This is a genomic window from Aeromonas sp. R9-2, assembly GCF_040908025.1.
GTDB classification, from domain to species: Bacteria; Pseudomonadota; Gammaproteobacteria; order Enterobacterales; family Aeromonadaceae; genus Aeromonas; species Aeromonas veronii.
The window spans coordinates 1-57671 of record NZ_JBFOCX010000020.1; the positions used below are offsets into that span (position 1 = coordinate 1).

General features: G+C 58.3%; 49 protein-coding genes and 1 tRNA gene (1 of these 50 running past the window's edge). 25 read left to right on the plus strand and 25 right to left on the minus strand.

The annotated features are described in order from the left end of the window. Positions 1 to 375: 375 nt before the first annotated feature. Entirely contained in the window at positions 376 to 4566 is a 4191-nt protein-coding gene (gene fdhF / locus AB5Y71_RS06000) for a formate dehydrogenase subunit alpha (protein ID WP_368171199.1), read from the plus strand. Positions 4567 to 4724: 158 nt separating this feature from the next. On the opposite strand, the gene AB5Y71_RS06005 is transcribed toward fdhF, so the two are convergent. Both AB5Y71_RS06005 and AB5Y71_RS06010 read right to left on the minus strand, forming a co-directional pair. Next, positions 4725 to 4800: transfer RNA gene (locus AB5Y71_RS06005), tRNA-Thr, on the minus strand. Positions 4801 to 4889: 89 nt separating this feature from the next. After that, complete coding sequence (locus AB5Y71_RS06010; RefSeq protein ID WP_368171200.1) at positions 4890 to 5630, minus strand: phosphatase; 741 nt, start codon at positions 5628 to 5630, stop codon at positions 4890 to 4892. 470 nt (positions 5631 to 6100) lie between these two features. Between AB5Y71_RS06010 and AB5Y71_RS06015 the strand changes: the two genes are divergently transcribed. From AB5Y71_RS06015 to ruvC, 5 genes are all read left to right on the plus strand, one after another. After that, positions 6101 to 6754 carry a TetR/AcrR family transcriptional regulator gene (locus tag AB5Y71_RS06015; protein ID WP_005334507.1) on the plus strand — a complete coding sequence of 218 codons (654 nt, stop codon included), beginning with the start codon at positions 6101 to 6103 and terminating at the stop codon, positions 6752 to 6754. 48 nt (positions 6755 to 6802) lie between these two features. Further along, positions 6803 to 9142, plus strand: a complete 2340-nt coding sequence (locus AB5Y71_RS06020; RefSeq protein WP_362786860.1) for an acyl-CoA dehydrogenase — start codon at positions 6803 to 6805, stop codon at positions 9140 to 9142. Between the two features lie 166 nt (positions 9143 to 9308). Beyond that, entirely contained in the window at positions 9309 to 12371 is a 3063-nt protein-coding gene (locus AB5Y71_RS06025; protein WP_236292242.1) for an efflux RND transporter permease subunit, read from the plus strand. A gap of 15 nt (positions 12372 to 12386) precedes the next feature. Further along, positions 12387 to 13436: an efflux RND transporter periplasmic adaptor subunit gene (locus AB5Y71_RS06030; protein ID WP_368171201.1), complete on the plus strand. Its 1050-nt coding sequence runs from the start codon at positions 12387 to 12389 to the stop codon at positions 13434 to 13436. A gap of 115 nt (positions 13437 to 13551) precedes the next feature. Then, entirely contained in the window at positions 13552 to 14073 is a 522-nt protein-coding gene (ruvC, locus tag AB5Y71_RS06035) for a crossover junction endodeoxyribonuclease RuvC (protein WP_005334512.1), read from the plus strand. A 143-nt stretch (positions 14074 to 14216) separates the two neighbouring features. Here the strand turns inward: ruvC and AB5Y71_RS06040 are convergent, their stop codons facing one another. Further along, entirely contained in the window at positions 14217 to 15407 is a 1191-nt protein-coding gene (locus AB5Y71_RS06040; protein WP_368171202.1) for a MalY/PatB family protein, read from the minus strand. Positions 15408 to 15494: 87 nt separating this feature from the next. Next, a complete protein-coding gene (gene malX / locus AB5Y71_RS06045) occupies positions 15495 to 17066 on the minus strand; it encodes a maltose/glucose-specific PTS transporter subunit IIBC (protein WP_199427283.1) in 1572 nt (523 codons plus the stop codon). A 290-nt stretch (positions 17067 to 17356) separates the two neighbouring features. Here malX and AB5Y71_RS06050 point away from each other — a divergent pair, with 290 nt between their 5' ends. Continuing rightward, entirely contained in the window at positions 17357 to 18394 is a 1038-nt protein-coding gene (locus AB5Y71_RS06050) for a Mal regulon transcriptional regulator MalI (RefSeq protein ID WP_368171203.1), read from the plus strand. A gap of 41 nt (positions 18395 to 18435) precedes the next feature. On the opposite strand, the gene AB5Y71_RS06055 is transcribed toward AB5Y71_RS06050, so the two are convergent. Next, a complete protein-coding gene (locus tag AB5Y71_RS06055; protein WP_368171204.1) occupies positions 18436 to 19680 on the minus strand; it encodes an NADH:flavin oxidoreductase/NADH oxidase family protein in 1245 nt (414 codons plus the stop codon). Positions 19681 to 19900: 220 nt separating this feature from the next. On the opposite strand from AB5Y71_RS06055, the gene AB5Y71_RS06060 reads away from it, so the two are divergent. The 5 genes from AB5Y71_RS06060 (at position 19901) to AB5Y71_RS06080 (ending at position 23653) form a co-directional block, all read left to right on the plus strand. After that, on the plus strand, positions 19901 to 20365 hold the full coding sequence (locus AB5Y71_RS06060) for a MerR family transcriptional regulator (RefSeq protein WP_368171205.1): 465 nt from the start codon (positions 19901 to 19903) through the stop codon (positions 20363 to 20365). Between the two features lie 96 nt (positions 20366 to 20461). Next, positions 20462 to 20725: a hypothetical protein gene (locus tag AB5Y71_RS06065; protein ID WP_368171206.1), complete on the plus strand. Its 264-nt coding sequence runs from the start codon at positions 20462 to 20464 to the stop codon at positions 20723 to 20725. A 557-nt stretch (positions 20726 to 21282) separates the two neighbouring features. Beyond that, on the plus strand, positions 21283 to 22755 hold the full coding sequence (locus AB5Y71_RS06070) for a hypothetical protein (RefSeq protein ID WP_368171207.1): 1473 nt from the start codon (positions 21283 to 21285) through the stop codon (positions 22753 to 22755). Between the two features lie 104 nt (positions 22756 to 22859). After that, on the plus strand, positions 22860 to 23375 hold the full coding sequence (locus AB5Y71_RS06075; RefSeq protein WP_368171208.1) for an AAA family ATPase: 516 nt from the start codon (positions 22860 to 22862) through the stop codon (positions 23373 to 23375). Between the two features lie 11 nt (positions 23376 to 23386). Further along, complete coding sequence (locus AB5Y71_RS06080; protein ID WP_368171209.1) at positions 23387 to 23653, plus strand: hypothetical protein; 267 nt, start codon at positions 23387 to 23389, stop codon at positions 23651 to 23653. A 41-nt stretch (positions 23654 to 23694) separates the two neighbouring features. Here the strand turns inward: AB5Y71_RS06080 and AB5Y71_RS06085 are convergent, their stop codons facing one another. From AB5Y71_RS06085 to AB5Y71_RS06105, 5 genes are read right to left on the minus strand one after another with little or no spacing between them, the layout of a single operon-like run. Further along, positions 23695 to 24186 carry a Dps family protein gene (locus tag AB5Y71_RS06085; RefSeq protein WP_005334596.1) on the minus strand — a complete coding sequence of 164 codons (492 nt, stop codon included), beginning with the start codon at positions 24184 to 24186 and terminating at the stop codon, positions 23695 to 23697. 4 nt (positions 24187 to 24190) lie between these two features. Beyond that, complete coding sequence (locus tag AB5Y71_RS06090) at positions 24191 to 24628, minus strand: PaaI family thioesterase (RefSeq protein WP_368171210.1); 438 nt, start codon at positions 24626 to 24628, stop codon at positions 24191 to 24193. A gap of 16 nt (positions 24629 to 24644) precedes the next feature. Then, entirely contained in the window at positions 24645 to 25019 is a 375-nt protein-coding gene (locus AB5Y71_RS06095; RefSeq protein WP_005334600.1) for a carboxymuconolactone decarboxylase family protein, read from the minus strand. 4 nt (positions 25020 to 25023) lie between these two features. Continuing rightward, positions 25024 to 26010, minus strand: a complete 987-nt coding sequence (locus AB5Y71_RS06100) for an SLAC1 anion channel family protein (protein ID WP_368171211.1) — start codon at positions 26008 to 26010, stop codon at positions 25024 to 25026. A 35-nt stretch (positions 26011 to 26045) separates the two neighbouring features. Further along, entirely contained in the window at positions 26046 to 26549 is a 504-nt protein-coding gene (locus tag AB5Y71_RS06105; RefSeq protein ID WP_335838750.1) for a NifB/NifX family molybdenum-iron cluster-binding protein, read from the minus strand. Positions 26550 to 27307: 758 nt separating this feature from the next. Here AB5Y71_RS06105 and AB5Y71_RS06110 point away from each other — a divergent pair. The 11 genes from AB5Y71_RS06110 (at position 27308) to AB5Y71_RS06160 (ending at position 39252) form a co-directional block, all read left to right on the plus strand. Then, a complete protein-coding gene (locus tag AB5Y71_RS06110) occupies positions 27308 to 29215 on the plus strand; it encodes a fructose-specific PTS transporter subunit EIIC (protein ID WP_267518204.1) in 1908 nt (635 codons plus the stop codon). A gap of 532 nt (positions 29216 to 29747) precedes the next feature. Then, positions 29748 to 31154: a hexose-6-phosphate:phosphate antiporter gene (gene uhpT, locus AB5Y71_RS06115; RefSeq protein WP_005334609.1), complete on the plus strand. Its 1407-nt coding sequence runs from the start codon at positions 29748 to 29750 to the stop codon at positions 31152 to 31154. Positions 31155 to 31372: 218 nt separating this feature from the next. Next, complete coding sequence (locus tag AB5Y71_RS06120; RefSeq protein WP_005334611.1) at positions 31373 to 31678, plus strand: PTS fructose transporter subunit IIB; 306 nt, start codon at positions 31373 to 31375, stop codon at positions 31676 to 31678. Beyond that, positions 31678 to 32445, plus strand: a complete 768-nt coding sequence (locus tag AB5Y71_RS06125; protein ID WP_368171212.1) for a PTS sugar transporter subunit IIA — start codon at positions 31678 to 31680, stop codon at positions 32443 to 32445. Before AB5Y71_RS06120 ends, AB5Y71_RS06125 begins: the two co-directional genes overlap by 1 nt. A 104-nt stretch (positions 32446 to 32549) precedes the next feature. Next, positions 32550 to 33473 carry a 23S rRNA pseudouridine(2457) synthase RluE gene (gene rluE, locus AB5Y71_RS06130; RefSeq protein ID WP_368171213.1) on the plus strand — a complete coding sequence of 308 codons (924 nt, stop codon included), beginning with the start codon at positions 32550 to 32552 and terminating at the stop codon, positions 33471 to 33473. Beyond that, positions 33473 to 33964, plus strand: coding sequence for an NUDIX hydrolase (locus AB5Y71_RS06135; protein ID WP_042082454.1), 492 nt, complete (start codon positions 33473 to 33475; stop codon positions 33962 to 33964). The genes rluE and AB5Y71_RS06135 overlap by 1 nt, the downstream gene beginning before the upstream one ends. Positions 33965 to 34121: 157 nt before the next feature. Next, positions 34122 to 35228, plus strand: coding sequence for a tRNA 2-thiouridine(34) synthase MnmA (gene mnmA / locus AB5Y71_RS06140; protein ID WP_005353619.1), 1107 nt, complete (start codon positions 34122 to 34124; stop codon positions 35226 to 35228). 23 nt (positions 35229 to 35251) lie between these two features. Next, a complete protein-coding gene (hflD, locus tag AB5Y71_RS06145; RefSeq protein ID WP_129503561.1) occupies positions 35252 to 35866 on the plus strand; it encodes a high frequency lysogenization protein HflD in 615 nt (204 codons plus the stop codon). Between the two features lie 122 nt (positions 35867 to 35988). Beyond that, entirely contained in the window at positions 35989 to 37359 is a 1371-nt protein-coding gene (purB, locus tag AB5Y71_RS06150) for an adenylosuccinate lyase (RefSeq protein ID WP_368171214.1), read from the plus strand. A gap of 165 nt (positions 37360 to 37524) precedes the next feature. Continuing rightward, the gene (locus AB5Y71_RS06155; RefSeq protein ID WP_042031527.1) at positions 37525 to 38655 is read left to right on the plus strand and encodes a cupin domain-containing protein; all 1131 of its coding nucleotides are present in this window, start codon (positions 37525 to 37527) and stop codon (positions 38653 to 38655) included. 183 nt (positions 38656 to 38838) lie between these two features. Beyond that, complete coding sequence (locus tag AB5Y71_RS06160; RefSeq protein WP_368171215.1) at positions 38839 to 39252, plus strand: hypothetical protein; 414 nt, start codon at positions 38839 to 38841, stop codon at positions 39250 to 39252. 96 nt (positions 39253 to 39348) lie between these two features. On the opposite strand, the gene AB5Y71_RS06165 is transcribed toward AB5Y71_RS06160, so the two are convergent. The 9 genes from AB5Y71_RS06165 to AB5Y71_RS06205 form a co-directional block, all read right to left on the minus strand. Next, positions 39349 to 39888 carry a GNAT family N-acetyltransferase gene (locus AB5Y71_RS06165; protein WP_368171216.1) on the minus strand — a complete coding sequence of 180 codons (540 nt, stop codon included), beginning with the start codon at positions 39886 to 39888 and terminating at the stop codon, positions 39349 to 39351. A 6-nt stretch (positions 39889 to 39894) separates the two neighbouring features. Further along, positions 39895 to 41535, minus strand: coding sequence for a GNAT family N-acetyltransferase (locus AB5Y71_RS06170; protein WP_368171217.1), 1641 nt, complete (start codon positions 41533 to 41535; stop codon positions 39895 to 39897). Then, a complete protein-coding gene (locus AB5Y71_RS06175) occupies positions 41535 to 42149 on the minus strand; it encodes a glutathione S-transferase family protein (RefSeq protein WP_368171218.1) in 615 nt (204 codons plus the stop codon). The genes AB5Y71_RS06170 and AB5Y71_RS06175 overlap by 1 nt, the downstream gene beginning before the upstream one ends. Positions 42150 to 42185: 36 nt before the next feature. Further along, entirely contained in the window at positions 42186 to 42824 is a 639-nt protein-coding gene (gene pdxH / locus AB5Y71_RS06180) for a pyridoxamine 5'-phosphate oxidase (RefSeq protein ID WP_368171219.1), read from the minus strand. Positions 42825 to 43000: 176 nt separating this feature from the next. Beyond that, positions 43001 to 45130, minus strand: a complete 2130-nt coding sequence (locus tag AB5Y71_RS06185; protein WP_368171220.1) for a reprolysin-like metallopeptidase — start codon at positions 45128 to 45130, stop codon at positions 43001 to 43003. A gap of 305 nt (positions 45131 to 45435) precedes the next feature. Further along, positions 45436 to 45774 carry a hypothetical protein gene (locus AB5Y71_RS06190; RefSeq protein ID WP_080768659.1) on the minus strand — a complete coding sequence of 113 codons (339 nt, stop codon included), beginning with the start codon at positions 45772 to 45774 and terminating at the stop codon, positions 45436 to 45438. Further along, positions 45753 to 47714, minus strand: coding sequence for a reprolysin-like metallopeptidase (locus AB5Y71_RS06195; protein WP_245131169.1), 1962 nt, complete (start codon positions 47712 to 47714; stop codon positions 45753 to 45755). Before AB5Y71_RS06195 ends, AB5Y71_RS06190 begins: the two co-directional genes overlap by 22 nt. A gap of 253 nt (positions 47715 to 47967) precedes the next feature. Continuing rightward, complete coding sequence (locus AB5Y71_RS06200; protein WP_120415664.1) at positions 47968 to 48297, minus strand: hypothetical protein; 330 nt, start codon at positions 48295 to 48297, stop codon at positions 47968 to 47970. Further along, positions 48294 to 50297, minus strand: coding sequence for a reprolysin-like metallopeptidase (locus AB5Y71_RS06205; RefSeq protein WP_368171221.1), 2004 nt, complete (start codon positions 50295 to 50297; stop codon positions 48294 to 48296). The genes AB5Y71_RS06200 and AB5Y71_RS06205 overlap by 4 nt, the downstream gene beginning before the upstream one ends. A gap of 222 nt (positions 50298 to 50519) precedes the next feature. Here AB5Y71_RS06205 and AB5Y71_RS06210 point away from each other — a divergent pair, with 222 nt between their 5' ends. Further along, complete coding sequence (locus AB5Y71_RS06210) at positions 50520 to 51731, plus strand: RsmB/NOP family class I SAM-dependent RNA methyltransferase (RefSeq protein WP_042082464.1); 1212 nt, start codon at positions 50520 to 50522, stop codon at positions 51729 to 51731. A gap of 163 nt (positions 51732 to 51894) precedes the next feature. On the opposite strand, the gene AB5Y71_RS06215 is transcribed toward AB5Y71_RS06210, so the two are convergent. Next, the gene (locus AB5Y71_RS06215; protein WP_069555635.1) at positions 51895 to 52239 is read right to left on the minus strand and encodes a Grx4 family monothiol glutaredoxin; all 345 of its coding nucleotides are present in this window, start codon (positions 52237 to 52239) and stop codon (positions 51895 to 51897) included. A gap of 288 nt (positions 52240 to 52527) precedes the next feature. On the opposite strand from AB5Y71_RS06215, the gene sodB reads away from it, so the two are divergent. Then, the gene (gene sodB / locus AB5Y71_RS06220; RefSeq protein WP_019444736.1) at positions 52528 to 53112 is read left to right on the plus strand and encodes a superoxide dismutase [Fe]; all 585 of its coding nucleotides are present in this window, start codon (positions 52528 to 52530) and stop codon (positions 53110 to 53112) included. 112 nt (positions 53113 to 53224) lie between these two features. Here sodB and AB5Y71_RS06225 read toward each other — a convergent pair whose 3' ends face one another. The 5 genes from AB5Y71_RS06225 to AB5Y71_RS06245 all read right to left on the minus strand — a co-directional run. Beyond that, entirely contained in the window at positions 53225 to 54037 is an 813-nt protein-coding gene (locus AB5Y71_RS06225; RefSeq protein WP_005334673.1) for a VacJ family lipoprotein, read from the minus strand. Positions 54038 to 54122: 85 nt separating this feature from the next. Next, positions 54123 to 55391 (minus strand): c-type cytochrome biogenesis protein CcmI, encoded by a 1269-nt coding sequence (ccmI, locus tag AB5Y71_RS06230; protein ID WP_368171222.1) that lies wholly within the window; start codon positions 55389 to 55391, stop codon positions 54123 to 54125. After that, entirely contained in the window at positions 55388 to 55867 is a 480-nt protein-coding gene (locus tag AB5Y71_RS06235; protein ID WP_368171223.1) for a cytochrome c-type biogenesis protein CcmH, read from the minus strand. The genes ccmI and AB5Y71_RS06235 overlap by 4 nt, the downstream gene beginning before the upstream one ends. Positions 55868 to 55878: 11 nt before the next feature. Beyond that, positions 55879 to 56409, minus strand: coding sequence for a DsbE family thiol:disulfide interchange protein (locus tag AB5Y71_RS06240; protein WP_005353655.1), 531 nt, complete (start codon positions 56407 to 56409; stop codon positions 55879 to 55881). Continuing rightward, on the minus strand, positions 56406 to 57671 hold the 3' portion of the coding sequence (locus AB5Y71_RS06245; RefSeq protein WP_368171224.1) for a heme lyase CcmF/NrfE family subunit. Its footprint extends 690 nt past the window's final position; the window shows 1266 of its 1956 coding nt (coding positions 691–1956); its start codon lies beyond the right edge, outside the window — the gene reads right to left on this strand; its stop codon occupies positions 56406 to 56408. The genes AB5Y71_RS06240 and AB5Y71_RS06245 overlap by 4 nt, the downstream gene beginning before the upstream one ends.

The following is a 57671-nucleotide window of genomic DNA, read 5'->3' on the forward strand; positions in this document are numbered from 1 at the left end:
CCCTTTGCTCTGCATGCACCGCATGCCTTGCGTCACCATTTATGCAAAATAAGTTGCATAAAAAATGGTGCTACTGACGGATAACACCTATCGCGAGCGAGAGCAGCCTCTCTTCTACCAGACGCATAAACTGACAATAAGACAATGAATCACCTGCTGTAACGGAATGGTTCTCAACGATGCGCCGAGCCGATGAGGTAGACAAGACAACCTGAAATCGTTTTCCCTTTTGAACAATAAGCTGTCTAAAATCAAATAAAGTTGTAAATAATCTTTGTTATGGTGAGCGTATAGCAAGCGGCCTCCCTGTCGCTTCCCCTGCTGGCTCCGCCAGATGCAGCATTTTCTGCGCCTTGAAAGCGAGTTTATGACGCCATGATCACCATCACCCTCGATGGGGCTCAGTTGACGGTTGACCCGACCAGAACCCTGCTCCAGATAGCCAAACAGCACCAGATCGACATCCCCTCCCTGTGCGGTGACAACACCAGCGGCCCCAAGACACCCTGCGACCTCTGCGTGGTCGAGATTGCCGGTCTCGGCATCCGGCGCGCCTGCGAGACGCGCCCCGAGGCAGGGATGGTGATCACGACCCAAAGCGATACCCTGCGCGCCCACCGCCAGCAGGCGCTCGGCCGCATCCTTTCGGATCACTACGCCGATTGCGAAGCCCCCTGCCAGCGCGCCTGTCCGGCCGGGGTGGACATTCAATCCTATCTGCACCATATCGCCATGGGGGATCACCAGGCGGCCATGGCCGTCATCAAGCAGACCCTGCCGATGCCCCTCTCCATCGGCCGGGTCTGCCCCGCCTTCTGTGAGGCAGAGTGCCGCCGCGCCTTGGTAGATGAGCCGCTCGCCATTCGTCAGCTCAAGCGCCATGCCGCCGATCTCGATCTGGCCGAGGTTGCCCCCTATCAACCGGCAAAGAAGCCCGCCAAGGGCAAGCGGGTTGCCATTATCGGCAGCGGCCCGGGCGGCCTGACCTGCGGTTACTATCTGGGTTACGAGGGGTTCGAGGTCGATCTGTTCGAGGCGATGCCCGAAGCGGGTGGCTGGCTGCGCTACGGTATCCCCGAATACCGGCTGCCCAAGGCGATCCTCGATCAGGAGATCGGCCTGATGTGCCAAAGTGGCATGCGGATCCACACCAGGCAGCGACTGGGCCACCAGATCACCCTCTCGGCGCTGTGCCGCGACTATGATGCGGTCTGTCTGGCCGTCGGCGCATCCAAGGCGGTGCCGATGGATTACCCGGGCAGCACCCTGGCCGGTTGTTATCTCGGGGTCGATTACCTCAAGGATCGGATGCTGGCCAAGCGGCTCACCACCGGCAAGAGGGTTGCGGTGATCGGGGGTGGTAATACCGCGATCGACTGCGCCCGCACGGCGGTGCGCCTCGGCGCCGAAACCACCCTTATCTATCGCCGCACCCGCGCCGAGATGCCTGCCGAAGCGTACGAGATCGACGAGGCGGAGCACGAAGGGGTGCGCTTCATGATGCTCACCAATCCGGTGGAGAATCTGGCCGATGAGGGTGGTCGCGTCTGTCAGGTGCGTCTCGAGAAGATGGCCCTCGGCGAGCCGGACGCCTCCGGTCGCCGCCGCCCGGAGCCCACCGGTGAGTTCTTCCTTGAAGAGTTTGATACCGTGATTGCGGCAGTGTCGCAGCAGCCGGACCTCAGCTTTATGGAAGGGGAGCCCCTCCCCCTCCCCTTCACCCGCTGGCAGACGCTGGAGTCCCACCCCGAGACCATGCACAGCGGCCACGGCAACCTGTTCGCCATCGGCGATCTGCGCCGCGGGCCCGCCACCGCCATCGAGGCGGTCGCCGATGGCCGCAAGGCGGCGCTGGCCATCGATCAGTTCCTCCACGGTGACATGATCGACCCGGTGCGGCCCTTCAACGCCTGCAAGGCTCCCACACTCAAGCAGGTCGATCCCGCCCAGTTTGCTCACCTGAAAAAAGTCGCCCGCACCATCATGCCCCATCTGGCAGAGAAGGATCGCGAGGGCAGCTTTGCCGAGGTGGAACGCGGTTTGAGTGATGCCGATGCCCGCAGCGAAGCCAGCCGCTGCCTCGAGTGCGGCTGTCAGGCCAACACCGATTGTGCACTGCGCGACTACGCCACCGAATACAAGGTCGAGCAGAGCGCTCTCGACACCAGCCAGTGCCAGAAGTTTGCAGTGGATAACAGCAGCGAATTTATCGTGTTTGATGCCAACCGCTGCATCGGCTACGGCCAGTGCGTGCAGACCTGTGGCGAACAGGCGGTACAAGGGGTGCTGCGCTTTGCCAAAAACAACGATGGCACCCTCTCGAACCGGCCGCAGTTCGACACGGGGCTCTCGATGGGCGACTCCCACTGCGTGCAGTGCGGCGCCTGTGTACAAGTCTGCCCCACCGGCGCTCTGGTGGATGCCCGCGACAAGTCGCAGGGGCGCACCGAGCTGCTCACGCCGGTCAATACTATTTGCACCTACTGCGGGGTCGGCTGCGGCGTCACCCTCTACGTCGATGAGGCGAACAACCGCATCCGCTATGTGGAGGGGAATCGCAACTCACCGGTCAATCAGGGGCTGCTCTGCGTCAAGGGACGCTTCGGCTTTGACTTTATTCAGAGCGAGGAGCGCCTCACTACCCCGCTTGTCCGTAAAAATGGCGAGCTGGTGCCCGCCAGCTGGCAGGAGGCCATCGCCCTGGTGGCCGAGCGTTTCACCGCCCTGCGCCAGCACTATGGCAGCGATGCGCTGGCGGGTTTCTCGTCAGCCAAAACCACCAACGAAGAGAACTACCTGTTCCAGAAGTTCATGCGCCGGGAGCTGGGCACCAACAACGTGGATCACTGCGCGCGGCTCTGTCACGCCTCCACCGTCACCGGGCTGGAGGCGTCACTCGGCAGCGGCGCCATGACCAACGACATCCCGAGCATTGATCACTCGGATCTCATCTTCATCATCGGCTCCGACACCTCGGCGGCCCACCCCATCATCGGCTCCCATATCAAGCGGGCCGTCACCATGAGCAAGGCGCGGCTGGTAGTGGCCGATCCCAAGCGGATCGAGATGGCGGACCATGCCAGCCTCTATCTGGCCCACCGCCCCGGCACCGACGTGATGCTGCTCAACGGCCTGATGCAGCAGATCATCCAGAACAACTGGCACGACAAGGCCTATATTGCCGATCGGGTGGAAGGGTTCGAAGCGCTGCAAGCGGAGGTGCTCTCCCCGGCCTATGCCCCGGACAAGGTCGCCCTCGTCACCGGCGTACCGGCCGAGCAGGTGATCGAGCTCGCTCGCCTTATCGGCACCGCCGAGCGCACCGCCGTCTACTACTCGATGGGGATCACCCAGCACACCACCGGCCACGACAACGTGCGCGCCATCGCCAACCTGCAACTGCTGTGCGGCAACATCGGCATTGAAGGGGGTGGCATCAACCCGCTGCGGGGCCAATCCAACGTGCAGGGCGCCTGTGACATGGGGGCGCTGCCCAACTGCCTGCCCGGCTATCAGAAGGTGGCCAACCCCGAGGTGCATGCCCGCTTCGTGGCAGCCTGGCAGCAGCCAGACTTGCCGCGCACGCCCGGCCTTACCCTCACCGAGACCATCGATGCCGCCTGCGCGGGTAGCATCAAGGGGCTCTATGTGATGGGGGAAAACCCGGTGCTGAGCGATCCGGATCAGCATCACGTCATCGAGGGGCTCAAGCAGCTGGAGTTTCTGGTGGTGCAGGATATCTTCCTCTCGGAAACCGCCCAGCTGGCCGATGTGGTGCTCCCTTCCTGCTCCTTTGCCGAGAAGAGCGGCCACTTCACCAACACCGAGCGGCGGGTGCAGCGCATCTCCCCCGCCCTCAAGGCGCCGGGTGACGCACGGGAGGATTGGTGGATCATCCAGCAGATCGCCAACGCCATGGGTGGCGACTGGCGCTATCAACACCCGCAGGAGATCACCGCAGAGATCTGCCGGGTCACCCCGCAATACGCCGGCATCCAGTGGGACAAGGTGGGAGCGCAAGGGCTACAGTGGCCTTGCAACGATGCGGCGCCCGAAGGCACTCGCCTGCTCCACGGCAAGCAGTTCACCCGTGGCAAGGGGGAGATGGTCGCCACCCCGTTCCGCTATGCCGCCGAGCTGCCCGACGAGACCTATCCCATCGTGCTCACCACCGGTCGCCTGCTGGAGCAGTTCCACACCGGCACCATGACCCGCAAGACCAAGGGGCTCGACAAGCTGGCTGGCCCACGGGTGATGATGAGCGTGGTGGATGCGCAGCGGTTGGGGATCAGCAACAGTGAGCGGGTGAAGGTCACCAGCCGCCGCGGCCATATCGAACTGCCCGCCTTCGTCACCAAGCGGATGCAACCGGGCGTAGTGTTCATCCCGTTCCACTTTGCCGAAGCACCGGCCAACCGGCTCACCATCAATGCCACCGATCCTCACGCCAAAATCCCCGAGTTCAAGGTGGCGGCGGTGCGCATCGACAAGCTGGAATCCCCGTCGCAAACTGGAGAGCTATCCATACAGAAGGAGCCAGCTAAGCCAGACATCGAGGTTGCCTGAGGGGAATAGCAAAAACTGCGTAGCCGCCTGCCGAGAGGGTTGGCCCGCTGCCCCTTCCCCTTTGGGGTTGCGATAGCAAAAGAGGGGTATGAGAAGGCGCCACCAGCCCAAAAGCACAAAGGGTTAGCTTCACCTAGAAGCTAACCCTTTGTTTTATATGGTGCCGATAAGGGGAATCGAACTCCTGACCTTCGCATTACGAATGCGCTGCTCTACCAACTGAGCTATACCGGCTTGTTGCTCTCCACATTCATAAAAAATGACCGGCAAGTCAATTGAGCCAGCTCGATTTTATGAGTTGGCTCATGGTGTTAGAGCCCGATTCACAGATCGGAAAACTCGGGGATATGGGCCCGGCCGCGGCTTTCGAGGAAATCGAGCAAGGCCCGGGGGGAGCGCACCAGGATCCGCTCCAGCGGAAAGCCCGCTTCGGTCACCAGACGGTGGCAGTGGTCAAAATCGCCAAGAGTAAATGCCACGTGGGAATCGGAGCCGAAAGTGAGATAGGCCCCCAGATCTCGCGCGGCTTCGACTATGGCACGGCAGTTGCCTTCGCTACCCGGGCGCGAGTGAATGAAAGAGGAGTTGTTGATCTCCAGCGCTACCCGATAGTCAGCGGCCGCCTTGACCACCGCCTGAATGTCGATGGGAAATGAAGGGTTGCCAGGGTGGCTGATCATGTCGACCCGGCCGCTCTTGATGGCGTTGATCATCGCCTGGGTGTGAGTGGCCTGATCGCAGGGAGGGAATACCTGCTCATGAAAGCCCGCCATGATCATGTCGAGGCGCGACTCATAGCGCTCGGGAAAATCGATCTCCCCCTCCAGGTTTTTGATGTTGGCCTCGATACCCCGCAGGATCCCTACCCCATCCACCACTCTTGGCAATATCGGCAAGTTAGCGAAATGCCAGACATGAGGGGCATCGGCCATCTCGGGGCCATGATCCGTGGTGGCGAACAGCTTGATCCCCTTGGCCCTGGCTATCGGCAGATAGTCGTGGATGGTGCTGTAGGCGTGGGTGCTGGCAATGGTGTGAGTGTGGGTATCGACCGGGTACTTCATCTTCTCTCCCCTCATATTTTGAAAGGGCAGCATAGCAAAGAGCGGCAGCGTGGGCCACGCCAGTGCTTGCCACACTTTGTCACAAAATACCGCGAAGCTGACATAGTCTGAGGGGCTCTGGCTGGCATACTGCCCCCGTCGATACATGCCTGAACTCGCATCGACAGTTTGCCGTCAGGATGACGCGAACTCACTTTCCCCACCGTCGCGCCCTGCGGCGGTTTTTTTTTTGCCTGCAAACCGCAAACCGGTAACAGACGCGCAAAAAAAGGCCCAACTAGCATGGTGCAGGTTGGGCGAGACTTAATGTTTAATTGCAGTGGCATAGATATAGAGTCCTGCTTTTTGACTAAGTTCCGCCCACTTTGCTTTTTTCATCGAAAAACATTCCGCTAACACTCATTCACATTCTCTTGACACTTCACGTTATGAAACGTACTTTTTAAACATTCGTTTAAGTGAGGTGTCCAGTGAGTAAAATCGATACCAAAAACCGTATTCTCGACGCCGCTGAAGTGCTGTTTGCCGAGCGGGGATTCGCCGATACCTCTTTGCGTCTGATCACCAGTGAAGCCGACGTCAATCTGGCGTCGGTGAACTATCACTTTGGCTCCAAGAAGGAGCTGATCCAGGCGGTGCTCGACCGCTATCTGAGCCTGTTTATGCCCGATCTAGATGCCCGCCTGCGGGTACTGATGGAGCAGGAGCAGCTGACCCTGCTGCAACTGTTTGAAAGTTTTGTCGAGCCGCTGATGAAGCTCTCGGCAGTACGGGCCAATGGCCCGGCCATCTTCATGCAGCTGCTGGGGCGCGGCTATATCGACAGCCAGGGCCACCTGCGCCGCTTTATCACCGCCCACTATGGCCCCATTTTGCAGCGGATCACCCAGGCCATCTCCAAGGCCAATCCGGCCCTGTCGCCAGCGGATCTGTTCTGGCGCCTGCACTTCACTCTGGGCACCGTCGTATTCACCATGGCCTCCGCCGATGCCCTGCGCGACATCGCCCTGGCCGACTTTGGCCAGCAGCTCGATGTGGAAGGGCTGGTGCGCAACGTTATTCCTTATCTGGCGTCCGGAGTCGGGGCGCCCGTGGAGTCGACCAGGCTCTCCCTGGCCGTGTAACAACCAACAATAAATCAACGGAAACAGTGAAATAGAAGGAACTTCGGTATGATCACATTGCTTGTCCTGCTGGTGCTGGCGATAGCCGTTGTGCTCGGCGTACCCTCCATCCGTAAAAAGGTGGTAACCCGTCCGGTGTTCGGCATCTTCAAAAAGATATTGCCGCCCTTGTCAGCTACCGAGCGGGAGGCCATGGAAGCCGGCTCCGTCTGGTGGGATGGCGAGTTGTTTCGCGGCAACCCCGACTGGAAAAAACTGCACGGCTACGGCAAGGCCGAGCTGACCGCAGAGGAGCAGGCCTTTATCGACAATCAGGTCGAAACCCTGCTCGCCATGGTTGACGACTTCAAGATCGTCAATGAAACCAAAGACCTGCCGGAACCGGTGTGGGACTATCTGAAGAAGGAAGGCTTCTTCTCCCTGATCATCCCGAAATCCTACGGCGGCCGCGAATTCTCGGCGATTGCCAACTCCACCATCGTCACCCGCATTGCCACCAAGAGCCTGAGCGTGGCGGTCACCGTCATGGTGCCAAACTCCCTCGGCCCGGGCGAGCTGCTGATGCACTATGGCACCCAGGCCCAGAAAGATTTCTGGCTACCGGGGCTGGCTAATGGCAAAGAGGTGCCCTGCTTCGCCCTGACCGGGCCGGAGGCGGGCTCCGATGCAGGTGCCATTCCTGACAAGGGGATCGTCTGCAAAGGGATGCACAAGGGTGAAGAGGTGCTGGGTATTCGCCTCAACTGGAACAAGCGCTACATCACCCTGGCGCCGCGCGCTACCGTACTGGGGCTGGCGTTCAAACTCTATGACCCGGAAAAACTGCTGGGTGACAAGGAAGAACTCGGCATCACCTGCGCCCTCATCCCCACCAGCCACCCGGGCGTGCGTGTCGGCGATCGCCACTACCCCATGGGTCTGGCGTTCCTGAACGGCCCGACCTTCGGCAAGGATGTGTTCATTCCGCTCGACTGGATCATCGGCGGCCCGGATTACGCCGGTCGCGGCTGGCGCATGCTGGTCGAATGCCTCTCCGCCGGTCGCGGCATCTCGCTGCCTGCCCTGGGCACCGCTTGCGGTCACATGGCGAGCCGCACCGTGGGTGCCTACTCCTATGTGCGCAAGCAGTTCGGCATGTCCATCGGCAAGTTTGAAGGTGTGCAAGAGGCGCTGGCCCGCATCGGTGGCCTCACCTATCAGCTGGAAGGGGCCCGTCGCATGACCGCAGGTTCGCTGGATTTGGGTCAGGCACCGGCAATCGTCACCGCGATTTCCAAGTACCACATGACCGAAATGGCGCGTCAGATCATGGATGACTCCATGGATATCCACGCCGGTCGTGCCATCCAGCTGGGCCCGAAAAACTACACCGGCTACGCCTACATGGGTATTCCGGTCGCCATCACGGTGGAAGGGGCCAACATCCTGACCCGCAACCTGATGATCTTCGGGCAAGGGGCTACCCGCTGCCACCCGTATGTCTTTGCCGAGCTGGAAGCGGCGGCTGATACCGACGTGGAGCGTGGTCTCGAGAAGTTTGACGCCCTGCTGATGAAGCACATCGCCTTCGGCGCCGGCAACTTCTTCGGTTCCCTGTTCCAGGGGCTGACCCTGGGCCAGTTCAACAGCGCGCCGGTGGCCGGTGAAACCGCCCGCTACTACAAGCAGCTCTCCCGCATGAGTAAAGGGCTGGCCCTGTGCGCCGACGTCTCCATGCTGATGCTGGGTGGCGATCTCAAGCGCAAGGAGATGATCTCCGCCCGTCTGGGTGACGTGCTGAGCCACCTCTATCTGGCCTCCGCCACCCTCAAGCACTACGAGGATCAGGGCCGCATGGTCTCCGATCTGCCGTTCGTGCAGTACGCGGTGGAGCGCAACCTCTACCTGATTGGCAAGGCGTTCGAGGGCTTCTTCCAGAACTTCCCGAACAAGGTGGTGGGTGCCGTACTCAAGCGTGTGGTGTTCCCGTTCGGCGTCGGTTACAAGATGCCGGCCGACGATCGCTGCCACGCCATCTGTCTGGCCATGATGAAGCCGGGCGAGTTCCGCGACCGTCTGACCGCCCTCTGCTACGTGGGTAAGGACGAGACGGATCCGGTCGGCCTGATGGAGCGCGCCTTCCAGGCCATGGTCGCTGTGCAGCCCTACGAGAAGAAGCTGGTGCAGGCCCAGAAAGAGGGCAAACTGCCCCGCAAACTGGCGCTGCCGGAGCTGGTTGCCGCCGCGCTGGCCGGTTCCATCCTAAGCAAGGACGAAGCGGACAAACTGCTGGCCGCCGATGCCCTGCGCTACGAAGCCATTCAGGTAGACAACTTCGCCCCGGGCGAGCTGGAAGGCTTCTCCCAGCAAGCAAACAAGCAGCCAAACAAGGTCGAGCACGCAGCCTGATCCCTTGGCAAACCAGTACCAAACCGGCCCTCGTGGCCGGTTTTTTGTTTGTTAACCATGCATTTACAAGTCGGGAGAATTCCAGTTAAATGCTTGAGTCCCTGTTGCAGGGGCTTTGGAAGCAAGGCCAGCGGAATGGCCGATAACAACAACTCAGGAAGAGTGAATGAACCTCGCCAAAACGGCGATCGAACGCCCCATCTGGGTGGCGGTCTCGATCGTGCTGATTTTCCTGCTGGGCCTGCTCAGCATCCGGGGACTGCCGATCCAGCTGTTCCCCGACATCGACCGTCCACACCTCAACATCTCGGTGAGCTGGCGTTCAGCCTCGCCCCAAGAGATGGAGTCGGAGATCACCGACCCCATCGAGCAGGAGATGCAGGGGGTTCAGGGGCTCAAGAGCCTTGTCAGCAACAGCTATCCCGGCTTTACCGAAATCGACATGGAGTTTGCCCTCGGCACCGACATGCAGCGGGCCCAACTCGACGTGATTTCGCGACTGAACCGGGTCTCGGGATTGCCGGACAAGATCGGCGGTCCCTACGTCAACAACTACAGCAGCAACGATACCCTCACCTTCTTCTTCATCCAGCAGCTGCCCGGTGCCCAAGGGGTGATCGATGATCATCAGGCGTTGATCGAGGCGCGGGTCAAACCCGAGCTGGAGCGCATCGAAGGGGTCTCGACGGTCGCAGTCGAGGGGATCAACGAGCGCCAGATCCAGATCCGCTTCGACCCCTATCGCGCCGCCGAGCTGGGGGTGGAGATCCCGGTACTGGCCAGCCGCGCCACCACCGGCTGGGACGTGTCGGCCGGTACCCTCGACATCGGTCGCTGGGAGTACAAGCTGCGCTTCGCCGGTCGTTACGATGTCGAATCGCTGGGGGACAAGGTGGTGGACTGGCGCGATGGCCTGCCCATCTATCTGCGGGATGTGGCGGAGGTAAGGGTGGCCAGGGAAGAGAACCCGGTGCTGCGGATCCAGAACGGCAATACCGCCATCGCCGCCCAGATCTTCAAGGAGAGCGGCGCCAATGCCCTGGCATCCCTTGAGGCGATCAAGGCCCGGGTGAACGAGCTCAACCGCGAGGTGCTGGAGCCGGTCGGGCTGCACATGGAGCAGTCGTTCGATGCCTCCCTCTACATCAATCGCGCCGTCAGCATGGTCACCGCCAACCTGGGGCTCGGGGTGCTGCTCTCCTGCGCCATCCTCTGGCTCTTCCTGCGCCAGCTCAAGGCGACCCTGATGATTGCCCTCGCCATCCCCATCAGCATCATGCTCACCTTCTGCCTGCTCAAGGTGATGGATCGCACCCTCAATATCATCTCGCTGGCGGGCATCGCCTTTGCCGTCGGCATGGTGCTCGATGCCGCCATCGTGGTGCTGGAGAGTATCTACCGGCGCCACGAGCGGGGGGATTTGAGCAAGGCGGAGGCAGCGCTCGAAGGTACCCGTCAGGTGTGGACGGCGCTGGTCGCCTCCACCCTCACCACGGTCGCCATCTTCCTGCCGGTGCTGCTGCTCAACGATGTGGAGGGTCAGCTGTTTGCCGATCTGGCGCTCACCATCGCCTGCGCCGTGACGGTCTCCATGCTGGTCGCCGTCATCGTGCTGCCCGCGGTGGCGGCGCGCTGGATGGGGCGTGAAACGCTGACCGATCCCTATGAGCCGCTGTGGCAGCGCACCACTCGTCATGTGATCCGCTGGACCTCGACCTCACGCCAGCGCTGGACAGTCATCACCCTGATGATGAGCCTACCGGCACTGGCCACCTGGGCGCTGCTGCCCAAGATGGACTATCTGCCGGACGTGAAACGGGACGCGGTGGATGTCTGGATGAACTTCACCCCCGGGGTCAACCTCAAGGCCCAGCGCGAAGAGGTGATCGATACCCTGATCGCCCGCCTCGCCCCCTACATGAAGGGAGAGAAAGAGCCTGCCCTCAAGAACTACTACATCTTGCGCTACCCGGGGGGCGCCCAGATTGGCGTGCGCCCCAAGGACGAGACCCGCATCAAGGAGCTGGAGAGCCTGTTGATGAAGCAGCTGCTGGTGGGTATTCCCGACACCCGGGTGTTCGGCGGTCAGGGGTCGCTGTTTGGCGGCTTTAACAGCGAGAACGGCGTCTCCCTGCTGCTGCAGGGAGGCAACCTGCCCGAGCTCTATCAGGCGGCCCGTGCCAGCATGGGGCTCCTCAGCAAGGACTTGCCGGGAGCACAGATCCGGCCCGAGCCGAGTCTCGACTTCACCGCCCCCGAGCTCAAACTGGTACCGCAAGATCGGCGTCTCGCCGAAGTGGGTTGGGATCGCACGCCCCTGCCCACCATCATCCAGACCTTTGGCGACGGCTTGCGGGTTGGCGAGTATTTCGACGGCGAGGATCGGCTCGACATCATGCTGATGGGGCAGAGCTCCGCCAATCCGGACGAACTGAAGGCAGTGCCGCTGGCCACCCCCTCCGGGCGCATCGTTCCCCTTGGCGAGCTGCTGCGGGTGGAGCACGACATGGGCCCGGCCAGTATCTTCCGGGCCGATGGGCGGCGCAGCATCATCCTGCAGATAGCGCCCCCGGCAGGCATGACCATGGAGCAGGTGATCGACACCCTGAAAAACCGCAGTTTTTCCGCCATCCGCCCCCTGCTGCCCGCTGGTGGCGAGCTGCGCATTGCCGGCAATGCCGACAGCCTGCAACAGGCGCTCGACAATCTGGGGACCATCTTCCTGTTTGCCGTGGTGATCCTGCTGGTGCTGCTGTGGGGAGTATTTGCCTCCATCAAGGATGCCCTGCTGGTACTGCTCACCCTGCCCCTTGCCTCGGTTGGCGGCGTGCTGGCGCTGCAACTGAGCGGGCTGCTGGTGCCGCTGCCGATGGATTTGCTCACCATCATCGGCTTTGTCATCCTGCTGGGACTGGTGGTCAACAACGCCATCCTGCTGGTGCATCAGACCCGCACGGCGGAGCGAGACGGCATGAGCCGCCAGCTGGCGGTGGCCGATGCCCTGCAAAGCCGGATGCGTCCCATCGCCATGACCAGTCTCACCAGCATCTTCGGCATGCTGCCGTTGATGCTGAGCCCGAGCGAAGGGAGCGAAATTTACCGCGGGCTCGCCACCGTCATTGTCGGCGGCATGAGCTGCAGCACCCTGTTTACCCTGATCCTGTTGCCTGCTTTCCTGCGTCTCGGGGAGCAGGTGGCGATCCCACAACCCCTGCGCCAGCGGGCCTGAGCAAGGAGCTCATCGATGACACATATGATTACCCGAATGTTGGCTGGCGCTGTGCTGATTGCAGGCAGTGCGCTACCGGTATTGGCCGATCAGGGCAAGATGGTGACCTTGGCGGATGTGACCCAAGGGGATGCGGCCGCCAATATCTGGGTCAGCGGCACGGTGGCGAGCCGTCAGCAGGCGGCGCTCAGTGCCGAAGTGAGCGGCCGGGTGGAGTGGGTCGCCGAATTTGGCAGCCGGGTCAAAAAAGGGGACGAGCTGCTGCGCCTCGACAGCGCAGCGCTGCGCCTCTCGCTGGAGCAGGCTCGCGCCGAGCAGGCGAAATGGCAGAGCAACTTGCGCTTCGCTCGCGCCGAATCCCAGCGGATCACCCGGCTGCACCAGCAAAAGAGCGCCTCCCAGAGCCAGTACGACAAGGCCAGTTATGATGTGGAGCAGGCCGCGCTGGCCGAGCGACTGGCCGCCATACAGGTGAACCAGATTGAAGAACAGCTGCGCCGCAGCCACATCTATGCTCCGTTCGACGGGGTGGTTAACAACCACTTCATCCAGCCCGGCGAGCATGTGGACGCGGGCGAGCAGGCGCTGGAGCTGGTCAACCCGGATCAGCCGGATATCCGCCTGCAAGCCCCCATTCTCTGGGCCCAGCAGCTGGCACCGCAAACCCGGCTGCGGGTGGAGGGGGAGCAGCTGAGCGTTCACGGCGTCTATTACCAGCGAGCCGCCAGCGCCGATCCCAAGTCGCGCCTCATCGAGCTGCGCCTCAAACCGGAAGCGGGCACCTTCATCATCGGCTCGCCGGTACGGGTTGCCCTGCCACTGGGGGATCAGCAGAGCATGCTGCTGCCCCGGGATGCTCTGGTGCTCGGCACCGATGGCAGCGTGGTCTATCAGGTGGCGCGAAGCGGCAAGGCGCTCAAAGTGAATCGGGTGCCGGTCACCGTGCTGTTTGGCGACAGCCAGCAAGTGGCAGTGAGCGGCGCCCTCAAGCAGGGGGATCGGGTGGTGGTGCGCGGCGCGGGCAGCCTGCAGGATGGCGACACCATAGCGCTGTTCAAGGGCTAACCACGCCCGACGCCGGCTGGCCAATCTTTACCCGCTTGACCCGGGACATACAGCCAAACGGGCCACAGTTTGCTATCTTGGCGGCCATCACTCGCGTTTAGAGCAATCAACACCCATGAGCATTATTTTGGGCATCGATCCGGGTTCGCGGATCACCGGATACGGGGTTATCCGGGTCGTGGGCGGCAAGGCCGAATACTTGGGCTCTGGCTGCATCCGCACCGATTGCGGCGAGCTGCCGGAGCGCCTCAAGCAGGTTTATGACGGGGTATGCGAGATCATCACCCAGTTCAAACCCACCGAGTTTGCTATCGAGCGGGTCTTTATGGCCCGCAACGCCGACTCGGCCCTGAAACTGGGGCAGGCCCGGGGCAGCGCCATCGTCGCCGCGGTCAACGCCTATCTGCCGGTGAGCGAATACTCCGCCACCCAGATCAAGCAGGCGGTAGTCGGCACCGGCGGTGCCGCCAAGGAGCAGGTGCAGCATATGGTGACCCATCTGCTGAAACTCTCCGCCACCCCGCAGGCGGATGCAGCAGATGCCCTCGGCGTCGCGCTCTGCCACCTGCACACCCGCCAGAGCCTGATCAAGATGGCCGGTCGCGCCAGCAGCTCGGTACGTGGCCGCTATCGCTGAGCCCTTATGTCGCCCACGACTCATCTCGGTATCGCTAAATAAAAAAACCGCCCCGGATCTCCGGGGTGGTTTTTTATATTTCCCCACATAACGGTGCCATCACTGATGGCACCGTTATGTTTTTCACGTTGAATGGATTTGCTCTACCCCACCTCCCCCAGCGCGCCGATCAGAGCGTCGAGTCCTTGATCGACCTTTGAACGCGGGCAGCCGACGTTGAGGCGGATATAGCCTGTGCCTTCGGGGCCGTAGGTGTCGCCACGCATGATGGCGACCCGGTATTTCTCCACCAGCAAGGTTTGCAGCGCATCCATCCGTTCGGTGGAGTCGATGCCAAGGCCGCTCAGGTCAATCCAGGCGAGATAGGTTCCCTCGGGCACCCGATAGTCGATGGCGGGGAAAGCCGCGTTGAGCCGCGCCGCCACATGGGTGAGGTTGCCGTGCAGGTAGGCTTTCAGGGCATCGAGCCAGGCAGCCCCGTCCCGATAGGCGCTGATATGGGCTAGCACCCCGAGAATGGGCGGCGATGAGAGGCCATGGGCCGCCTTGAGCCGCTGCAGATAGGCGGCGCGCGCCGCTGCGTTGGCGATAAAGGCGTAGGCGCCGCCAAGGGCGGGAATATTGAAGGATTTCGAGCCCGAGCTCACCAGCGCCCAACCATCGTCCGGCGCCACCTCGCTCCACGGCAGGTAGCGGGCAAAGCTCACATCCATATGGATGTCGTCCGAGATGACCTTGACCCCGTGGTGCTGGCAGATGGCGGCCATCCGGCCGAGTTCATCCCGCGTCCAGACCCGGCCAGTGGGGTTGTGGGGGCTGCAGAGCAGCAAAATCCGGCAATCGGGGCGGGCAGCCTGTTGCTCGAAGCAGGCCCAGTCGATCTGGTAGCTCCCCTCTGTTTTTTTGAGCGGGCAAGGCAGCAGCACCCGATCGTTGGCAACCAGCATATTGCCGAAGGCATCGTAGGCGGGGGTATGCACCAGCACACCTTCACCCGGCGCCGACCAGAGGTTCACCAGCTGGGCAATCACATAGATGACCGAGGGGCCGTAGACCAGCGTCTCGGGGTCGAGGCTCGCCCCGTAACGGTGGGCAAACCAGTCGCTCACCGCCCCCTTGAAGTCGTCGTGATTCCAGCGGCTGTAGCCAAATACCCCGTGCTCAAGACGGGCTGCTAACGTCTGGCGAATGCAGGGGGCGGTCTCGAAATCCATGTCGGAGATGGTAAAGGGGAGCAGATCGGCATGGCCAAAACGGTCGGCTACATAGTCCCACTGGGTGCAGTAGGTGCCGTGGCGGTCGACCACACGGTCGAAGTAATAAATATCGTGCATGAAGTTTCTCCCTCCATAAACAGGAGACATATTGGGAGAGGCAAACAAGGGGGGCTTGCGCCCCCCGTTCGGATCTTATTAGCCGGTTCAGGCCCCCATCAGGCTCTGCAGCTGGTTTTTCACCAGATGAACCTGCGGGCCGATCACCACCTGCAGGTTGTGCTCATCGAGCTTGATCACCCCGATGGCGCCGTTTGCCTTTAATACCTTGTCATCGACCCGGCTCATGTCCTGCACCGACATCCGCAGGCGGGTGATGCAGTTATCGAGCGCGAGAATGTTATCGGCCCCGCCCAAGGCGTTAAGGATGATTTCACCGTTGTAACCGCTGTTGCCGGCCTTCTTGCCTGCGGGCTGGGCAGTCTCGCTGGTCTCGATTTCACGACCGGGGGTTTTCAGGTTAAAGCGCACGATGGCGAAACGGAACACGCTGTAGTAGATGGCAAACCAGATAGCGGCCGCGACCGGCACCAGATACCACTTGGTGGCGGTGCCCTGCAGCACGCCGAACACCAGAAAATCGATGAGGTTGCCGTCAGTGTTGCCGATGGTGACGCCGAGCAGCCCCATGGTCATAAAGCCCAGACCGGTCAGGATGGCGTGAATGACGTAGAGCACCGGTGCCACGAACAGGAACAGGAACTCGAGCGGCTCGGTGATCCCACCGATGACGCAGGCCACCACGCCGGAGACCAGCAGCGCCTTGATCTTGCCGCGATTTTCCGGACGGGCGCAGTGATACATGGCGAGCGCCGCACCCGGCAGGCCGCCGAGGAAGGCAGGCATCTTGCCCTGAGAAAGGAAGGAGGTAGCAGAAACAGAGAAGCCGGTGGTGTCGGCGCAGGAGAGCTCGGCGTAGAAGATATTGAGGGCGCCGCTCACCTCGTGACCGCATACCAGCTGGGTGCCGCCCGCTTCGGTAAAGCGAATGAGCGCCACCAGAATATGGTGCAGGCCGAGCGGCAGCAGCAGACGCTCACCGGTACCGAACAGGAAGGGGCCGAAGGGACCGGCGTGGGAGATGAGCGCCCCGATGCCGTTGATGCCGGCAGCAAACCAGGGCCAGGCGAACGGCACGACCAGACCGACTACACCCAGCACCAATACAGTGATGATGGGCACGAAGCGGGCACCGCCGAAGAAGGCGAGCGCATCGGGCATCTTGTAGGTGTAGAAACGGGCGTGCAGTTTGGCGACGATCACCCCGACGATGATGGCCCCCAGAATACCGGTGTCAATGGAGCTGATGCCGAGGATCGATTTCACCCCGTAGGCCTTTTCGGCCGCCGCGTCACCGATGACGTTGGCCACGGTGAGGTAGAAGTTGATGGAGAGGTTGAGCGCCGCATAGCCGACGAAACCGGCAAAGGCCGCGACCCCCTTCTCTTCTCGCGCTAGTCCGAGCGGAATGGCCACCGCAAACATCACCGGCAGGTAGATAAAGGCCACCAGCCCCACCTTGGTCATCCAGAGGAACAGCAGTTGCAGCACGGTATTGTCGAGGAAGGGCATGCTCTGCTTGACCGCATCGCTGGTGAGCGAGCTGCCGACACCGAGCAGGATGCCCGAGAAGGCCAGCAGGGCGACCGGCAACATAAAGGTCTTGCCGAGGCTCTGCAGGAACTCCCAGATGGTGGATTTGGCTTGAGGCTTGGCCATGAAACGGCTCCTTGTGAATAGACAGCAATATCTGCGGCTGCCCTCCCCCGCTCGAGGCAATCTCGAAGCAATCTCTAAACAAAGGCGCGGGTCAGCATCAGGTTTTGCCGGATGATAAAACGTTTTATCAACTTACAAGTGCCGACAGGATCACAGAATAAGGGGGCAGGCTGGCAGAAGGATCCAAATCTGTGAGCCGGATCAGCCCAATGGTGATGTAACGTTTCACTTGGCAACCCAAGCAGGTATGCTGGGGCCTCGCTCTCAACATGCCATCGTCCGTTCACCCTATGTCGCCCAAATCCCTCTCTGCCAAAGCCACCAAGATCACTGATGTCGCCCAGCGGGCGGGTGTGTCGGTCACCACCGTCTCCATGGTGCTCAACGGCAAGGGGCGCATCTCCCCGGCCACCGCCGAGCGGGTGCAGCAGGCGATAAAAGAGCTCGACTACGTGCCCAACAGCGCCGCCGCCAACCTGCGCAGCCAGCAGTCCAATCTGGTGGGGCTGATCCTGCGCGACATCACCGACCCCTTCTATACCGAGGTGACCGCCGGGGTGAGCGAGGTGCTGGAGCAGCAGGGCTATCTGCTGTTTCTGACCCAGTGCGGCCACAGCCCGGAGCGGCTGCAGCAGAGCATCCACTCCCTGTCACGGCAGGGGGTGGCGGGCATCATTTTCAATCCGGTGCGCGGCGCGGCGGCCAAGACGCTGGAGACCCTGCTCGATTCCGAACTGCCGGTGGTGTGCGCCGCCCGTTCCTACTATCGGGATGACGTGGATTTTATCGGCCCCGACAACACCCACGCCGCCAAGCAGGCCACCACCTACCTTATCGAGCAGGGCCACCGCCATATCGCCTACGTCGGCGGACGGGCCGACTCCCTCACCCGCGCCGAGCGGATCGGTGGCTACTGCGCCAGCCTGCTGCAATATGGCCTGCCCTTCAAACCGGAGTGGGTACTGGAGTGCGAGCGCACCCAGCGCAGCGCTGCCGACACCATCACCCAGCTGCTGCACCAGCACCCCAAGGTGACCGCCGTGCTCTGCCACTACCCCGAGGTGGCACTCGGCGCCATCTATGGCGTCGAGGCGAGCGGCCGCACCGTGGGCAAGGACAACTACATAGGCCAGCAGGTAGCCCTGCTCGGTTTTGACGATGTGGCGGAGGCCGAACTCACCTCCCCCGCCCTCACCTTCGTCAGTTCACCGGCCCGCGAAATCGGCCGTCAGGCGGCAAAGCGACTGCTGACCCGGATGCAGCAACCCGATCTCGCCCCCAACCGCCATATCATCACCCCCAGCCTACAAAAGCGGGAGTCGGCCTGAGCTGGCCAGGCTGGCTCGCCCGCCTGCGAACCACCCTCTCTTCACTTTTCCTGCGCCTTGATCCAGCGCCGATAGCGGGCGTTGCCAAGCAGGGTTTGCCACTGTTGGCAAGCCAGCGCCAGCGATGGCGCAACCTTGGGGTGGCTCGGCTGACCTCGGCCCAGCCGTCGCAGCTGGTATTTCACCATCGCCATATAACCTACCGAAGCCAGCACCTTGCTGCGCCAGGGGATGGGTCTGAGCTCGGCGCTTGCCGCCTGCTCACGGCGCCATCTGGCAGGCAGATCTGGGGCGATGGCAAGCGCGGTGGCCATGCCGACGACCGCAACTCCGCTACCGAGCACTTGTTCCACCACCGGATAACGGCGGATCCCCCCGGTCACCATCACGGGCATATGAGCGGCACTCACTATCTCTTCGGCAAACGTCAGAAAATAGGCTTCCCGCGCCAGGGTGCGGCCATCGCGGGCCTGACCGTGCATGGCGGGCGCCTCGTAACTGCCACCGGAGAGCTCCACCAGATCTACCCCGAGCGGGTTGAGCATGTCGACCACAGCTCTGGCATCTTCGGTACTGAAGCCGCCACGCTGAAAGTCGGCGGAGTTGAGTTTGACCGACAGCGAGAAGCGCTCCCCCACCTGCTCACGGATCCCCTGCACTATCTCCAGCAGCAAGCGGGCACGATTCTCAAGGCTGCCGCCCCAACGATCGTGGCGCTGGTTGGTGAGCGGTGAGAGGAACTGGCTCAGCAGATAACCGTGCGCAGCGTGGAGCTGAACTCCGTCAAAGCCGAGACGCTGTGCCGACAGCGCCGTATTGATAAAGCGTGCTTTCACCTCGGCAATATCGGCCTCGCTCATGGCCCTGGGCGGAGAGAACTGTTTGGAGAAACTGCCGAGCGCCATGGGCACGGCGGAAGGTGCCAGGGTAGGTTGCCCCAGCGCCGCCGGCATCTGGCGACCGGGGTGGTTGATCTGCATCCAGATCTGGGCGCCCCCGCTTTTGGCCGCTTCGGCCCAGGCCCTGAAACGCCCGGCCAGCTGTGGGGATAGCGCCGGGGTGTCGAGCACCACGCCCCCCGCTCCCGTCATGGCGTGCCCATCCACCATCACATTGCCAGTGATGATAAGGCCAGCGCCACCCTCAGCCCAGGTACGATAAAGGCGGATCAGCGCCTCGGAGGGGGCATGATCACGGTCAGCCATGTTCTCTTCCATGGCGGCCTTGGCGAGACGGTTGATAAGCTGGCTGCCATTGGGCAGGGTCAGGGGAGTAAATGGGTTCATGGCGATCTCCTCGGTAGTGAGGGCCCCACCATAAGTTTGAAGCTGACTTGAAGGTCAAGCCCTTTGTCGAGATGCCGCTACGACCAAGGAAAGGCTATCCACCCACCCCTTGCTTGCTCAGGGCCGTTGACATTCAAGCGGGCTTTAACCCTAGAATCTCCCGGCACCCGCCCCTCAGCCTTAGCGTCAGGGGCCATCAACCCGCAGCCCAGGAGGCAAGATGAAGATCGGTGAACTGGCCAAACAGACCGGCATGGCGGCCTCGGCTATCCGCTTTTACGAAGCCAGGGGCCTGCTCAACAAGGTGCAACGGGGGGCCAACGGCTATCGCGACTACCCGCCCGAGACGGTGCCGTTGCTGACCATCATCAGCCAGGCACAACAGGCAGGCTTCTCCCTCGACGAGATCAAGCAGCTGGTACCGGCGGATATCAGCACCTGGCAACACGCACCGCTGCTGGCGGCCCTCAAGGCCAAGGTGAGCGACATAGAGGCGCTGGAGGCGAGGCTTGCCCACAGCAAGCAGCAGTTGCAGACCCTGATCCGGCTGGTGGAGTCCAAACCCGACGAGATGCCCTGTGAAGAGAACGCCGCCCGGGTATTGGCCAGCATGGGCATCCCCTCTCACAAGCACGTCGCAAAGGCTGCCACCACGGCCAAGTCTGCGTCACGCCACAAAAGGTGATCCTGTTCACAACCGGCGCACACCCTCGACCAGAAAGATTGAGAGCCAAGTGGAGATGAATATGATGGGTGCCTCCCTCTCTTCACGAGCCTTTTTATGACCAACCCGCACGACCAGAATCCGCCGACTGAAATCCACCGCTGTGACAAATGCGGCGAGCGTACACGCCATATCGTGGTGCTAGTCGCCCGCGATCACAGCCAGGACATCATGCCCAAGGATCCGCGCAAAGCCTTCTGGCAAGCCTTTACTTCCAGCAGCATCACCAACTGGGCGTTTGGTGAAACACTGGCCTACCAGACCACCCATGTAAAACATCTAATTTGTGAGCTGTGCGGGGAGAAGTTTCTGGAGTATTGAGTGGCGGTAGTACCCGGCAAGAGGTGAGGCTCTGCCTGCGGTTGCTGTACCAAGCGGATAGATAGCACCCATTAAGTGAGTAATTTATTGATCTTTTGCAGGTTTTTGCCCGACGGCGGTTTTACCCTGCCCCTCTCTCGATTAATATGCCCCACTTGGCAACCACTCTTGCAGAGACAACCCTGTGCAGCCGTTTCGCCATCCACCACATCGCCGGATAACCGCAGCAGGCTGGAGGCTGTAATCCACGGGCGGTAGCGTGGGTTTTGTAGGTTGGCGCAGAGCGAAGCCCCACAAGCGAGATATTTAAAAACATCGCGAACGTCCGATTATGTTGCGCTAATCGAACCTACGGGCTTTCTCGTGTAGTTAGTCCGTTACGCCTTCGGCTCCACTCCCATTTTCAAGCCCTGTAATAGTAGTTTCAAGTCTACTGTAAACCTTATAAAAACTATATTGCTAAAATTCCTGAATAACATTCCAGCACTTAAAACCTATATAAAAATATATCTAAAGACTATATTTTTATATTTCATATTAAAAATAGGAGATGGTTAGTGGGTAGCTATACCAATTTCATGACAGCTGTCATATGCGGAATGATCAAGATCGCGCCTGTGTTTTTTAGCAAAAAAATGAATCTTGCCAGCAAGTTCTACTACGAAACAAAAGAATATCACGCACATAATAAAGAACGTAAAACAAACAACATAATCACTCATTACAGTCTACTAAACCCACAACTAAAATGGAAAGCAAAAGCCATCAGTAGCTTTTGTTCCATCACTCAAGATAACGCAATAAAATTAAAATATTGGAAAGTTAAAAACAATTACTTAGATGACTCCTACGCCAAGAACTCCATGCTTAACAATAGTTTTTTAAATGTAGGTTTTTTTAAAATCGGAAGCACATCAAAAAGATATCATGTTGATGGATATATTCATCATCAAAGTGATTACATAGAAGCTTGCTCGATACAAATAATTCATATAGATGGAGGCTTAGCCTTTTTGGCTCTGTACTGGATATTATCCGACAAAGCTACAGAATTATTAAAAGACATTAATGTGACAGATATTGAACCCGAGCAGATACAATATTTAAGCTGTAACCCATTTAGCGCACAATTCGTAGCTTCAACCGTATCAGATCGATTCAGCTTATCTGAAGAACGTTTATCATCAAGACTTGAATTTTTACATAAAGAAACGCAATTGGCAGAAAGCAAGTTGTACAAGTTTTTTGGTATAAGTCAAACCGAAGTACCTGTATATACAATGGATATCCATATAGATGATATAAATCCATACTTTATTGAAAAAGCACCACCTCCAAAAGAAATAGATAATGATAACTGTGACACACACTTTATTAAGAGTTTCGATAGCTTTAACTTATCATTTAAAAGTGATGATTTAAAAAGATGCTTATTCTCCCTTCGTTATTTTAGGCCAAGATCAATCCCTCCTAAAATATCTCATCTATATATTGCATCCCAAACATCTGAAGAAATAGATGAACATCGACTTAATGACTTCTCAGTTCGTTTTTTTTCACCAATAAACTCGCACCACATCTATCAATTCTTCCATATTTGTGATGCCAGATTTAAACGTCTTGATCAAAACTATTGCCAGTCAATTATAGACACCTATAATCAAAGCCCTGATAAAAGTTACAATCACATTTATGACTCATACGTGGAACTATTGAAGATAGAGGAGTTACTTACTGCTTTAATCGCGTCAAAACTTGATTTCATGCATTACCAAGTGGATGATACATTGAACTATGAACAGTTTTTTAAAAAGGCTGATTCATATTTGAACAATGTTCGTAAAATAAAGGCGAATCTAGAATTAAAAAAACAAGCTTCCAATGAAAAAGTTCAATCTGCAAACTTATCATATCAAAATAGAATGTCGTGGTTTGTCGCCATTCTAGCAATCATACAAATATGGCAAACTGTTACCTTTCAACAAATTTCAAACTTCATCAATTGGATTTTATCGTTTGAAATTTCTTAGTTATAAACGAAAAATGAAATGATTACATTAACCCGTAGGACATTCGCGTCATCACCTCTACTTTCCAGCCTCCAGATATCTGTTCCAGAAAAGAGCCCCCAGAGATGAAACGAATTCTGATTATTGGCAACTCGGGATCGGGCAAGAGCTGGTTGGCGGCGCAGCTGGCTGAGGTATTAACTATCCGCGAGGTCAATCTGGACACCATCGTCTGGCAACCGGGCGGCTTTAACCAAAAACGGCCCCAGCATGAGATTGATCATGCCATTCAAACACTTGCTCAAGAGCCATCATGGGTGGTCGAAGGGGTATTTGGTGCCCTGGCCGAGCAACTGCTTGATGCCGCCGATACCCTGCTTTTTCTGGATCTCGACTGGTCGGTATGCCGTGATTCACTGCTATCACGCGGATCACAAAGTGCTAGGCAACGGGATACAGTGGCAGCGGAAAAGAACTTTCAACAACTGCTGGTGTGGGCATCGGAATATGGGCAGCGAGCTGGCAAAAGCTCCCGCCACTTCCATCGCGAGCTGTTTGATCGATTCCCAAACGACAAGCACCATTTCACGACTCGTGAAGCGGTAAATAGCTATCTCACTCAACTGACCGTTAACAGCTAACAAGAAACTGGATGGACCAATACAAACAGACTTCAAAACCTGACCATATGTTTTTCAGAAAATTTATATCCTATCTGGCTATTACCTTGCCTATCGGCCTGATCCCGGAATTTATTCGGCAGGACTTTCATCTGGATTTGCTCTCATGGCAGGAGGGCTGCCGCCTCACTCTGATCATGATTGGCGTCGCGGCGGCAATGGCGGGAATTGACTGGCTCGTGCATCGCTATCAAACCAAACGACAGCAGCCAAAGGGCTCGGTTGGACCGAACCGTTAAGGGAAGGTCGGGCTGCCACATAATATGGCAGCCCCGTGCCATCAAGAGAGCATGCTTCTTAGCATCCAGGCGGTTTTTTCATGAATATCGATGCGCTGGGTCAGCACATCGGCGGTGGGCTGGTCATTGACGGCATCGACCAGATCGAACAGTTTTCTGGCGGTTCTCGCCGTGGCTTCTTGCGCCAACACCAGATGTTTGAGCATTTCACTGGCACAGGGCACCCCTTCGACCTCCTCAATGGAGGAGAGACGGACAAACTCCTTGTATGTGCCGGGTGCCGGGAAGCCCAATGCGCGGATCCGCTCGGCGATAACATCCAGCGCATTCCACTGCTCGGTGTATTGATCCATAAACATATTGTGCAGACTGTTGAACTGCGGGCCGGTTACGTTCCAGTGAAAATTGTGGGTCATCAAATAAAGGGTGTAACTATCGGCAAGCAGTGCCGACAATCCATCTGCAATTTTCTTGCGATCGGCGGCTGAAATACCGATATCCATTTCTGGTAAAACCACACTCTCTTTTTTCATCACGCTAACTCCTGTTATTGGCTTTCGGCTTGATAAATTTGGCCGATGCTTTTGCAACAATCATCCCGCCGACCGACGCTACGGCATTCAGACGATAGATACCGTGACGCTGGTCGACTATTCTGGCCGACAGCACTACTTTGCTGCCGATATCGATGGGAGCAATAAAACGAACGGTCAGCTCCGCTGTTAATCCTCTTATTCCCCGTTGCAGCAACGCATGTGTCATCACCGCATCGAGCAGGGTGCTGGTCATGCCGCCATGCAAAATATCGCTGTAACCCTGATGGCGCTGGTTGGCAATAAACAGCCCTTCCGTTGTCCCTTCCTCCCCCTGATAAAAGCGAATTCCCAGTGAATCCGGGTTATGAGTGCCACACACCATGCAACGGGCGTGGGACATCATGGTCTGTTGATAGTTCTCTGATTGATATTCATCCACTTGATCTATTCACTCGCTATTTGGCCACTCGCATGTTGAGAACTGAGTGCCAGGAGAGCAACTCTTCGATGGCGGCATGTGCCTGGGTGCCATAGATGATGGAGGGGCCGCCTCCCATCAATACCGCGACATCCACGGTGGCAATCAGCTCCGCTCGCGAAGCACCGGCCTTCACGGCTCCGGCAACATGGGCGGCAATGCAGCCATCGCAGCGGGAAGCGATACCAATACCGAGGGCGATCATTTCCCGATATTTCAACGCCAGCGCCTCGTCCTCTTTCATAACGGCTTTGTGCAGCGCAATAAACGCATTCATGGTATCCGGGCTGCTCTTGCGATAAGCAGAGCCAAGCTGGTGTTGTTCTTTATTGATCTCTCGATAATTTTTCATCACGTTATTTCTCCGGTGTGAAAATCTCACCTTTATAGAATGACTGCACTGTCATGCTGATTAACCAGATGATCAATACAATCAGGGCACACACCACTATTTTGGCCAGATAATATGGAATGATATTCCCGGTTGCGTCGGCAAACATGGCCGAGGCTGCGGAAAATGCCGCCAGTGGAAATGAGTACGCCCACGAAGAGAGGAAAAATTTAAGTTTCAAAAAAGTGAGGGTGTTGTACATCAGCAAGATAAATACAAACAGCGCAAAATAATAAATGACATGGGCAAACAGGTCGCTGGAGCTGGCTATTTCGCTATACGAGATAAATCCGATGGAAGGCGGTGCCAACAGAATAAACATGGTGGGCATCAGCTTCTCGGGTAGGCTCTCATGAAAGAACAGCCGATAGAGCACTATGGTCAGCAGAGAGAACCAGAAAATAAGGCCAATGCTGAAGAAGAACAGGCTGACCTCGTGAAAGCCAAGCGGCACGCCCCCCAGGGGCACCACAATATTGCCGACAATCGGTATAAACCATGCCGGATTGGTGTGGGTGATTGTGAAATGGTCGCGATGGATCCAGTTGCTCATGATGTAGAGGGTGAAGAGCAGCTGCAAGCTGGCGCCCACCGACCAGAGGGCCAGCGCCGCATCATGCCAGCTGGCCCAGTAGGCGGATTGCAGCAGCAGGCTGATTGAGATGGTCGGGAAGAAATTGATCCTGACCGGGTGTTTCAGCTCATGCAGGAACTCGTCATTGTGTCTGAGGATTTTCCAGCCATACATCACCAGAAACGTCACCAGTAGCAGGGATGACAAGACCCCGAAAAGGAACCCTGCCGACTGCAACAGCAGCAGATCCGGAAACGCCTTGCGACAGGCAATTGCCGCCCCCGTCAGCCCCATGATGATTGAAAAGAGTGTGACAGGCATATGTGCAATCTTGGTTATGGAGGGGATTTGCTTACCCTCTTGATTCAGGTTTTCCATCAACGTTCCCCTCCAGTTCGACCTAGCGGTTGTGCTTACTCTTCACAACATTTCTTGTGGTTGCGCTGACGGTTACCCTGACAGCCCTGCTGTTGTCCGGAGGCTGACTTGCAGCAACCCCCTTTGCCAAGGCGGCCACGGGGAGCGCATTGACGGCTTCCCTTACCGTGATGGCCAGCCCCCTCGGCGCAGCGCGATGTACTGCCCTGTTCAGCGGATGTCAGCTCGGCCAGATTTCCCGACTCATTGCTCAGCATGTCGGCCATAGCGAGACGCCCCTGACTGGCCTGATAGACGGCAAGCCCACTGCCCAGCAGCTTGCCAAGCATCTTGCTACCGATATTTTTCAACACGATACGACGTGCCCCCTGCGCCTGAAGCAGCTCCGCCAACGCACTTTTGCACTCGTTGCCTGCCACCGGATTGGCGATCTCTGCCAAGGTGATCCCCTGTTCATCTACGAATACAAAGCGCTCTGCCTTGGCAAAATGTCCTGCGATATGGTCGTCACTCATCGGAATGGCTGTGATGATGGTCATTTGACCTCCTGCTATCACTGTTGATATTCCAGCCCTGCCCCTTGTCACTCTGCACTCGTCCCCTTGTTCAGGATCTTCCCGCAGGCTTGCCGGTTGGCATGGCCATGTTCCCAGCCTCTTGCAGCAACCAGATGAAGAGCCGTACGCATCAACTTTTACTGGTTTAGTCACGCATCATTCGGCTCGATAAGCGTCTGATCATGATGCCGCCGTAATTGGCATATGCCATGTATACGCTCAGTTTATGGCATATGCAACAAACTATTTTTTTCAACGAAGAGGTTTGGGGACTCATTAAAGCTCGCCCTGGCATCATTCCAGGGCGCGCCAATCCGCTATCAGCGAGGGCAAACGGCAGGGGGAGAAATGGCGCATAAAAATCCTAGTCCGCCCGGCTAAATGGCGACTTTTTGTGAGAATGGTCACATCTGATGGCGCCGTTTAACCACATATAAATCCAGACTCCACTGATGATTAATTTATTGATATGGCGTATTACAAATCTGATGGCGAGCCTGGCATCAATGCATTTATATGTTTTTAAAGAAAAAATGAATGGTTGACTGAAAATGGCGAGTCCTACCTGAAAACGGGATCTTCATCACATCGCGTTTTAATGCGCACAAAAATCCAGTGATTAGCACATTTGTCCGATAGGGAGGGTGCAGGCGAGCCGCGATAATGATCAGGTCATTTTTATCCAGTACGTCGATACGTACTCACGCATAGCTTCCGTCACCGGAAGCGGGGAGAGCGCCATGATCACCACCTTGATCAATGAACATCTGATCAACCTCGATTTGAAAGCGACGCGTAAGGAAGAGGTCTTCACCGAGATGGCCCGCCTGCTGGCGTCGCAAGGCAAGGTCAGCGACGAGCAGGCCTTTATCAAGGATCTGTGGGCCCGCGAAGAGCTGGGCAACACCGGCTTTGAAGAGGGCGTGGCCCTGCCCCACGCCAAGAGTGCGGCGGTATGCAACCCGGCGGTCGCCATCGGCATCAGCCGCAACGGCATCGAGTACGGCGCCGAAGATGGCAAGCCGTCCCATATTTTCTTCATGATCGCCTCCCCCGATGGCGGCGCCAACCACCATATCGAGGTGCTGGCCGAGCTCTCCGGCAAGCTGATCGAAGAGGGCTTTATCGCCAAGCTGCTGGCGGCGAAAACTCCGGCCGATGCGCTGGCGCTGCTGCTGGCCAAGAAAGAGGAGCAGAGCGCGGCCCCGACCACCAGCAAAGGCTTTATCATCGGTGTCACCGGCTGCCCGGCCGGTATCGCCCACACCTATCTGGCGGCCGAGTCGCTGGAGCGCGCCGCTCGCGAGCTGGGTTATGAGGTGAAGGTGGAGACCAACGGCTCCATCGGCGTCAAGAACAGCCCGACCGCGGACGAGATCGCCCGCGCCACCGCCATCGTGGTGGCCTGTGACAAGCAGGTGGACATGGCCCGTTTCGCTGGCAAGCCGCTGATCAAGACCGGCGTCAAGGCCCCCATCAAGGATGGCAAGGGTCTGATCGAACAAGCGCTGAAGGCCCCCGCCTATGTGGCTGGCAAAGAAGATAAAAAAGGTGAAGAGAAGAGCGCGGGCGGCAGTTCCGATCTCTACCGCTACCTGATGAACGGTGTGTCGCACATGATCCCGTTCGTGGTGACCGGCGGTCTGTTGATTGCGCTGGCACTCGCCATCGGCGGCAACCCGACCCCGAGCGGCATGCAGATCCCGGAAGGGAGCATGTGGAACCAGATCCTCAACGTCGGCGTGGCCGCCTTCACCCTGATGATCCCCATTCTGGCGGGCTATATCGCCTACGCCATCGGTGATCGTCCGGCGCTGGCACCGGGCTTTATCGGTGGCTGGATCGCCAACAACGGTAGTTTCTACGGCGCTGATGCCGGGACCGGCTTTATCGGTGCCATCATCGCGGGCCTGTTGGTCGGCTATCTGGTGCGCTGGATTGCCACCCGTCAGTACCACAAGATGGTGCAACCGCTGGTGCCAATCCTGATCGCCCCCATCGTCGGGTCGCTCTTTATCGCTGCGGTATTCATCTTCATCATCGGCGCACCCATTGCCGACATGATGACTGGCCTCAACGCCATGCTGCTTTCCATGAGCGGTGGCAGTCTGGTGCTGCTGGGTATCGTGCTGGGGGGGATGGCCGGCTTTGATATGGGTGGCCCGGTCAACAAGGTGGCCTTCCTCTTCTCGGTGGGCATGATTGCCTCCGGTCAGACCCAGTTTATGGGTGCCATGGCCTGCGCCATCCCGGCTGCCCCTCTTGGCATGTCGCTGGCGACCGTACTCGGTCGCAAGCTCGGTATCTTCGATGCCTCTGAAATCGAAGCTGGCAAAGCCGCCGGTGCCATGGGTCTGGTGGGGATCTCCGAAGGGGCGATTCCGTTCGCCGCCCGTGATCCGCTGGCCGTTATCCCGGCCAACATTCTGGGCAGCATGACCGCAGCTGTGATGGCTTTCCTGTTTGGCATCACCAACAGCGTTGCCCACGGTGGCCCCATCGTGGCCCTGCTGGGTGCGGTCAACAAGCCGCTGCTGGCACTGCTCTGCATGATCTGCGGTGCCATCGTCACCGGCGTGGTGGCGGTTGCCCTGAAAAAACTGCGGGTCAAAAAGAGTGATGAGGTAACTCTGGCCAAGGCGGCCTGAGTTCCTCCTCCCCGAGCAACTCACGCTCGCGAACCATAACAATGAGGCCACCCCGGGGTGGCCTCTGCTTTTTCCTTGTCTTTTTCCTTATAGGCCTCAACACCCTCTTTATCGCGCCCTCTCTTGCCACGCCAAAGCAGCGCCGCATTTGCCGCGCCATTCCCTCTCCTCCCACCCGGATACCGGCGGAAATATCGCCAATCCCGGGTCAGCTCTGTGATTGCACTCACGCTTTGTCCGCGAAATCGCAAAAACTAGGAAATTTTCCTAATTGCCCTAGGGATGGCTCTCAAGCCATTTTTTGCCCCTCTTATTAGAGTCACCTCACCTGATGTCGTGACCCGCACCGCGACGGGCAATGTGCCCCGTCATCCCGTGCCGGGCCCGGGTTTATATGGATGGAGCGTCGAGCGCTGCAACGGCTGACAGCCCCGATGTTCCGTTCCCCCTTCCGTGGCGTGACCTCGAACAACCTATCTACAAATGAGGGGCGCGGCGGAAATACCGTCTATCTCGCAGAGGATGAACGAAGATGTTGAAATTGCTCCAACAGGTCCGGGTCCCCACCCTCGACCTGCCGGTCGAAGCCCGGCGCAAGCTCTGGTTCAAGCCGTTTATGCAATCTTATCTGGTTGTATTTATTGGCTATTTGACCATGTATCTGATCCGCAAGAACTTCAACATTGCGCAAAATGACATGATCCAGGAGTACGGTCTCTCCATGACCGAGCTTGGCATGATCGGCCTTGGCTTCTCCATCACCTACGGGGTGGGCAAGACCATCGTCTCCTACTATGCCGATGGCAAGAACACCAAGCAGTTCCTGCCGCTGATGCTGATCCTCTCCGCGCTCTGCATGCTGGGCTTCAGTGCCAGCATGGGCGGCACCGGTTTCAGCCTCTACTTCATGATCTTCTTCTACGCCCTGAGCGGTTTCTTCCAGAGCTGTGGCGGTTCGTGCAGCTACTCCACCATCACCAAGTGGACCCCTCGCAACAAGCGCGGCACCTATCTGGGTATGTGGAACCTCTCCCACAACGTGGGCGGTGCCGGTGCGGCTGGTGTGGCGCTGTTCGGTGCCAACTACCTGTTCGATGGCAACGTGCTCGGCATGTTTATCTTCCCCTCCATCATCGCGCTGATCGTCGGCTTTATCGGCCTGCGCTTTGGTAGCGATTCACCGGAAGCCTATGGTCTTGGCAAGGTGGAAGAGCTGTTTGACGAAGTGGCGAGCGAAGAGGATATCGCCACCGAGGAGCAGAAGCTGACCAAGTGGCAGATCTTCGTGAAGTATGTGCTGCTCAACAAGGTGATCTGGCTGCTCTGCTTTGCCAACATCTTCCTCTACGTGGTGCGTATCGGTATCGACCAGTGGTCCACCGTCTATGCCCACCAGGAGCTGGGCTTCTCCAAAGACGTGGCTATTCAGGGCTTTACCTTCTTCGAAGTGGGCGCTCTGGTCGGCACCCTGATGTGGGGTTACCTCTCCGATCTGGCCAATGGCCGTCGTGGTCTGGTTGCCTGTGTGGCACTGGCGCTGATTATCGCGACCTTGGGTCTCTACCAGCATGCGACCACCCAGTTTATGTTCCTGGGTTCCCTGTTCACCCTGGGCTTCCTGGTGTTTGGTCCGCAGTTGCTGATCGGCGTCGCCGCCGTGGGCTTCGTCCCCAAGCAGGGCATCAGCGTAGCCGATGGCGTCAAGGGCACCTTCGCTTACCTGATTGGTGACAGCTTCGCCAAACTGGGTCTGGGCATGATCGCCGATGGCACCCCCATCTTCGGTCTGACCGGCTGGACCGGCACCTTCGCGGCGCTGGATATCGCAGCCGCCGCCTGTCTGGTACTGATGGGTTGTGTCGCCGTCGCCGAAGAGCGCAAGATCCGCCGCATCAAGCGCGAACTGAAAGCCGCCGAACTGGCCGCCCAGACCGCCTGATAGCCATAACAACAGACGCAGATTGTTCAGGGCCACCCATAGAGGTGGCCCTTGTTGTTTGGGGCAACCCCACTCCCGGCTGGCCCATATCAGCCTGCACTGCCGTTCAAGGGACGGGCATATCCCCATCAAGATCCCACTTTTCATATGCGCTTTTGGTAAAAGCCCCCCGCTGGCGCTATCTTGTTGCTTCCCCTTGTCAGCATCACAGAGAGCAGATGAAGATCGTCGCCGTCACCGCTTGCCCGACCGGTATTGCCCATACCTATATGGCTGCCGATGCCCTGCAAAAAGCCGCCACTGGGCTGGGACTCAAGATCAAGGTCGAGACTCAGGGCGCCATGGGCATGGAGAACATGCTGACCGCCCGCGATATTGCCAGCGCCGACCTGGTGCTGATTGCCTCCGATATCGAGATTGAGCAGAAAGAGCGCTTCCTCGGCTGCACCATCCATCAGGTGAGACTGGAAACCGTGCTGCTGGATGCCAACGCCGTACTCAAGGCCCTGCCGATCCCGGCCTGATGCTGGCCCGCGAAATCACCTTCTACTGCCAGCAGGGGTTGAGCATCACCCAGGCCAAGCAGTTAAACCGGCTGGCGGGGATGTTCAAATCCACCATCCGCTGCGCCAACCTCACCCGGCGTCAGACCGTTGCCGCCAGCAACCAGCTCTCCCTGTTGACCCTCGCCACCCAGCCCGGCGATCTCTGCCAGTTGCAGATCGAAGGGTGCGATGCCGAGCTCGCCCACATGGCCTTCACCTGCTGGTGCGGGGAGCTGGGTCAACCGCTGGTGCGCCTGCGCACCGCCGCGCTGGCGGAGTTGCGACTGGCCAACGTCCTGCCCGACTACCATTTTGCCCTGCGCCAGCTGGCCCACAGCACCGAACCGCTGACCAAGGCCGAGGCCCTCGAGCATCTGATCGAACTGCTGCCCGCCGAGCTGATCAGCGACCGCGCCACACTGACCGCTGCGGTAGAGCGGCGCGAGCAGGTCTCGGCCACCATCATCCGCCCCGGCCTTGCCATGCCCCATGTATTGAGCGCAGGGATCAGCCAGCCAGCGCTGACCCTGCTCAATTGCAAGGAGCCCATCGAGTGGGGCTCTCAAATCGGGCAGGTGCAGACCATTATTCTGCTGGCGGTGCCGGTTGGCAGCGGACGGGAGACCCTGCGCCCCCTCACCCGACTGGCGCAGGCGATGATCGACGATGTGGTCAGCCACGCCCTGCTGTTGGCGGGCTCGCCCCCCGCCCGTCAGGCTATCGTCATCGAGAGCCTGCTAAGCTAGGCGAATTGGCTCTGGGCGCTGCTTGCTGTAACACCAGCCATTCATCCTGCCCTCAGCACCCTGTGGTACACTCGCTGCCATCGTCTGTCTGAAGTGTGTATCCGATGAAATCTCCCCGCTCCCGTCTCTCTGTCAACCGTACGCCGCGCGATAACGCCCCGCGCACGGCGGCCAAACCAGCCGCACCCCGCCATGCATCCCCCCGCAAACCGGAGCTGGCCCCAGCGGATCGCAAGCTGTTGCTGCTGAACAAGCCCTACATGGTGCTCTGCCAGTTCACCGACGAGGCGGGCCGCGAGACCCTCAAGGATTACATCAAAGAGCCCGGCATCTATGCCGCAGGGCGGCTCGATCGCGACAGCGAGGGACTGCTGCTGCTCACCAACGATGGCAAGCTGCAGGCGCGCCTCACCCAGCCGGGGGAGAAGACCCCCAAGACCTACTGGGTGCAGGTGGAAGGGATCCCGAGCGAAGAGAAACTGGCCGCCCTTCGCGCCGGTGTGGAGCTCAATGACGGCATGACCCTGCCCGCCAGGGCGCGCATCATGGATGAACCTGCGGTGTGGCCGCGCAATCCGCCGATCCGCGAGCGCAAGGAGATCCCTACCAGCTGGCTGGAGATCAAAATCATCGAGGGACGCAACCGGCAGGTGCGGCGGATGACCGCCCATATCGGCCACCCCACCTTGCGCCTTATTCGCTACGCCATCGGTGACTGGACCCTCGATGGTCTGGCACCCGGTGAGAGCCGCAGCCTGCCCGCCCCCGAGCTGGTGCCGAGCACCAGCAGCCGCCCGCGTCCCTCCTCATCCCGTTCAGGCGCTCATACCGCCAAACCGGCCAAACCGACAGGGGATGCGCCACGGCGAGCCAGCCAGCCGAGACGGGACGAGCGCCCCCGCAGCACTCACCCAACCGAGCGTTCAACTTCAAACCCGACCGGCGGCAAACCCCGCAGCAGCGGGCGAGGAACGGCACGCAGACCCGCCCGAGCGGGCAATCCCGATAGCAACGACAAGGAGTCATGATGAGCAATCAGGCAGAGCAATCGACCACCAGCCACGCCCGCATGGAGGCGCGCCTGACGGTCGCCGCCCTGGTGCAGTGGCAGGGGCGCTTTCTGGTGGTGGAAGAGGAGATAAAAGGCCAGCGCCGTTTCAACCAACCCGCCGGCCATGTGGAGCCGGGGGAAAACCTGCTTGAAGCGGCGTGCCGCGAGCTGAAGGAAGAGACGGGTCTGACCGCCACGCCGACCGCCTGGCTTGGTACCTATCTCTTCAAACCGGCCGACAGCGAAGCCACCTATGTGCGCACCGCCATCATCTTCGACCTTGAAAAAGCGCCGGGTCAGCACCATCCAGAGGATCCTGACGGCGATGTGCTGGCTTGCCACTGGCTCACTCTTGAAGAAATAGCGGAATGCAAACCGGCCCTGCGCAGCCCCTTGGTGTGGCAGTGCATTCAGGATTATCTGGCGGGGACACGGCTGCCGCTCTCGGCCCTCAAGGCCTTTATCTGAGGCCATTTGACACTCTTTTTCGGTGACAAAGGCCAACGACAGAAAAACGATTTCCTGCTATCAGGCTCCTGATGGGAACTGCGGCATGGATATGTGACCGGGGGCGCAAAACTCTGGTAGAATACGCCCCGTTTAAACGAACTGGTAACTTCGACTAATGACAGACAACAGCCAAATCAAGGTGATCGTCGGCATGTCCGGCGGCGTGGATTCTTCCGTCTCGGCCTACCTGCTCCAGCAGCAGGGCTATCAGGTCGAAGGCTTGTTCATGAAGAACTGGGAAGAAGACGACACGGACGAGTACTGCTCTGCCGCCCAGGATTTGGCTGATGCCAAGGCCGTCTGCGACAAGCTGGGGATGAAACTCCACACCATCAACTTCGCGGCCGAGTACTGGGACAATGTGTTCGAGCACTTCCTCGAAGAGTACAAGGCTGGCCGCACGCCAAACCCGGATATCCTTTGCAACAAGGAGATCAAGTTCAAGGCGTTCCTCGAATTTGCCGCCGAAGAGCTGGGTGCCACCTATATCGCCACCGGCCACTATGTGCGCCGTGACGACAGCACCGGCCGCCCGCGCCTGCTGCGCGGTCTCGATACCAACAAGGATCAGAGCTACTTCCTCTATACCCTGAGCGAAAAGCAAGTGGGTCAGAGCCTGTTCCCGGTTGGCGATCTGGAGAAGCCCGAGGTGCGCCGCATCGCCGAGCAGCTGGATCTCATCACCGCCAAGAAGAAAGACTCCACCGGCATCTGCTTTATCGGCGAGCGCAAGTTCAAGGACTTCCTGGCCAAGTTCCTGCCCGCCCAGCCCGGTAAAATCGAGACCGTGGATGGCAAGGTGATCGGCGAGCATCAGGGTCTGATGTATCACACCCTGGGCCAGCGCAAGGGGCTCGGTATCGGTGGTCGTAAAGATGCCACCGAAGAGGCCTGGTATGTGGTCGACAAAGAGGTCGAACGCAACGTGCTGGTGGTGGCGCAGGGCGAACATCCCCGCCTCTACTCCGATGGTTTGATTGCCAGCCAGCTGCACTGGGTAGATCGCACCCCCATTCGCGAGCCGCGTCGCTGCACCGTCAAGACCCGCTACCGCCAGCAGGATATCCCCTGCCTGATCCAGCCCATCGACGACGAGACCATCCGGGTCATCTTCGACGAGAAACAGGCTGCGGTGACCCCGGGCCAGTCCGCCGTCTTCTACGACGGGGAAGTGTGTCTGGGCGGCGGCATCATCGAACAACGTTTCAGCCATCCGGTTTGAATCCTTAACAGAAGGCAGCAGACGTGAGCGATAAATTCCAAGACAGAACAATGGCCTTTGCCGGCATCTGCCAGGCCGCGTATCTGGTGCAGAAGGTGGCCCGAGACGGCAGCTGTGACGAGGCCGCACTGCGCGAGAGCCTCTCCAGCATTCTGGTGACCAACCCGAGCCACCCGCTCGAGGTGTTCAACAACACCCATCTGGCCATTCGCGACGGCTACCGCGCGCTGGTCGAGCAGCTGGGTGCCGATGGCAGCCAGAAGAATGCCGAGCTGACCCGCTATGTGGTGAGCCTGATTGCGCTGGAGCGCAAGCTGGCCAAGCGTAAGGACATTCTCAACATGCTGGGTGAGCGGATCAGCCAGATCGGCCGCCAGCAACAGCATTTCGATCTGCTCGACGAGCAGATCCTGGCCAACATGGCGAGCATCTACAGCGATCTTATCAGCCCCATCGGGCCGCGCATTCAGGTGGCCGGCACCCCGCTGTTCCTGCAGCAACCGCTGGTGCAGCACAAGGTGCGCGCCCTGCTGCTGGCAGGCATCCGCGCCGTGGTGCTGTGGCGCCAGCTCGGTGGCAGCCGCACCCAGATCATCTTCGCTCGCAAGAAGATGGTGGAACTGGCCAAGCGTTACTAATCATTGGCTTGCGCGCAGGCAGAGGGAGGACAAGGTGAACAGCCGCACATCAGCCTTGATACACCCCGCCCGGCGCGCAAGTGAATACGGATCCCCCACACCAATCATCAGGAGTTCACCCCATGGAGCTGTCCGCGCTGACTGCTGTTTCCCCGATTGACGGTCGTTATGGCGACAAGGCCGATGCCCTGCGCCCTATCTTCTCCGAATTCGGCCTGCTGCGTTTTCGCGTTGAAGTCGAGGTTCGCTGGTTGCAGAAACTGGCGAGCCACGCCGGGATCCCGGAAGTCCCAGCCCTGAGCGCGGCCGCGAACGCCCTGCTCGACGGCATCGTCAGCAACTTCAACGAGAGCGACGCCGCCCGCATCAAACAGATCGAGCGCACCACCAACCATGATGTGAAAGCGGTGGAGTACTTCCTCAAAGAGAAGGTTGAAGTGAACCCGGAGCTGGCGGCTGTCAGCGAGTTCATCCACTTCGCCTGCACCTCGGAAGACATCAACAACAACTCCCACGGTCTGATGCTGAAAACCGCCCGCGAAGAGGTCATCAAGCCTTATTGCGAGAAGCTGATCGGCGAGATCAAGCGTCTGGCCCACGAGTACCGTGACATGCCGCTGCTCTCCCGCACCCACGGCCAGCCGGCCACCCCGAGCACCATGGGCAAGGAGATGGCCAACGTCGCCTACCGTCTGGAGCGCCAGTACAAGCAGATCATGGCGGTGGAGATCCTCGGCAAGATCAACGGTGCAGTCGGCAACTACAACGCCCACATCAGCGCCTATCCGGAAGTGGACTGGCACCAGTTCTCCGAGCAGTTTGTTACCTCCTTGGGTCTGACCTGGAACCCCTACACCACCCAGATCGAGCCGCACGACTATATCGCCGAGCTGTTCGACGCCATGGCCCGCTTCAACACCATCCTGATCGACTTCGACCGCGATGTGTGGGGTTACATCTCCCTGGGTCACTTCAAGCAGCGCACCATCGCCGGCGAAATCGGCTCCTCCACCATGCCGCACAAGGTCAACCCCATCGACTTCGAGAACTCCGAAGGCAATCTGGGTCTGGCCAACGCTGTGTTCCAGCATCTGGCGAGCAAACTGCCCATCTCCCGCTGGCAGCGTGATCTGACCGACTCGACCGTGCTGCGCAATCTGGGCGTTGCCATCGGCTATTCCCTTATCGCCTACCAGTCCACCCTCAAGGGTATCTCCAAGCTGGAAGCCAACGACGCCGCCATGGCCGCCGATCTGGATGCCAACTGGGAAGTGCTGGCCGAGCCGATCCAGACCGTGATGCGCCGCTACGGTATCGAGAAGCCCTACGAGAAGCTCAAAGAGCTGACCCGTGGCCGCCGCGTCGATGCCGAAGGGATGCGCACCTTTATCGACACCCTGGAGTTGCCGGAAGCGGTCAAGGTTGAGCTGAAGAAGCTGACCCCGGCCAACTACCTCGGTGACGCCCAGCGTCTGGTTGATCTGCTGAAATAAGCGGATAAATGAGACCACCGGGGCCCTGTGCATGATCTGCAACAGGGCCCCGGTTATTTTATGTGGCACCCTATACACGGTTTGCAAGAGGGCTTGCCCGAGGCCGGCAGCCGCCTCTGGCAAGACCTCTCCTGACCTTTGTCGAACCCTTTGACGAGAAGATCTATGTACGAACTCAATCTGGATATCGCTCACTTCCTCGAGCACTACTGGCAGAAGCGCCCGCTCCTTATCAAGGGCGGCTTCAAGGACTTTCAGGATCCCATCAGCCCGGACGAGCTGGCGGGTCTGGCCATGGAGGAGGTGGTAGAGTCCCGTCTGGTCACCCGTTTCGACGGCAAGTGGGATGCTGCCCACGGCCCCTTCGAATCCTATGACCATCTGGGCGAAGAGAACTGGACCATTCTGGTACAGGCTTGCAACCACTGGGCCCCCGAGGTGAACGAGCTGGCGGTGCCGTTCCAGTTCATTCCGGGCTGGCGCTTTGACGATGTGATGGTGAGCTTCTCCACCCCTCACGCGGGTGTCGGCCCCCACATCGACAACTACGACGTCTTCATCACCCAGGGTATCGGCAAGCGTCACTGGCGGGTTGGCGATGCCAAGCCGCTCAACGAGTTTGCCGCCCATGCCGCTCTGCTGCACTGCGAGCCGTTCGAGGCGATCATCGACGTCATCATGGAGCCGGGCGACATCCTCTACATTCCGCCCGGATTCCCCCACGAAGGCTACGCCATCGAGCCCTCCATGAACTTCTCGGTGGGTTTCCGCGCGCCGGATGCCAAGGCGCTTATCTCCTCCTTTGCCGATCACCTGATCGACAACGAGGTGCGTACCGAGCGTTACGGCGATGCCGACCTCAAGCCCCGTGCCCGTCACGGCGAGATCCAGCCCCACGAGCTGCACCGTCTGCGCGAGCTGATGCAACAGGCCCTCGATGACGAGACCCTGTTCAAGGAGTGGTTCGGCACCATGATCTCCGAAGCCAAGCACGATCTGGATGTCAATCCGGTCGAGCCGGACTACAGCGCCGAGGAGGTAGCCGACCTGCTGACCCAGGGCGAGCCTGCCATCAAGGTGCCGGGCCTGCGCAGCGTCTGGTTCAGCGGCGAGAGCCAGCAGTGCTATATCGATGGCGAAGCCTGGACCCTGCAGAGCGAAGATGCGGCCGCCATTTCGCTCTTGTGCGACAAGGACATCATCACTCAGGCCGATATGGTGGAGCTGGCCGATCAGGCCGGTTTCCTGCAACTGCTGACCCGTCTGGTCAACCGCGGTTACTGGTTCTTCAACTGATCCGGCGGTAACCGAAGGATAAAAAGGCGCCTTATGGCGCCTTTTTTGTCACTCAGAGGCGGTTCAATTAACAATCGATGCGCGAAACTGAACCCACTCTTGATGAACCGACAAGTGGTGATTTATTGAGCTAATATGGATGGGTATCATGCGTCCGTCCCTGTTCACAAGAGAAGCGCCACCATGCAAATCACCTCCAGGCCCATGCCGCTGCCCGATTACGGCAAATACCCCTCCTCTCCGGCTGTCACACCCGAGCAGGTCAGTCAGACCCGTAACGAAGCACTGACCAAGAAGGATGAATTGCAGGCACAGAGCGAAGAGAAAGCAACGGCTCGCAGAACCCTGGCGGTCTCTTATACGGCTAATCAGCAGGAGAAAGCCGTGGTGGAGCGCTACCTGGAGGCCAGCGGTCAGGAGACCGACAGCAAGTCGGGCCCGAACACGGCTGATATGTATCAGGCTGCGAATCGCTACCAGCGCCAGCAGAATCTCAGCGACTACATGCAGTTCCAGCAGAGTCCGCTCGCCCAGCAGATGGGTGACATGGTGGGCGAAGATAATCGCAAGGGCACTCAGCTCGATATCATTGCCTGAGTCTATTTGCTCGAATAAGCCCGGCAGGGACTGATATAAACTGAAAAAGCCCTCGCTGAGGGCTTCTTCGTTATAGCTTGTCGCTGCGATGTCTCGCTATAAATGGGACACTTCTGCCTGCACGTCCGGCAGCTCGTCGGGGAGTTCATCAAACAGGGGGTGATAGAGCACCTCACCCTGCACCCCCGCAAAACCGCGCTCCTGCAGCTCCATTGCCATAAAGCAGTCGGCAGGCACCTCATAGATGCAGTGCAGGCCAAACTCGCTAGCCGGGCGGAAACCGAAACGGCTGTAATAGGCCGGATCCCCGAGTACCACCACCCCTTTCCAGTCCATCTCGAGCGCCGTATCAAGCCCTTCACGGATGAGATCAGAGCCAATACCCTGACCTTGCCAGTCGGGATGAACCGCGACCGGCGCCAGACCGAGCCAGGGCCCTTCCATGCCGTTAATGGTGATCGGGCTTAGCATCAGGTGCCCCATGAACTCGTACTCTTCCTCTTCGACCATGGTCACTACGGCAGCACCACATTCGCGCAGGCGGTTGACCAGTTCGGCCTCATCGGAACGACCGAAGGCGGCACTCAGCAGCTCATAGACCGGCAGCATGTCACCGGGGCGCTCGGTTCTCAACATCAGGTATTACTCCTCGTACAGCAGAGCGGGCATTATTCCACACAACGGCTGGTCATTCTGAGTACCTTTGTCCAAAAATGGGAGGGTGCACTCAGGAAAACGAGCGGCAAACTGCTGCTGCAAGACGGTTAGCGTAGCTGGGGTGACCCTGTTCATCGCCTCGCGGTAGGCCAGCCAGAGGGCGGGAGCCTCCCGCGCCAACCGATCAAAGGTCAGTTCGGGCGTTTGATGCCAACAGCCATCCAGCTCATCGACCAGCTCCGGCAGCTCCACCAGCAGCCGTAACTGCTGATAGCGTATCTGCGGCGAGTCACCGTTGCCGCCCAGCGCCAGCGCCATCAATTGGTTGAACCAGTGGAGCCGTGATGCGCGCTCCTTGCGGCTGAGCAGCTCGGGCCCCTGCCGCTGCAGCGCGGCCAGTTGCAGCAACCACGCCAGCCCCTGTTCATCCCTGTCTTTCAGCAAGACGCCGCCAAGATGGGACAACTGCTCCGGTTCGGCCTGCTCCAGCAGTTCGACGGGGTAACAGTGCAGCTCCAGAGACCTCTCAAGATGCGGTGGGCAGCGAATAGAGCAGGACTCCTCCCCCGCGCCCCTCTCATCCACAAAGAGCGAGATAGCCAGCTTGCCGTTGGCGCTCTGCCGATCCAACGTTACAGGATCCCACAGAATCACCACAGCAATCCGCTCATCAGCAAGCCAGCGGGCAATCTCCTCGGGAAAGGGATTGGGTAAGGAGGGAGCGCGATCCAGTCGCCAGTAACTCACCTCACACGGCTGGCGACCGCTGATATGGCGCCGCCCACGATAGTGCATGCCCAGTTTTGCCATCACCCGGCCGGAGGCTAAATTGTCTGGCATATGGCGAGCCGTCAGCGCAGGCAGTTGCAGTTGGTCAAAGGCGAACCCCTTGACCAAGCTGGCGGCCCGGGTCGCCAGACCGCGATTTTGCCAGGGCACGCCCACCCACCAGGCGAGCTCGCCATTCCAGTGCAGCGAGATCACCCCAAGCAACACCGCACCTTGCTCCTCTGGCAAGGTGATGGCCCAGCTCCAGCCAAGGCCAAGCGCCGCTTTGCGCCAGCTGAGCGCCAGCCAGTCGCGGGCCCCCTCCGGCGGATAGGGGTGAGGAATATTGAGGGTGTAGCGGGCCAGCGCCTCGTCGCTGCAGTAGCGCACTATCTCGCGCTCATCGTCGGCCTGCAGTGGTCGCAATACGACACCTGATAGCGAATGCCCCTCAGCCAGGGTCGGCACCATCACGCGGCGCGCCAGCAGGCGATTGAGCACGGCGCCCAAATCGGCCTCGGGGGTAAGCGGCAGATCGGCCCCCACAGGGCCAAGGGTGAGCAGCCCCTGCTCCCTGGCGAGGGTCAATAGGGAGGTAGAGGCGCTGATCAGAACCTGGCGGCTGGGATCAACATGAAAATCCGCCAGCAGATCCCCATCGAGCCAGGCAGCCAGCAGGGCTCCCGGGCAGAGCACCCCGTCTGGAGGGCTGCTCGCCCAGGGTGCATCGGTTTGATCGAGGGCGGCCGCCGCCTCTTTGCCCAGCAGCAGCTGCCAGCGATGACCTTGCTGCTGCCAGTGCAGCAACAGCGCAGCCCACTGCGGTTGCCACAGACTGGCCTCGATCAGCAGTTCCATCAGCTGGCCTGACAGGCCGCTGGCAGCGTCAGATGGCGGGGATGGGCTTCGATACGGGCGATCCAGCTACGGATAGCGGGCCACCCCTGCAGGGAGAAGATCCCCTCCTCTGCCACGTGGGTGTAGGCATAAAGGGCGATATCGGCGATGGTCGGCGCATCACCGCACAGATAGGGGCTCTGTTTCAGCTGCTGCTCCATTACCGCCAGCGCTTTCTCGCCACCGGCTTTCAGCCCGTCGAGACGCGCCTCCTGCGACTCGGGTCGGCCGAGATAGTGAACAATAAAGCGGGCCACCGCGATGTAGGGCTCATGGCTGTACTGCTCGAAGAACATCCATTTGAGCACCTCGGCCTGCTGGCGCGGATCGGTTGGCCACAAGGTGCTACCTTGCGCCAGAAAGAAAAGGATGGCATTAGATTCCGCCAGCGTATCGCCCTGGCCAATCTCCAGCACCGGGATCTTGCCGTTGGGGTTCATGGCCAAAAATGCGGGGGTACGGGTATCCCCCGCCTGAATATCCACCTCTACCCACTCAAGGGGCAGCTCCAGCCAGCGGGCCAGCAGCCACACCTTGTAACAGTTGCCGGAACGCAGATCACCATACAGATGCATACACACTCCTTGTGAAAACAGAATTGAACAGCGCGATCAGGGAGCCAGACGCTCGATATGCCAGCCATCCCCGTCGCGGGTGTAGTAGAAGCGGTCGTGCAGCCGGTGCTCGCCCCCCTGCCAGAACTCCACCGTCTCGATCACCACCCGGAATCCGCCCCAGAAGCTCGGCAGCGGCACTTCGCCATTGGCAAACTTCTGCTTGAGCTCGAGGAACTTGGCCTCCAGCACGCCACGGGCCGAGATGCGGGTCGACTGCTTGGAGACCCAGGCAGCGATCTGGCTATCCTTGGGACGGCTGTGGAAATACTTCATCACCTCGAAAGTGCTCATCTTCTCCACCCGACCGGTCACATGCACCTGACGGTCGAGCGTATGCCAGGGAAAGAGCAGGCTGATACGGGGATTGCCTTCCAGCTGCAGCGCCTTGCGGCTGCCCATGTTGGTGTAAAAAACCATCCCCTGGGCGTCGTAGTGCTTGAGCAGCACGGTGCGCTGCCAGGGCTGACCATCGGCATCCACCGTCGCTACCACCATGGCGGTGGGATCGGTCAGTTTGGCCTCACAGGCCTGCGCCAACCACTTCTCGAAAAGCGCCAGCGGCTCGGCCGGCAGATCGGCCCGGTGCAGACCGCCACGGGTATACTCACGGCGCAGATCAGCAACATCCATCATCTTGATTTTCCTTCAAATAAATAATGGTTCCACGACCATCAAGAGAGTGACGCAGGCATTGTGCGCTCGATAAAGCGACCTTGTAAACCATACAAAAAAAGCGAAGAGGCTAACGCCTCTTCGCTTGGTTCATCAATTTACCAAAGATGGGTAATCTCACCCTTGGGTTATCTGGTTTAGTAGCTCATGATCTCACGACGACGCAGCAGCGCAGCGATACCAAGGCCCAACAGCGCGAACAGACCGGTCGAACCGCCACCACCACCGCCGCCATTGCTTTCAGGCTGGGGAGCCGGTGTATCACTGCTCTTGGTCGCCAGTTTTGGCGTAATGGCATAGAAGATATTGTCGCTACAGGCCAGCTTGAGGCGAACAGCGCTGCCAGCATTGGCCGGAATGGTCACCTCATGGGCGCCATTGTTGTTCACGCCATTGACCAGCGGCTGCCAGCTCTTGCCTTCATCGTTGCTATAACTGATATCGACCCGCTGACAGTTGACAGGATGACGGTCCGTGCCAGCTACTTGCCAATTCACTGTGGTCGGGCTACCAACCAGCATACGCTGGTCAGATGCCGGTTCAATCTTGAAGGTTTGTGCGCCTGTATCGACCACCTCGACCGAGGTCTCACCATAGGCACCACCGCCTTTGCCATCACGGGCGACCAGACGGAAGTTAAGGGTGCGCGGCACATTGACCCAGACATCACCTTTCTCAGCTTCCCCTTTCAACTGGGTAGCCAGCGAAGGAAAGTGACGAACCGGGGAAGTTGTCGGCTCGGCGTAACGATACAGGGGGCCGGTTGCAAGGCGACCGGAACTCAATTGATCGCCACTGGTCGTTGCATCTCCTAGGTCGACCTGCTCCCAAGTATAGGTAAGGGTATCGCCGTCAACATCATTACCCTTGCCACTCAGGCTAAATGCCACCCCTTTGGGGATCACATGTTCTGCTGGCACATCGGTAATTTCTGGCGCCTGATTATCACCATTTTGGTTCGGGATCGCAGTGCCACAACGCGAAGAGGGAAAAGCAGCAAGTACCGATGGTACCCCCTCGATTTTTATCGAGCCATTACTCGCTTGCTCTTCTCTGTCGTTGATATGCTTGAGCATCTCCTCAATCGACTTGCTATGAAAATAGGCCTCGCTGTTGAGCTGTACGTTTTGCTCCCCCATCAGCCCCGCATAAGCCATGATGGAGCTACCACTACCTGGCTCCCATGCCATGGAGGACTCTCTCTGCCCCTTATTAGCGTTATAGGTATGGTCGGCACCAAATTGATGGCCAATCTCATGCGCCACAAAGTCAATAAAAAATGCATCTCCAACAGGATTTTTGTTTCCTGTAGCCGCGTTAGACCTATATGATGCATATGAGTCTACCTTATCACACAATGACCCTAGCTGTGCATCCCCCTCATCTTTTTCCGATTGCGTTACTACATGACCAATATCGAAATAGCCAAGGTCATTACTATTCAGCTTCTCTCTCTGAACCACAGCATTTATAGTGCTGATATTTTTAAATTTTGGATATTTACCGTTCACAAAAGGGTCGTCAACAGGATTTTCGAATATAATATTGTCATTCCCATCTGCCAATACAAAACGAACGCCCAAGTCCCTTTCATATACCTCGTTTAAACGGTTAGTCAAGGTTGTCAGTGACGCCAATGCTTGGGCTTGGCCACCAAAGAACCTGGTATATGAACCAGTAGTAGAGAATGCAATGCTGTACTGGGTAAGCTCTGGCTTGCTATAGCTAGCCTCGTTACGAGCCGCTTCAGTTTTGTATGCTAACTTTTTTTTCAGCTCGGATTTTTCAATGATCTCCTTGATATTCTTGCCATTCATTGAATGTGCATCTTTTTTGTAATAGACAGCGTAGGTACCATTACGCTGAATATCGACAAATATCTGCTCTCCGGCATGCATAAACATGCCGTTAAAACCACGCGGAGAAATATCAAAACGACCGGTATTACTGGGGGTGCCAACTTCATGTCCTTTATAAGTCATGATATCTGGGTATTTTGCTGCCAGCGCAGGCGGTAATACGGAGTAGGCTTCCAATTCATATTGCACCATCTTGCCATCAGGCAATGGTAGCGTAATCACGGTTTGGCCCAAGCGCAGATTTTCTAAAAAATCCGGTTCTACCTCAAAGATATTGTATGCGCGAGCCCTTACAGGTTCATCAGCCTGCTTGCTGCGTTTTTCGACCATATGCCATGGGGATGCCAGCGCGATATTGGCTGACATTGCGATGACAACTGAGATTGCATTTATTGTGAACTTCATCATTATTAATCACCTGACTGAACAGTCGACGAGAATAACGTGACACAAATCACATTTCAACTTTTTCAATAAAAATCAAACGAATTTTATTTCATTTAAAATCATAAAGTTAGTGAGTTATAGTTTATAAACAGCTCATTTTGTTAGCATTTTCAGCAGTTCTTTTTAATAGAGTTAAAACTCCAAAAAAAGTATATGGGGGCTCATATGTGAGTCATCGAATCATTCCCATGAGACTATCACTATGTTTGGAATATTAGAGTTATAACTCCAATCATGCCGATTTACACGCCGTTGTTGAGCAGCCACTACGGCCTTGAAATCGCCTCCGGCATGCACCTTTCCAGCATCTGTCGGTTATATCGGGTGGCATAGTCAATCCGCTGCTCAAACTCCGACTCCTTGCCCATCTCAATTACATCACCGAACCCTTTCAGATAACGGACTCCGCATCGGGTTCTCGCTTCTGCTTGCAATGACTCCACAACCCCCGGAGCCATACCGCCGCGCCCGCCACGCACGATGAGCCGATAATCCTGAGCAGCAAGACTTTCATCTATTGCCTCGGTCAGTGATGCGGCCACAACAGGCGCTGCGCAGATATATAGAAACAGCAAACTGACGGCTAACCGTAATACCTGCGCCATCCGGCTGCCCCTCCCATCAGGAGGATCACGATAAGATTCACTGCACCACCACCGCCGCCACCCGCATTGTTGTCGGTAATGACAGTTGCACTTTCCGTAGTAGCAGACGCATTACCTCTTATCCCATTGATAGAGAAAAAAATATTATTGCTGCATGCCAGCTTCAGTCTGGCCGTGCTGGTCAACGGTGCAGGCAACACCACACTGGCCGAACCGTTATTGGCAAGCCCGCTTGCCAGCGTAGTCCAAGTAGAACCACCATTCTGTGTCAGTGCCAAATCCACGCTGGGACAATTGATAGGAGGCTGATCGGTCCCGGCAACATTCCATGTCACTAGCTGAGTGCTACCCGCCACCATGGCGCCGATCTGCGGAGCTGTGATGGCAAATGCCGCGCCGGTATTGATCACCTGAACCACCATTTCATCACTGCTCACCGCCCCCTGACCATCACGTACGGTAAGGCGGAACTGGAGATTGCGATTGGTCGCAGGCCACGCCTCTCCTTTGGCCAAGACACCCGATATCAGAGAGCTCATGGCGGGCAATGTTCTACGGGGATCCGATGTTGGTGAAACAAAGCGAAACAGCGGGCGGGTTCCATCATCCACCATGGTTGCCACGCTGTAGGATGCATTGCCAAGATCAACCTGCTCCCAGGTGTAACTGAGGGGATGACCATCCAGATCCAGCGCACTACCGACAAGAGTGAAAGGCGTATTGGCGGGGATCACCCTATCGCCCCCCGCATCCACAACCGGCGCGTTATTGGCAAGCGCCAGGTCGGTGCCGCAGGAGGGCAGAGAGGCCATCAGAGCCCGCATCTGCTCGATCGACTTGCTGTGAAAGAAAGGTGTGCTGTTAACCTGCAGATTCTCCTCACCACAGATCCCGGCATAGGCCATGATGGTCGAGCCACTGCCCGGTTCCCAGGCTGAGCTAGCCTTGCGACCCGTGGCACAACTGTCGGCCATGCCATTGAAGGAGTGCTCTGCCCCCAGCTGGTGCCCCAATTCGTGAGCCACATAATCAATGAAGAATGCATCACCGATAGGCTGTGAGCCTCCGGTCATGCCCCGTGAACGGCTGAAAGGGTTGCATAAAGATCTCAGGGTCGCCACCCCGCCGCCTGATGTCGCCAGCAGATGGCCCAGATCAAAAGAAGGATTGAGCAACACCCCCTGTTGGGTCTGGTTGATTGCGATATCCTGGGTCGAGTTGGTGAAAGGATCCGTCGCAGGATCGGTGAAAATCACATTATCCGTATCAGCTGCAAGCTGAAACTCGGCCCCCACATCACGGCGATAGACTTCATTGACCCGATTAAGCAGTGTTGCAATGGCCGAGAGTGCTGCAACCTTGGTACCACCGTGATACTGGGTATATTCCCCGGTTGCCGAGATGGCGATGGTGTAGCGCTTGCGCAAATTGCCATCGACCAGCACAGCTCGCTCACGCTCGATACCATGAGGATCAATCACCTGATCCACATCCTGTCGCCGCCAGGCATCTTGCTGTTCATAAACGGCATAAGAGAAACCGTCCTGAAGCGGATCGACATAAAAGGTACGCCCCTGATGGGTAAACATACCGTGAAAACCATGTATGGTGACATCAAATCGGCCTGTATCCGCCGCCCGATCGATAGCCTTCCCACTGTAAGTATTGATAGAAGGGTAGCGCTGGGCCAAAGGCTCCGGGAGCAAGGCATTGGGATGAACATCAAACTGCACCGTAGTGCCATCCGGCAATGGCAAGGTCAATACACTGGCGAGATGCCCGGGTTCAAAAGGCTTGTCAGGAACCACCACTCTGACCTTTTCAGCGCGCACATCATAGACCCCTCCCCTTTCCAAGTTTTCATCCATGAAGGTCCACTGTGGTTCTGCTGCAACCTGAACAGACAAACTGGTGATAATCACCGCAATGCCATGCTTCATAGAGCCTCCTTGCCCTACCTTGGTGACAACAAGTATGGTGCAGCGTCAATTGACGATCTGCGTGACAGACAGAAAAGAAAATTCGCACAAAACTTCTGTCACGCTGAAAAATCGTGCTACACCCGCGCTCCCCATCTCAGGCAATACAGACTGGCCCCATTCAACAACGGAAAAAAGTGAAGGCGCCATTGGCGCCTTCACGGATAGATAGAGGGATGAATATCCCCTCCATTTGGATTGGTTCGTTGGTGTATTACTGCTTGCCAGCGCCCGATGCTATTGGGCAATGAATCACCATACGCTGGTTATACTCGCTGGCGTAAGCGCTCAACTTGGCATGTATCTCTTGCTGACCGGGCCTTATCACATCGCCCAATCCATCCAGATAACGCTTGCCACAGCGCGCCTTGGCCTCTGCCTGCTGCTCGGCTGCAATACCGGGGGCGAACTCTCCCCGCCCGGCTATCACTATCAGGCGGTAATCCTGCCTGGCGAGGTTTGCACTCAGCTCCTGTTCCAGCGTGCTGGCATCGGCCTGACAACCGCCGAGCATGACAAGCAGCAACAGAGGGACTCCCTTCATGTACGCCTCCGTTGCCAGCCGAGCAGCGCCAGAGCCAGCGTCCACAATCCGAGCGCCCCGCCACCACCGCCGCCACCTGAAGTCGAGCCACCTTGCACCAGAGGCAATTTGAGGGGACTGATGGCAAAGAAGATATTGTCGCTGCATGCCACTTTCAGCCTGACGCTGCTGGTGAGATCGGCAGGCAACGTTACCGTTGCTGCGCCGTTATTGGGTTGTCCGGCGGCGAGCATTGTCCAGCTTACGCCCTCATCCTGGGTCACCGAGATGTCCACCTTGCTGCAACTGATCGGCGCCACAGTTGTGCCCGCCACATCCCATGCCACTGCCTGACTGGCCCCCGGAGTGAGAGTCACCCCGTAAAACGGGTTGGTGATGCGAAATGCCGCACCGGTATTGATCACTTGCACTTTCATGTCATCACTGGCAACGCCACCCTGACCATCACGCACCGTCAGTCTGAAATTGAGATCCCGGTTGATAGTCGGCCAGGCCTCTCCTTTGGCAAGCGTGCCGGAGAGCAGGGATGGCAAACTCGGCAGGATCCGCTCCGACGATGCCGTGGGAGAGACAAAACGAAACAGCGGCCGGGAGCCATCGTCAATCATGGTGGCGGCACTGCTCGATTCAGTGCCCAGATCGATCTGCTCCCAGTTGTAGAGCAGAGAATCATTATCCAGATCTCCACCCGCCCCTTTTAACATAAAGGCCGTATTGGCAGGGATCACATAGTCCCCCCCTGCTGCTGCCTGCGGGGCATTATTGCTCAACACGAGTGTGGTTCCGCAAGTCGATAGAGTCGCCATGTGTGCACGCATCTGCTCGATGGACTTGCTATGAAAATAGGGGTCGCTGTGAGTCTGGATATTCTCATCACCACAAATACCGGCATAGGCCATGATGGAGCTGCCACTACCTGGCTCGAACGCCTGCTCGGCAAACCGGTTGCCCCCACCACAACTGCCCGTTGTACCGTTAAAGGTGTGATCGGCACCGAATTGGTGGCCAATCTCATGGGCCACATAGTCGATAAAGAAAGCATCCCCTACGGGGTCTGACGAACCCGTCATACCTGACGACTTGGCCCCGTAGGCGTAATAAGGCGGCATGGCATCAACACATAACACACCCAACCCCGCCAAGCCTCCGCCACCGGTGTTGAGCACATGGCCGATATCAAATGCCCCCAAATCCCCATCAGCAAAGGCCTGCGCCTGCACATCGACGTTGCGATCCGCATCCGCATCGGTGTTATCAAAGGGATCACTGGCAGGATCGCTAAAGATCACACTGTCATTACCACTGGCCAGCACGAACTCGGCCCCCACGTCGCGCTGATAGACTTCGTTCACCCGGTTGAGCAGGGTAGTGATGGCCGCCAGGGCCAGCACCGTGGAGCCACCGTGATATCGGGTGTACTCACCGGCTGCCGAGATAGCGATGGTGTAACGCTTGTGGACATTGCCATCAACCTGCACTTTGCGCACCAGTTTGCTGACACCCGGCCCGATTACCTTGTCGGCATCCTCTTCCAGACGACTATGGGCATCCTTCTGGTAATAGACGGCATACCCTTCGGCATTGCGCAGCGGATCGACAAACACCATCTGGCCCTGATGGCTGAACATGGCGTGGAAACCCTGTGGCCCCAGATCGAAGCGCCCGGTATCGACCGGATGCGCCGGGTTGTAACCCTTGAAGGTACGGATCTGAGGATACTTGGCTGCAAGGTCTGCGGGCAGCACGTCGTAAGCTTCCAGAGCAAAGGTGACCTCCCCCCCATCGGGTAGCGGCAGGGTCAGCTCACTCGCCCCGGCTTGCAGTCCGGCAAAATAGTCGAGCGGCACCTTGGCGACCCGGAACTGATGGGCCCGCACCTCATAGCCCTCATCTGCTGTTGCTCTGGCGGCAACCGTGCCCCATTCGCTGGCCATCAGGCTGGCTGAGCCCAGCATGCTGGCCATCAGCAAGGCCACCGTAGAGTATTTCGTCACATGCATTGTTTTTAGTCCTTGTATTAATGCAATCGCCTGAATTGCGGCCTGTACTTTATTTTTATTCGGCCACATCAATACAAAGCTGAAGCAACCCTTTCCACCATTCCCGAGTGGGAGTGTTGCGCCAACCCCGTCTAACCCCTATCATTGCGCGGATTTGTCAATTTTAGAACTGCCCCTCTTCACAAAGGTGCGGTTCATCTTTATCTGGCCAAGGTTAATCTCATGCTCAAATCCCCACTGTTGCCCCGTTTCGGGGATCTGGTCGTTGCCATTGTTGACGATGTACTCGGTCAGGGTCTCACCCTCGACCGCGCTTATGCCCGTCACTTCTCCGGCATCGAACTCAAACCGCAAGAACAGGCAAGGATTGCCCTGGTCACCGGCGACCTGCTGCGCCGTCTCAGCCTCTATTGTTTCCTCACCGGTATTCAGGTGCGTCAGGCCGAAAAGAATGTCTGGCCACTGCTGCACAGCTGGCATGCCTTCCACAAAATTGCCCAGCCCAACCACCCGACCCTGGATCGCTTCAATGAAGAGGCATTCCGCCGCCGTCTGACCGAGGCGAAGAAGAACCCGGTATTGATGGATGGTTGCCCGAGCTGGCTGGAGAAACTGGGTAGCGAGCAGCTGGGTGAAGCCTGGCCTGCCGAGCGTGCAGCCCTGGCCTGGATGCCCAAGCGCTACCTGCGGGTCAACACCCTCAAGTGCACCCGTGATGAGCTGCAAGCCATTCTGGCCAAAGAGCAGGTCACCACCATTCCGGTTGAAGGTGTGGAGACTGCCCTGCAGGTCACCTCCGACGCAGCCCTGTTCCGCACCAAGGCCTTTGCCGATGGTTGCTTCGAACAGCAGGACGCTGGCTCCCAGCTAGTTGCTGCCGCTTTGGAAGTTGCCCCGGGCATGCGCGTTATCGACGCCTGCGCCGGTGCCGGTGGCAAGACCCTGCATATCGCCGCCATGATGCAAGGCAAAGGCCGTCTGCTGGCAATGGATGTGGAAGAGTGGAAGCTGGAGAACCTCAAGCAGCGCGCTCGTCGCGCCGGTGCCCACAACGTGGAGACCCGGGTCATCACCAGCAGCAAGACCGTCAAGCGCCTCAAAGAGAGCGCCGACCGAGTACTGCTGGACGTGCCCTGTTCCGGTCTTGGCGTACTCAAGCGCAATCCGGATGCCAAGTGGCGTGATACCGCCGAGCGTCTGCCGGTGCTGGTCGCGCTGCAAGAAGAGATCCTGCAGCGTTACAGCCAGATGGTGAAAGTGGGTGGTCTGCTGGTCTATGCAACCTGCTCCATCCTGCCCGAGGAGAACCGCCAGCAGGTGGACAAGTTCCTCGCCGCCAACGAAAACTTCCGTCTGCGTGACGATCACACCGTGAGCCCGTCCGAGACCGGCTTCGACGGCTTCTACATGGCTCGTATCGAACGGATCGCCTGATCTGCCCGATGACCATATAGACAAAAGCGGCTGCCATTGGCAGCCGCTCTGTTTTGGCTTGCTGACACACTCCCGATGGGGGTGACAGTGTCTACTGCTTGCGTCGCCAGCAAATAAAAAAGGGAGCTATAAAGGCTCCCTTTTCAGCGATGTGAACACCCGCTTATTCAGCAGCAGCGTCATCCTGCTTGTACTTGGCAGCAGTCTCTTTGATCAGAGCCTGCAACTCGCCAGCCTGGAACATCTCGATCATGATGTCACAGCCACCGATCAGCTCACCTTCAACCCACAGTTGGGGGAAGGTCGGCCAGTTGGCGAATTTTGGCAATTCGGCGCGGATATCCGGATTTTGCAGGATATCAACGTATGCAAACGGCTCGCCGCAGGACATCAGAGCCTGGGAGGCCTGGGCAGAGAAGCCACAGCTGGGTAGCTTGGGGGAGCCCTTCATGTAGATGATGATGGGGTTGTCAGCCAGCTGCTGCTTAATCTTTTCAATAGTTTCCATAGGTGCCTCACTAGAGCGATTTCGGCGGCCATTCTACTGCAATCTTGCCCGAGCACAAAATGGCAAAGGGGTGACTCGGCTCGAATTGCGCAAAGAACCCACACAGGATTGATCGCGATCATGGCGCCAATCAAGAGTTGTTAGGCCATCTTTGATACTGCTACAATCCCTTGGCTTTGGGCTACCCAGCCCCATCATTTTAAAAACAACTCTTTTCACATATAGAAAAGAGTACGCAATGTCTTGCAACCGTCGCCTTCGCACGGTCCAGCCAATGGAGAGTAGAAAATGGCATTCGAACTTCCCGCTCTGCCCTATGCAATCAACGCTCTGGAACCGCACATCTCCCAGGAAACTCTGGAATATCACCACGGCAAGCACCACAACACCTACGTGGTCAACCTGAACAATCTGGTGCCGGGTACCGAGTTTGAAGGCAAGTCTCTGGAAGAGATCATCAAGACCTCCAACGGCGGCATCTTCAACAACGCCGCCCAGATCTGGAACCACACCTTCTACTGGCACTGCCTCTCCCCGAATGGCGGTGGCGAGCCGACTGGCGCCCTGGCTGAGGCCATCAACAAGGCATTCGGCTCCTTCGCCGAGTTCAAAGATGCCTTCACCAAATCTGCCATCGGCAACTTCGGTTCCAGCTGGACTTGGCTGGTGAAGAAAGCTGACGGCTCTCTGGCTATCGTCAACACCTCCAACGCCGGTTGCCCGCTGACTGAAGCCGGTACCACCCCGCTGCTGACTGTTGACCTGTGGGAGCACGCCTACTACATCGACTTCCGCAACCTGCGTCCGAAGTACATGGAAACCTTCTGGGCTCTGGTTAACTGGGAATTCGTGGCCAAGAATCTGGCTGCCTAATCAGCCTCGCTTGCCAAAACGCCCCGCACTGCGGGGCGTTTTTTTATCTCGAGATGGCTGCAAAAATGAATAAGGCGCCCGCAGGCGCCTTTTACATATCGAGATAACCCGCTTACTGGTCCAGCTCGTCCATGTATTCATCCAGATTGGCATCGTCGGCCTGCTCTTGCTGAGACGCTTTCAGCTCGGTCTGCTTGCCCGTCACCTTGCCCTGGTTATATTGCAGGTAGAAGTCCTTGGTCAGCGCATAGGGGTCGAGGGAGTTGTCGATGATCCGCTCCTGATCGATCAGCTTGGCACGTGTGCCCAAGCCATCCAGCGCCCAGTGTGCGACCTTCATCGGGAAGGTCAACAGGGCATAGGGGAAGTAGAAGCTGTCAATCGCATCACCAACCAGCTCCCGGGTGGTGGTCGGGCCGTAGACAGGCACCATGATGTAAGCACCATTACCGATATCGGCCCTGCCCAGCACTGTGTCCATCTCCAGCTTGTTGCGCTCGAGGCCGGCATGTTTGGCCACATCGAAGATACCCAGCAGACCGACCGTGGTATTGAGAGTAAAACGTCCCAGGTTGGTGCCTGCCCCTTTCAAATCACCGGTGATCAGATGGTTCACCATGCTGCTTGGCTCATCAAAGTTGGCAACAAAGTTGGCAATGCCATCCTTCACCCCTACCGGAATGTAGCGGGCATAGGCATGTACCACAGGACGTGCCACATAGGGCTCCAGCACATCATAGTTGACCGCCCACATGGCCCGGTTGGCCCCCTGGAAGGGATCGCGGGGATCGGCCGCCGTACTGGTGGCACCCGGATTATTCATGCCGGGATTGAGATCCAGACTCTCTGGGCCAGGCTTGGGTGGGCCACCGGCACAGCCAGCCAGCAAGAGGGCTGCCAGTATGGCCCCTGAACGAAGATACATATGATTGTCCTGACGTTTTATTTTGATTTATCAGAAGTATAGATAACCCGGCTCCTATCCAGGGGCCGGGTTATCCAAAGGCATATTAGAGGGCGTGATCTATGCGGATGTCAATCGGAGCAGCAGGGATCTCGGCCGTCCTGACCGACACGGATACCCCTTCGAAGGCTCCTTCCTTGTTCATCACATTGCCACCGCGCGAGAGACGTGCCTTGAACTGCAGCTCCGGATAGGCCGCCAGTTTGCTGCCTTCCATCATGGCATCGCCATCCCCGAGTGACAGGGTAACAGGCAAGGTTGGCCCTGCGATACGCTTCACAGCGATGGGCATGGGCGGCCCGTTGGGCACCACGGCAAAGACGAAGAGATGGGCATCTTCCGGCATCTGAATGCCCGCCGCCAACGTGACGTGGATGGGGAATTCCCCCTCCTTCACCGCCAGCGGTTGCCCCTCAACTGCGCCCGCTTTGGCTGCGCCTGAATTCGTCACCTCGATGCCGCGCTGCTTGAGCTGCGCGCGGGCATACTCCATGGAGCGCTCGACCATCACGTAACGGGGGGTACCTTTCTCCATCAGTGGCAACATCGCCTGCCAGCGAGCCAGCGCGGTCTGGAAATCCTCTTTTTGTAGCGCCATAAAGGCATAGACAGAGCGCGCTTCGATATTTTCCGGATCCTGCGCGATAGCAGCCTGCAACAGGGCATCCGCTTGCGCCTCATCCCCCGTCATCATCAGCGCCTGCGCGTAGGGCACCGCCACCAGCGATTTCTGGGGGGCAAGCGTGTAGGCCCGCTCCAGCGCCTCGCTGGCCATCTCGGGATCATTGCCATCCAGCGCCAAACGTCCCAGCAGCAGCCAGCCGCGGTAGTCGTTCGGTTCATCCTTGAGGCGGGTACGCAGTGCCAGCGTGAAATCCAGCAGATCCTGCTCGGTCACCTGGGCATCGCGTTCCACCAGAATGCGGTTGCTCAGCTCACCAAGACGGCTGCTGGCATCTTGCCAGCGACTCACCTCTTGCCAGGAGCCCAACTTGTAGTAGAGCCCCAGACTCACCACCAACAGCACCAGCACACCCGGGATCCAGATCAGACTCTTGCCACTGCGGGCAGTCTGCTCCACATCAGGGATATCATCCAAGAGACTTCGTTGCAGCTCGACCAGCGAGTCGGACTCCTCAGCCAGGACACCCTGCTCGCGCTCTTCGCCAATCTCCAGCAGCCGCTGGCGATAGAGCTGTTTGTTGAGCGCCGAGCGACTGATGCTCTGTTTGCCTTCACCACGCCACAGCGGCACGACGAGCGCCAGACTCACCAGCACCAGCAAGCCCGCAATCACTATCCAAAAAGCGGTCATTGTTTCTCTTCCTCTTTGAGCAGCTCGGCCAGTCGGCGCTGCTCCTCCTCGCTCAAGGCGTTATCCAGTTGTTTTTTCACCGCAGGGGGCCGGCGACTGCGCATCACGACCACAGCGCCACCGATCAGGATCACCAGCAGCGGGCCGAGCCAGAGGATCAGGGTGGAGGCCATCAGGGGCGGGTTATAGAGGATAAAGTTGCCGTAGCGGGCCACCATGTAATCCACTATCTCCTCTTTATCCTTGCCCTCGCGCACCATCTGGTAGGTCTTGTCGCGCAAGTCCTTGGCCAGCCCAGCATTGGAGTCGGCGATATCCTGGTTCTGACACTTGGGGCAACGCAGCTCCTTGGTCAGTTCGCGAAAGACCTGCTCCTGATTGTCGTTGTCGAAGGTGTAGACATCGATAGCGGCCGTGGCCGGCGCTTGCACCACCCATCCCAGCAACAGCAGCAGGGAAGCAATAAATACTCTCATCAGGACTCCCCTCACTTCATGGCATCAAAGATGGGTTTGAGGGTCGACGCCCAGTTCTCGGGGTTGATATCCCCCACGTGGCGATACCGGATGATCCCCTTGCTGTCGATAAAGAAGGTCTCCGGCGCGCCATATACCCCGAGATCCAGCCCCAGCATGCCGTCCGGATCATAGAGGTTGACCTGATAGGGGTTGCCCAGCTCCGCCAGCCACTTGATCGCCTTGTCGCGCTCATCCTTGTAGTTCATGCCGATGATGGGAATACCCTGCCCCGCCAGCTGTTTGAGGTAGGTATGCTCGCCATAGCAGGTCGGGCACCAGGTGGCCCAGACGTTGAGCAACATGGGGCGACCGGTCAGGATACTGCGATCGTGCTGCTTGTTCAGATCGTAAATGTCCTGCAGGGTGAACACCGGCACCTCTTTGCCCACCATCACGGACTCAAGCTTGGTGGGGTCGGAGTAGAGCCCTTTGAACAGGAACACAGCCCCCAGCAAAAAGACGATAAAGGGGATTAAAAACAACCAGGTCTTTTTGTTCATGCCTTGGCCTCCTCCTCACGACGGCCGAAACGGTAACGCTTGTCCAGCATCGCCAGCACGCCACCAATAGCCATAAAAACGCCGCCGAACCAGATCCAGCGCACGAACGGCTTGTAGTAGATCCGCACCGCCCAGGCACCGTTGTCGAGCTGTTCCCCCAGCGCCGCATAGAGATCGCGGGTGATACCGGCATCGATGGCCGCTTCGGTCATCGGCATCCGGGTCACCTTGTACATCCGCTTCTCGGGCTTGAGCAGGGCGACCTGCTCGCCATTGCGGTGCACTTCCAGCACGCCCTTGAAGCCATCGTAGTTGGGGCCGTTCTTCTCCTTGATCCCGGCAAAGACGAACTCGTAATCGGCAAAGTGCACCCGATCACCCGCCTGCATTCGCAGATCCTTCTCGATGCTGTAGTTCTGGGTGCAGGCGATACCTATGATGCTGACTGCCAGCCCCACATGGCCGAGGATCATGGCCCAGTGGCTGTTGCCAAGCTTGCGCACACCGACTGCAAAGCTGTGCTTGTGGGTCGCTCGCGCCCAGGTCTCCTGCACGCTGGTGACGATGATCCAGGCGCCCAGACCAATCCCTACCGCCGCCCACGGCTTGAAGGTTTCGGCAAAGAGCAGCGGCAACAGCAAGGCTGCGGCCAGACTCAGCACCAGTGCCACGAGCACCTTGCTTTTGAGTTCTCCCAGCTCCTGACGACGCCAGCGAAACAGCGGGCCAACCCCCAGCAGCAGGGCAAACGGGATGATCAGCCAGCTGTAGATGTGGTTAAAGAAGGGGGTGCCGATAGAGATGCTCCCCAGCCCCAGCTCCTTGTGCACCAGCGGCAGCAAGGTACCGAGTAGCACGGTCAGCAGACCTGCAACCAGCATGATGTTGTTGCAAAGCAGCAGGGTCTCGCGGCTCCACAGCTCGTGTTTGCCGTGGCTCTTCACCTGCGAGCCTTTGAAGGCAAACAGCAGCAAGGATGAGCCGATCACCGCCAGCAGGAAGCCGAGAATAAACAGGCCGCGGGTCGGATCGGAGGCAAACGCATGGACCGACACCAGCACGCCGGAGCGCACCAGGAAGGTACCCAGCAGGCTCAGCGAGAAGGCAGAGAGGGCCAGCAGCACGGTCCACGCCTTGAAGGTGGCGCGCTTCTCGCTCACCGCCAGCGAGTGCAGAAGAGCGGTACCCGCCAGCCAAGGCATAAACGAGGCGTTTTCTACCGGATCCCAGAACCACCAGCCACCCCAACCGAGCTCGTAGTA

Coding starts and splice junctions, on each gene's coding strand:
- fdhF (WP_368171199.1), top strand. CDS start 376: ATGATCACCATCACCCTCGATGGGGCTCAGTTGACGGTTGACCCGACC.
- AB5Y71_RS06010 (WP_368171200.1), bottom strand. CDS start 5,630: ATGAAGTACCCGGTCGATACCCACACTCACACCATTGCCAGCACCCAC.
- AB5Y71_RS06020 (WP_362786860.1), top strand. CDS start 6,803: ATGATCACATTGCTTGTCCTGCTGGTGCTGGCGATAGCCGTTGTGCTC.
- AB5Y71_RS06025 (WP_236292242.1), top strand. CDS start 9,309: ATGAACCTCGCCAAAACGGCGATCGAACGCCCCATCTGGGTGGCGGTC.
- AB5Y71_RS06030 (WP_368171201.1), top strand. CDS start 12,387: ATGACACATATGATTACCCGAATGTTGGCTGGCGCTGTGCTGATTGCA.
- ruvC (WP_005334512.1), top strand. CDS start 13,552: ATGAGCATTATTTTGGGCATCGATCCGGGTTCGCGGATCACCGGATAC.
- AB5Y71_RS06040 (WP_368171202.1), bottom strand. CDS start 15,407: ATGCACGATATTTATTACTTCGACCGTGTGGTCGACCGCCACGGCACC.
- malX (WP_199427283.1), bottom strand. CDS start 17,066: ATGGCCAAGCCTCAAGCCAAATCCACCATCTGGGAGTTCCTGCAGAGC.
- AB5Y71_RS06050 (WP_368171203.1), top strand. CDS start 17,357: ATGTCGCCCAAATCCCTCTCTGCCAAAGCCACCAAGATCACTGATGTC.
- AB5Y71_RS06055 (WP_368171204.1), bottom strand. CDS start 19,680: ATGAACCCATTTACTCCCCTGACCCTGCCCAATGGCAGCCAGCTTATC.
- AB5Y71_RS06060 (WP_368171205.1), top strand. CDS start 19,901: ATGAAGATCGGTGAACTGGCCAAACAGACCGGCATGGCGGCCTCGGCT.
- AB5Y71_RS06065 (WP_368171206.1), top strand. CDS start 20,462: ATGACCAACCCGCACGACCAGAATCCGCCGACTGAAATCCACCGCTGT.
- AB5Y71_RS06075 (WP_368171208.1), top strand. CDS start 22,860: ATGAAACGAATTCTGATTATTGGCAACTCGGGATCGGGCAAGAGCTGG.
- AB5Y71_RS06080 (WP_368171209.1), top strand. CDS start 23,387: ATGGACCAATACAAACAGACTTCAAAACCTGACCATATGTTTTTCAGA.
- AB5Y71_RS06085 (WP_005334596.1), bottom strand. CDS start 24,186: ATGAAAAAAGAGAGTGTGGTTTTACCAGAAATGGATATCGGTATTTCA.
- AB5Y71_RS06095 (WP_005334600.1), bottom strand. CDS start 25,019: ATGAAAAATTATCGAGAGATCAATAAAGAACAACACCAGCTTGGCTCT.
- AB5Y71_RS06100 (WP_368171211.1), bottom strand. CDS start 26,010: ATGGAAAACCTGAATCAAGAGGGTAAGCAAATCCCCTCCATAACCAAG.
- AB5Y71_RS06105 (WP_335838750.1), bottom strand. CDS start 26,549: ATGACCATCATCACAGCCATTCCGATGAGTGACGACCATATCGCAGGA.
- AB5Y71_RS06110 (WP_267518204.1), top strand. CDS start 27,308: ATGATCACCACCTTGATCAATGAACATCTGATCAACCTCGATTTGAAA.
- uhpT (WP_005334609.1), top strand. CDS start 29,748: ATGTTGAAATTGCTCCAACAGGTCCGGGTCCCCACCCTCGACCTGCCG.
- AB5Y71_RS06120 (WP_005334611.1), top strand. CDS start 31,373: ATGAAGATCGTCGCCGTCACCGCTTGCCCGACCGGTATTGCCCATACC.
- AB5Y71_RS06125 (WP_368171212.1), top strand. CDS start 31,678: ATGCTGGCCCGCGAAATCACCTTCTACTGCCAGCAGGGGTTGAGCATC.
- rluE (WP_368171213.1), top strand. CDS start 32,550: ATGAAATCTCCCCGCTCCCGTCTCTCTGTCAACCGTACGCCGCGCGAT.
- AB5Y71_RS06135 (WP_042082454.1), top strand. CDS start 33,473: ATGAGCAATCAGGCAGAGCAATCGACCACCAGCCACGCCCGCATGGAG.
- mnmA (WP_005353619.1), top strand. CDS start 34,122: ATGACAGACAACAGCCAAATCAAGGTGATCGTCGGCATGTCCGGCGGC.
- purB (WP_368171214.1), top strand. CDS start 35,989: ATGGAGCTGTCCGCGCTGACTGCTGTTTCCCCGATTGACGGTCGTTAT.
- AB5Y71_RS06155 (WP_042031527.1), top strand. CDS start 37,525: ATGTACGAACTCAATCTGGATATCGCTCACTTCCTCGAGCACTACTGG.
- AB5Y71_RS06160 (WP_368171215.1), top strand. CDS start 38,839: ATGCAAATCACCTCCAGGCCCATGCCGCTGCCCGATTACGGCAAATAC.
- AB5Y71_RS06165 (WP_368171216.1), bottom strand. CDS start 39,888: ATGTTGAGAACCGAGCGCCCCGGTGACATGCTGCCGGTCTATGAGCTG.
- AB5Y71_RS06170 (WP_368171217.1), bottom strand. CDS start 41,535: ATGGAACTGCTGATCGAGGCCAGTCTGTGGCAACCGCAGTGGGCTGCG.
- AB5Y71_RS06175 (WP_368171218.1), bottom strand. CDS start 42,149: ATGCATCTGTATGGTGATCTGCGTTCCGGCAACTGTTACAAGGTGTGG.
- pdxH (WP_368171219.1), bottom strand. CDS start 42,824: ATGATGGATGTTGCTGATCTGCGCCGTGAGTATACCCGTGGCGGTCTG.
- AB5Y71_RS06185 (WP_368171220.1), bottom strand. CDS start 45,130: ATGATGAAGTTCACAATAAATGCAATCTCAGTTGTCATCGCAATGTCA.
- AB5Y71_RS06190 (WP_080768659.1), bottom strand. CDS start 45,774: ATGGCGCAGGTATTACGGTTAGCCGTCAGTTTGCTGTTTCTATATATC.
- AB5Y71_RS06195 (WP_245131169.1), bottom strand. CDS start 47,714: ATGAAGCATGGCATTGCGGTGATTATCACCAGTTTGTCTGTTCAGGTT.
- AB5Y71_RS06200 (WP_120415664.1), bottom strand. CDS start 48,297: ATGAAGGGAGTCCCTCTGTTGCTGCTTGTCATGCTCGGCGGTTGTCAG.
- AB5Y71_RS06205 (WP_368171221.1), bottom strand. CDS start 50,297: ATGCATGTGACGAAATACTCTACGGTGGCCTTGCTGATGGCCAGCATG.
- AB5Y71_RS06210 (WP_042082464.1), top strand. CDS start 50,520: ATGCTCAAATCCCCACTGTTGCCCCGTTTCGGGGATCTGGTCGTTGCC.
- AB5Y71_RS06215 (WP_069555635.1), bottom strand. CDS start 52,239: ATGGAAACTATTGAAAAGATTAAGCAGCAGCTGGCTGACAACCCCATC.
- sodB (WP_019444736.1), top strand. CDS start 52,528: ATGGCATTCGAACTTCCCGCTCTGCCCTATGCAATCAACGCTCTGGAA.
- AB5Y71_RS06225 (WP_005334673.1), bottom strand. CDS start 54,037: ATGTATCTTCGTTCAGGGGCCATACTGGCAGCCCTCTTGCTGGCTGGC.
- ccmI (WP_368171222.1), bottom strand. CDS start 55,391: ATGACCGCTTTTTGGATAGTGATTGCGGGCTTGCTGGTGCTGGTGAGT.
- AB5Y71_RS06235 (WP_368171223.1), bottom strand. CDS start 55,867: ATGAGAGTATTTATTGCTTCCCTGCTGCTGTTGCTGGGATGGGTGGTG.
- AB5Y71_RS06240 (WP_005353655.1), bottom strand. CDS start 56,409: ATGAACAAAAAGACCTGGTTGTTTTTAATCCCCTTTATCGTCTTTTTG.